Origin of the sequence: Micromonospora sp. WMMD754 (genome assembly GCF_049315235.1) — a bacterium.
GTDB classification, from domain to species: Bacteria; Actinomycetota; Actinomycetes; order Mycobacteriales; family Micromonosporaceae; genus Micromonospora; species Micromonospora sediminicola.
On sequence record NZ_CP186058.1, the window covers coordinates 5,041,636 to 5,099,306 of the forward strand.

Genomic DNA, 57,671 nt, shown 5'->3' on the forward strand with positions numbered 1-57,671 from the left:
CGGCGACCCTGCACGTGGACGCGCCGTCCCCGCACATCGACTGGACCGCCGGCGCGGTCGAGCTGCTGACCGAGGCGCGGCCCTGGCCGGCGTCGGACCGGCCCCGCCGCGCCGCCGTCTCCTCGTTCGGGGTCAGCGGCACCAACGCCCACGTGGTCATCGAGGCGCCGCCCGCCGAACCGGCCCGCGCCGCCGGCCCGACGCCGCGCGCGCTCACGCCGGTGCTGCTCTCCGCCCGCTCCGACGCCGCGCTCGCCGCGCAGGCCGACCGCTGGGCCCGCCGGCTCACCGGCGACGACACGGCCCGCCCGGTCGACGTCGGCTGGTCCTCGGTGACCGGCCGCACCGTCCTGGACCACCGCGCCGTCGTCACCGCCGGCGACCACGACGAACTGCTGGCCGGGCTGCGGGCGCTGGCCGCCGGCGCACCGGCCGCCGTCACCCGCACCGGTACGCGCACCCCGCGCGGCCGGCTGGCCGTCCTCTTCTCCGGTCAGGGCGCGCAGCGCGCCGGCATGGGCCGTGACCTGTACGCGGCGTTCCCCGTGTTCGCCGCCGCGCTCGACGAGGTGTGCGCACACCTGGATCCGCTGCTGCCGCAGCCGCTGAAGCCGGTGCTGTTCGGCGAGGACGATCTGCTGGACCAGACGCGGTTCACGCAAGCGGGACTGTTCGCGGTCGAGGTGGCGCTGTTCCGCCTGGTCGAGTCGTTCGGGGTGACCCCGGACGCCGTCGGCGGGCACTCGATCGGGGAGGTCACCGCCGCGTACCTGGCCGGCGTGCTGTCGCTGCCCGACGCGTGCACGCTGGTCGCCGCGCGGGGCCGGCTCATGCAGGCGTTGCCGACCGGCGGCGGGATGCTGGCGGTCGCCGCCGGTGAGGCGGACGTGCTGGCGTCGCTCGACGGCGTGCCCGGCCTGGGTGTCGCCGCCGTCAACGGCCCGTCCTCCGTCGTGGTCTCCGGACCGGTCGACGCGCTCGACGGGATCGCGCGGCGGTGGCACGAACGCGGCGTCCGGACCCGCGCGCTGACCGTGTCGCACGCGTTCCACAGCCCGCTGATGGAGCCCATGCTGGCCGAGTTCCGCGCCGTCCTGGACGGGCTGGGCTTCTCCGCGCCGCTGCTGCCGGTGGTGTCCAACGTGACCGGTGCGATCGCGGACCCGGCGGAGCTGACCGACCCCGACTACTGGGTGCGGCACGTCCGGCAGGCGGTCCGTTTCGCCGACGGCGTCGCGGCGCTGCGCGACTCCGGGGTGGACACGTTCCTGGAGATCGGCCCGCGGAGCGTGCTCACGGCGCTGACCGCCGAGATCCTGCCCGACGCGCTCGCGGTCGCCGCCCAGCGTCGCGACCGGGACGAGACAGCCGCGTTGCTGGGCGCGCTGGCCGACCTGCACGTGCACGGCGTGCCGGTCGACTGGCGGCCCTGGTTCACCGGCGCCGAGCCGACCCGGGTCGACCTGCCCACCTACGCGTTCCAGCACCAGCGGTACTGGCTGCCCACCGGCCGGATCCGTCCCGGCGACGTCAGCGGCGCCGGGCTCGGCGACGTCGGCCACCCGCTGCTCGGCGCGGCCGTCGCCGTCGCCGGCGCCGAGATGGTCCTGCTCACCGGCCGGCTGTCGCTTGCCACCCACCCGTGGCTCGCCGACCACGTGGTGGCCGGCGCCGTGCTCCTGCCCGGCACCGCGCTCGCCGAGCTGGCCGTCCGCGCCGGCGACGAGGTCGGCGCCCCCCGCATCCGCGATCTCACGTTCGCCGCGCCGCTGGTGCTGCCCGAGACCGGCGCGGTGCGGGTGCAGGTACGCGTCGGCGCACCCGACGGCACCGGCGGCCGTCCGGTCGCCATCCACTCCCAGCCCGACGGCGACACCGACTGGACCGCGCACGCCGAGGGCGTCCTCGACCCGCCCTGGCCGGACGAGCCCACCCTCGCCTGGCCACCCGCCGGGCTCACCGAGGTGGACCTGACCGACTGGTATCCGACCCTCTCCGGGCACGGCCTCACCTACGGGCCGGCCTTCCAGGGCCTGCGCCGGCTCTGGACCGGCGACGGCGAGGCGTACGCCGAGGTCGCGCTTCCGGACGACACCGCCGGGGAGGCGGCCCGGTTCGGGGTCCATCCGGCTCTGCTGGACGCCGCCCTGCACCCGGCCGGGCTGGTGCTCCCCGGCGACGGCCCGCGCGTGCCGTTCACCCTCGACGGACTTCAGGTGCACGCCGCCGGCGCCCGCGTCCTGCGGGTCCGGCTCACCCGCGCCGGCGACGCCGTCCGGCTGGTCGCCGTGGATTCCTCCGGCGCGCCGGTGGTCTCCGTCGACGCGCTGGTGCTGCGGGAGCTGACCGGCGCGGTCGTCCCCGGCGTCGCCGCCCGGTCCCTGTACGCGCTGAGCTGGCAGCCGGAGGACGTCACGCCGGCCGAGGCGCCGTCCGACTGGGCGGCGCTGACCGGCGACGGCCCGACCGGGCTGCCCGCGTACCCCGGCGTGGCGGCGCTGGTCGAGGCCGTCGATGCGGGCCGGACGCCGCCGCGCGTCCTCGTCCTGCCGCTGCCCGCCACCGACCTGCCCACCCCGGACGCGGTCCGCGCGGTCACCACCGACGTGCTCGCCACCGTGCGGTCCTGGCTGGCCGCCGACCCGCTCGCGGAGACCGCACTGGTCGTCCTGAGCCGGGGCGCCGTGTCCACCGGCGACGGTGACCCGGTGACCGACCTGGCCGGCGCGGCGGCGTGGGGTCTGCTGCGCGCGGCGCAGTCCGAGCACCCGGGCCGGATCGTGCTGGCCGACCTCGACCGGGAGCCGGACGCGCACACCCTGGCGCTGCTCGCCCGCGTCACCGCCGACCCGGCCGGCGGCCAGGTGGCGATCCGGGACGGCCGGGTGTCCGTGCCCCGCCTGGTCCGCGCCGCCTCCGTCGCCTCCGCCTCCGGCGTCGGTGTCGGTGTCGGTGTCGGTGACGGCACGGTGCTGGTGACCGGCGGCACCGGCGCGTTGGGTGCCCTGATGGCGGAGCATCTGGTGACCGGGTACGGGGTGCGGTCGCTGGTGCTGGTGTCGCGGCAGGGCCCGTCCGCGTCGGGCGCGGACGCCCTGGTCGAGCGGTTGGCCGGGTTGGGTGCGGCGGTGTCGGTGGTGGCGTGCGACGTGACCGATCGGGATCAGGTGTCTCGGCTGGTCGCGGAGGTGCCGGGTCGGTTGGCCGGGGTGGTGCACACCGCCGGTGTGCTGGACGACGGTGTGGTGTCGGCGATCTCTCCGCAGCGGTTGGCGGGCGTGCTCGCGCCGAAGGTGACGGCCGCATGGGCACTGCACGAGGCGACCCGCGACCTCGACCTGGACCTGTTCGTGCTCTTCTCGTCCCTCGCCGGGGTGCTGGGTTCGCCCGGTCAGGCGGCGTACGCGGCGGGCAACGCGTTCCTGGACGCATTGGCGGTTGCGCGGCGGCAGGAGGGTCTGCCGGCGGTGTCGCTGGCGTGGGGGATGTGGGACACCGCGGGGATGGCGGCGTCGCTGAGCGAGGGGGAGCGGCAACGCTCGGCGCGGTCCGGGCTGCCCGCGATGAGCACCGACGTCGGACTGGCCCTGTTCGACGCCGCCCTCGCCGAGGGACGGCCGGCGCTCGTGCCGGCCGTCGTCGACGTACCGGCGCTGCGGGCCGCCCTCGACGGCGGGCCGGTCCCGACGGTGCTCCGCGCCCTCACCGGCCCGACCGCCACCCGCCGGCAGGTCCGCGCGGGCGGCGACTGGGCCGACCGGCTGGCCGGCCGCACCGAGGACGAGGCCCGCGCCGAGGTCGACGTGCTGGTCCGAGGGCTGGTCGCGCAGGTGCTCGGGCACGGTGGCGCGGACGCGGTGCCGGCCGACCGGGCGTTCCGGGAACTCGGGTTCGACTCGCTGACCGCCGTCGACCTGCGTAACCGGGTCAACGCCGCGACCGGGCTGCGGCTGCCGTCCACGCTCGTCTTCGACCACCCCAGCCCGGCCGCGCTCGCCGCGCACCTCTTCGAACTGGTCTCCGGCCGGATCACCGCCCGCCGCGCGGCCGTGCGGGCGGCCGACACCGACGAGCCCATCGCCATCGTCGGCATGGCCTGCCGCTACCCCGGCGGCGTCGACAACCCCGAGCAGCTCTGGCAGCTCCTGGCCGGCGGCCGGGACGGGATCTCCGCGTTCCCCGCCGACCGGGGCTGGGACCTCGACGCGCTCTACGACCCGGACCCGGACCACCCCGGCACCTCGTACGCCCGGCACGGCGGCTTCCTGACCGGCGCCGCCGACTTCGACAGCGGCTTCTTCGGCATCTCGCCCCGCGAGGCGCTCGCCATGGATCCGCAGCAGCGGCTGCTGCTGGAGGCGTCCTGGGAGAGCTTCGAGTCCGCCGGCCTCGACCCGGCCGTCCTGCGCGGCTCGCGCACCGGCGTGTTCGCCGGCGTGATGTACCACGACTACGCCTCCCGCCTGGCCGACCTTCCGCCGGACGCCGAGGGCTACGTCGGTACCGGCACCTCCGCCAGCGTGCTGTCCGGCCGGGTGGCGTACACGTTCGGGTTGGAGGGTCCGGCGGTCACCGTGGACACCGCCTGTTCGTCGTCGCTGGTGGCGCTGCACCTCGCCGGGCAGGCGCTGCGGTCGGGGGAGTGTGACCTGGCCCTGGCCGGCGGCGTGACGGTGATGGCGACGCCCGGCACGTTCGTCGAGTTCTCCCGCCAGCGCGGCCTGTCCCCGGACGGCCGGTGTCGGTCCTTCGCCGCCTCGGCCGACGGGACGGGCTGGTCCGAAGGCGTCGGCGTCCTGCTGGTGCAGCGGCTCTCCGACGCCCAGCGGGAGGGCCGCCGGATCCTGGCGGTGGTGCGGGGCACGGCGGTGAACTCCGACGGCGCGTCCAACGGGCTGACCGCGCCGAACGGTCCGTCGCAGCAGCGGGTCATCCGCCAGGCCCTGGCCAACGCGCGGCTGGGCACGGCCGACGTGGACGCGGTCGAGGCGCACGGCACCGGCACCACGCTCGGTGACCCGATCGAGGCGCAGGCGCTGCTGGCCACGTACGGGCAGGACCGGCCGGACGGTCGGCCGTTGCTGCTCGGGTCGGTGAAGTCGAACCTGGGGCACACGCAGGCCGCCGCCGGTGTGGCCGGGGTGATCAAGATGGTGCTGGCCATGCGGCACGGCATCGTTCCCGCCACGCTGCACGTGGACGAGCCGTCCCCGCACATCGACTGGACCGCCGGGGCGGTCACCCTCGCCACGGCCCCGACGCCCTGGCCCGACCGGGACCGGCCCCGCCGGGCGGCGGTGTCGTCGTTCGGCATCTCCGGCACCAACGCCCACGTCATCCTGGAGCAGCCCCCTGTCTCCGACGCCGGCGACGCGGCAGCCGACCGGCCGGCCGGCCCGGGAGTGGTGCCGGTGCTGCTGTCGGCGCGTACCGACGCGGCCCTGGCCGCCCAGGCCGACCGGTGGGCCGACCGGCTCGCCGGCGACGAGGCGTGGCGACCGGCCGACGTCGCCTGGTCGTCCGTGACCACCCGACCCGCGCTGGAGCGACGGGCCGTGGTGCCCGCCGCCGACCGGGACGACCTGCTGGCCGGTCTGCGGGCGCTGGCCGCCGGCGAACCGTCCGGCGGTGCCGTCAGCGGCGTCCCGACGCCGCGCGGCCGGCTGGCGATCCTCTTCTCCGGGCAGGGCGCGCAGCGCGCCGGGATGGGCCGGGAGTTGTACGCGGTGTTCCCGGTGTTCGCGTCCGCCCTTGATGAGGTGTGCGGTCACCTGGATCCGTTGCTGCCGCGGCCGTTGAAGCCGGTGTTGTTCGGTGACGGTGACCTGTTGGATCAGACGTGGTTCACGCAGGCGGGTCTGTTCGCGGTCGAGGTGGCCCTGTTCCGGTTGGTCGAGTCGTTCGGGGTGGTGCCGGACCTGGTCGGTGGGCACTCGGTCGGGGAGATCACGGCCGCGTACGTGGCGGGGGTGTTGTCGCTGTCGGACGCGTGTGCGTTGGTGGCGGCGCGGGGTCGGTTGATGCAGGCGTTGCCGGCCGGTGGCGGGATGCTCGCCGTGGCCGCCCCGGAGGCGGAGGTGGCCGGACTGATCGCCGGCCGGGCGGACGTGGGGATCGCGGCGGTGAACGGGCCGTCCTCGGTGGTCGTCTCCGGTGACCTCGACGCCCTGGCCGCGCTCGACGGCACGTGGCGGGACGCGGGCGTGCGGGTGCGCCGTCTGACCGTGTCGCACGCGTTCCACAGCCCGCTGATGGAGCCGATGCTGGCCGACTTCCGCGGCGTGCTGGCGGGGTTGACGTTCGCCGCGCCGCTGCTGCCGGTGGTGTCGAACGTGACCGGCGCGCTCGCCGACGGTGACGACCTGCGCACCCCCGACTACTGGGTGCGCCACGTCCGCGAGGCGGTCCGCTACGCCGACGGGATCACCGCGCTGCGCGCGGCCGGCGCGGACACGTTCCTGGAACTCGGCCCGCAGAGCGTGCTGACCGCGCTGACCGCCGAGATCCTGCCCGACGACGACGTCGCGCTCGCCGTGGCCGCGCAACGTCGCGACCGCGCCGAGACGCCCGCGCTGCTCACCGCGCTGGCCCAGCTGCACGTGCACGGCGTCCCGGTCTCCTGGGAGGCGTGGTTCACCGGCCCCGCGCCCACCCGGATCGACCTGCCCACGTACGCGTTCCAGCACCGGCGCTACTGGCCGGAGACCGCCCGCCACCGCCCCGGCGACGTCTCCGGCGCCGGGCTGAGCGACGCCGCGCACCCCATGCTCGGCGCCACCGTCGAGCTGGCCGGCGACGGCACGGTCGTCCTGACCGGCCAACTCTCCCTCGCCACCCACCCCTGGCTGGCCGACCACGCCGTCGCCGGGACCACCCTGCTCCCCGGCGCCGCGCTCGTCGAGATCGCCGTCCGCGCCGGAGACGAGGCCGGCGTGCCCCGGCTGCGCGACCTCACCGTCGCCACGCCAGTGGTCCTGCCCGACACCGGTCGGCTGCGCCTCCAGGTACGCGTCGACGGCGCCGGCACCCGACGCGCCCTCACCGTCCACTCCCGACCCGAGGACGACCCCGACGCCGGCTGGACCCGGCACGCCGACGGCATCCTCGAACCGTCGGTGCCTGACGAGCCCACCGTCGGCGCCTGGCCGCCCGCCGGGCTGACCGAGGTCGACCTCACCGACTGGTACCCGACGCTCGCCGCGCACGGCCTGGCGTACGGGCCGGCGTTCCGGGGCGTACGGCGGGCCTGGACCGGTGAGGACGCGGCGTACGCGGAGATCGCCCTCCCGGACGACGTGGCCGGCGACGCGGCGCGGTTCGGCATCCACCCGGCGCTGCTGGACGCCGCCCTGCACCCGATCGGCCTGCTGCCCACGCCCGGCACCGGGGGACCACGCGTCCCGTTCACGTTCGAGGGCGTCCAGGTGCACGCCACCGGCGCTTCAGTGCTCCGGGTACGGCTCACCCGCGACGGCGACGCCGTCCGGCTGGCCGCCGCCGACGAGACCGGCGCGCCCGTCGTGTCGGTGGACGCGCTGCACCTGCGGGAGATGACCGGCCTGCCCGCGACCGGCGCCCGCTCCCTCTACGAGGTGCGCTGGGAACCCGCGCCGGCGCGCCCGGGGCGGATCGGCGACTGGGCGGCGCTCGGCGCGCCCGTCGACGGGCTGCCGACGTACCCGGACGTGCCGGCGGTGCTCGCCGCCGGGGCGCCCGAGCTGTTCGTGCTGCCGGTGACCGCGCCGTCCGACGTGACGCCGCCGGAAGCGGTTCGGACAGTCACCTCGGACGTGCTGGCGACGGTGCAGGCGTGGTTGGCCGCCGAGCCGTTGGCGGATTCGCGGTTGGTGGTGGTGACCCGGGGCGCGATTGCGGCCTCGGACGGCGACCGGGTGGTGGATCTGGCCGGTGCGGCGGTGTGGGGGCTGTTGCGGTCGGCGCAGTCGGAGCATCCGGGCCGAATCGTCCTGGCCGATGTGGATCGGGACCTCGACGACATCGTGCTGTCGGTGCTTGCCGGTGTGGCGGGGGACCTGCCTGCCACCGGCGGCCAGGTGGCGCTGCGTGGTGGTGCCGCGCTGACCCCGCACCTGGCCCGCGCCGCACTCGGGCCGGTCGCCGCCGCGGGCGCGGACGCGACGGTCGGGCGCGCGCACGCCGCTGACGGTGACCCGGTCGATGAGACTCCCACGACCGACCGCGACACGGTCGCGCCGGTCGCCGGCGACGCCGGCACAGTGCTGGTGACCGGTGGCACGGGGGCGCTGGGCGCGCTGGTGGCCGAGCATCTGGTGGCCGGGCACGGGGTGCGGTCGCTGGTGCTGGTGTCGCGGCAGGGCCCGGCCGCGCCGGGCGCGGCGGCACTTGTCGAGCGGTTGACCGGGTTGGGCGCGGCGGTGTCGGTGGTGGCGTGCGACGTCACCGACCGGGACCAGGTGCACCGGCTGGTCGCCGAGGTGCCGGGTCGGCTCGCCGGAGTGGTGCACACCGCCGGCGTCCTGGACGACGGCGTGGTGTCCGCGATGACCGCGGACCGGTTGGCGGGCGTGCTGGCGCCGAAGGTGACGGCGGGGTGGTGGCTGCACGAGGCCACCCAGGGCCTCGACCTGGACCTGTTCGTGCTGTTCTCGTCCCTCGCCGGGGTGCTGGGTTCGCCGGGGCAGGCGGCGTACGCGGCGGGCAACGCGTTCCTGGACGGGCTGGCGACCTATCGTCGGCAGGAGGGCCTGCCGGCGGTCAGCCTGGCGTGGGGAATGTGGGACACCGCCGGGATGGCGGCGTCGCTCAGCGAGGAGGAACGGCGGCGGTCGACGCGGGCCGGACTGCCCCCGATGGGCACCGACGTCGGTCTGGCCCTGTTCGACGCCGCGCTCACCGCCGACCGACCGGCCCTCGTACCCACGGTGATCGACCTGACCGCGCTGCGCGCGGCCGGTGCTCCCGTACCGTCGATGCTGGCCCCGCTCGTCGGGTCCGCCGCCACCCGGCGGCTCGCCGGCACCGGCGGTTGGGCCGACCGGCTGGCCCGGCTCACCGACGACCAGGCCCGCGCCGAGGTCGACGTGCTGGTCCGAGGACTGGTGGCGCAGGTGCTCGGGCACGGTGGCGCGGACGCGGTGCCGGCCGACCGGGCGTTCCGGGAACTGGGCTTCGACTCGCTGACCGCCGTCGACCTGCGTAACCGGGTCAACGCCGCGACCGGGCTGCGACTGCCGTCCACGCTCGTCTTCGACCACCCCACCCCGGCCGCGCTCGCCGCGCAGGTGTGGACCGAACTGGCCGGCGGCCGGCCGGACGCGGCCACCCCGACGGCGGCCACCACCACCGGGCTGGACGAGCCGATCGCGATCGTCGGGATGGCCTGCCGGTATCCGGGTGGGGTGGCGAACCCGGAGCAGTTGTGGGAGCTGCTGGCCGCCGGTGGGGACGGGATCTCGGAGTTCCCGGCCGACCGGGGCTGGGACCTGGAGTCGCTGTTCGACCCGGACCCGGACCACAGCGGCACCTCGTACGCGACGCAGGGCGGCTTCCTCTACGACGCCGCCGACTTCGACCCCGCGTTCTTCGGCATCAGCCCCCGCGAGGCCCTGGCCATGGACCCGCAGCAGCGGCTGCTGCTGGAGACGTCGTGGGAGGCGTTCGAGTCCGCCGGCCTGGACCCGGCGACGCTGCGTGGCTCGCGCACCGGCGTGTTCGCCGGCGTGATGTACCACGACTACGCGACCCGGCTGGTCGAGTCGTCGGCCGAGGTCGAGGGCTACGTCGGCGTGGGCACCTCGGGCAGCGTGCTGTCCGGCCGGCTGGCGTACACGTTCGGGTTGGAGGGTCCGGCGGTCACCGTGGACACCGCCTGTTCGTCGTCGCTGGTGGCGCTGCACCTGGCCGCGCAGGCGCTGCGCTCCGGCGAGTGCGAGCTGGCGCTCGCGGGCGGCGTGACGGTGATGGCGACACCCGGTACGTTCATCGAGTTCTCCCGGCAGCGTGGACTCGCCGCCGACGGTCGGTGCAAGTCGTTCGCCGCAGCCGCCGACGGCACCGGCTGGGGTGAGGGCACCGGCGTCCTGCTGGTGCAGCGGCTCTCCGACGCCCGGCGGGAGGGCCGCCGGATCCTGGCCGTGGTGCGGGGCACGGCGGTCAACCAGGACGGCGCGTCGAACGGGCTGACCGCCCCGAACGGTCCGTCGCAGCAGCGGGTGATCCGCCAGGCCCTGGCCAACGCGCGGCTGGGCACGGCCGACGTGGACGTCGTCGAGGCGCACGGCACCGGCACCACGCTCGGTGACCCGATCGAGGCGCAGGCGCTGCTGGCCACCTACGGCCAGGACCGCGAGACGCCGCTGCTCCTGGGGTCGATCAAGTCGAACCTCGGGCACACCCAGGCCGCCGCCGGCGTCGCCGGGGTGATCAAGATGGTCCTGGCCATGCGGCACGGCCTGGTGCCGCCGACGCTGCACGTGGACGAGCCGTCCCCGCACATCGACTGGACCGCCGGCGCGGTCACCCTGGCCACGGCCCCGATGCCCTGGCCCGACCGGGACCGGCCCCGCCGGGCGGCGGTGTCGTCGTTCGGCATCTCCGGCACCAACGCCCACGTCGTCCTCGAACAGCCACCCGCCACCGCCGGCCCGGCCGGAACGGTGATCGACGGTGACGTGCTTCCCACCCGCGCCGACGGCCAGGACCGGCCCGCCACCACCGCCGGCGCGGCCCGCGCCCACCTGCCGGTGCTGCTGTCGGCGCGGACCGACGCGGCCCTGGCCGGCCAGGCCGAGCGGTGGGCACGTCGCCTTGCCGGTGACGCCACGCTCCGACCGGTGGACCTGGCCTGGTCCTCGGCGACCACCCGGGCCACCCTGGAACGGCGGGCCGTGCTGGCCGTCGCCGGCCGGGACGACCTGCTCACCGCGCTGCGCGCGCTGGCCGCCGGTACGCCGTCCGGCGCGGTGCTCTCCGGTGACGCGGTGCGGCGCGGCCCGCTCGCGGTGCTGTTCTCCGGTCAGGGCGCGCAGCGCGCCGGGATGGGTCGGGAGTTGTCCGCGGCGTTCCCGGTGTTCGCGTCCGCCCTCGATGAGGTGTGCGGTCACCTGGATCCGTTGCTGCCGCAGCCGTTGAAGCCGGTGTTGTTCGGTGACGGGGACCTGTTGGATCAGACGTGGTTCACGCAGGCGGGGTTGTTCGCGGTCGAGGTGGCGCTGTTCCGGCTGGTCGAGTCGTTCGGGGTGACGCCGGACTTCGTGGGTGGTCACTCGATCGGTGAGGTCACGGCCGCGTTCGTGGCGGGGGTGTTGTCGCTGTCGGACGCGTGTGCGTTGGTGGCGGCGCGGGGTCGGTTGATGCAGGCGTTGCCGGCCGGCGGCGGGATGCTGGCGGTCGCCGCGCCCGAGTCCGACGTGGCCGGAATGATCGCCGGCCGGACGGACATCGGGATCGCGGCGGTGAACGGGCCGTCGTCGGTGGTCGTCTCCGGTGACCTCGACGCGCTGACCGCGCTGGAGCACACCTGGCGCGACCGGGGCGTCCGGGTCCGTCGGCTCACCGTCAGCCACGCGTTCCACAGTCCGCTGATGGAGCCGATGCTGGCCGAGTTCCGCGGCGTGCTGGACGGGTTGACGTTCGCCGCGCCGCTGCTGCCGGTGGTGTCCAACGTGACCGGTGCCATCGCGGAGCCGGGGGAGTTGACGGACCCGGACTACTGGGTGCGGCACGTCCGCCAGGCGGTCCGCTTCGCCGACGGGATCACCGCGCTGCGCGACGCCGGGGTGGACACGTTCCTGGAGATCGGGCCGCAGAGTGTGCTCACGGCGCTGACCGCCGAGGTCCTTGCCGAGGGAGACGGGCTCGCGGTCGCGGTGCAACGCCGGGACCGGGACGAGAGCGCCGCGCTGCTGGCCGGGCTGGCCGACCTGCACGTCCACGGCGTGCCGGTGGACTGGACGCCCTGGTTCGCCGGCACCGACGCCACCCGCGTCGACCTGCCCACCTACGCCTTCCAGCACCAGCGCTACTGGCCCGCGCCAAGCACCCGCACGCCGGCCGCGCCGGACGCCGAGTTCTGGGCCGCCGTGGAGAGCGGCGACCCCGCCGCGCTCGCCGCACACCTCGGCCACGACGCCGCCGCCGACGCGCTCAGCTCCGCGCTGCCGGTCCTCGCCGACTGGCACCGCGCCCGCACCCGGGGACCGGACAGCGGGGCGTACCGGATCGGGTGGGAGCCGGTGCGTCCCGCCGCCGCAGCCGGGCTGACCGGCCGGTGGCTGGTCGCCACCGTCGGCGGCGGCGCCGACGGCGGCGTCCCGAGGACACTCACCGAGGCCGGCGCCACCGTCGACACGCTCACCATCGCGGCCGGCGCCGACCGCAACGACCTGGCGGAGCGCCTCCGACGCCTCGGCGACGACCAGGGCTGGACCGGCGTGCTCTGCGTCCTGCCCCGGCAGGACCGGCCGCTGCCCGGCGCGCCGGCGGTCCCGGCCGGCACCGCCGCGCTGCTCACGCTCGTGCAGGCGCTCACCGACACCGGCCGGCCCGGCCGGGTGTGGGCGCTCAGCCGCGCCGCGCTGGCCGTCGCCCCCGGCGACCGGGGCGGCGACGTCCGGGCCGTGTCCGCCTGGGGCCTCGGCCGCGCCGTCGCCCTGGAACACCCGGACCGGTGGGGCGGCCTGGTCGACCTGCCCGCCCGCGCCGACCGGACCACCCGCGCCGCGCTCGTCGCGCTGCTCGCCGACGGCGCCCACGACCAGGTGGCAGTACGCCGCAGCGGCGTCTACGCCCGGCGGCTCCTCCCGGCCACGGCGCCGGCCGGCGCCGGCTGGCGGCCCCGGGGCACCGTGCTGGTCACCGGCGGCACCGGCGCGCTCGGCCGGCACGTGGCGCGCTGGCTGCTGGCGAACGGGGCCGACGAGGTGGTGCTGGCGTCGCGGCGCGGCCCGGACGCCCCCGGCGCGGCCGACCTCGCCGCCACGATCGGCGCGGTCCGGGTGGTCGCCTGCGACGTCAGCGACCCGGTCGCCGTCACCGACCTGGTGGACGACCTGCCCGCGCTGACCGCCGTCGTGCACGCCGCCGGCGTCGCCGGCGACCCGGCCGCCGCCCACGACCTGACCACCGCCGACCTGGCCCGCACCCTCTCCGGCAAGGTGCTCGGCGCGATGCACCTGGACGCCGCCTGTCAGGACCGCGACCTCGACGCGTTCGTGGTGTTCTCCTCCGTCGCCGGCGTCTGGGGCGGTGGCGGGCAGGCCGGCTACGCCGCCGGCAACGCCCTGCTCGACGCGCTGGTCGCCGCCCGCCGCGCGGCCGGTCTGCCGGCCACCGCGCTCGCCTACGGCCCGTGGGCGCAGGACGGGATGGCCGCCGGGGAGACGGCGGACGGGCTGCGCCGCCGCGGGCTCGACCCGTTGCCGCCGACCACCGCCGTCGCCGCGTTGGGCCGATGGGTCAACGCTCCCGAACCGGCCCCGGTGATCGCCGACGTGGACTGGTCCCGGTTCGTCGCGGCGTACACGGCGGCGCGCCCCAGCCACCTGTTCGACCGGGTCGCCCCGGCCGTCGCGGTCGACGGCGGGCAGCCGGAGCCGACCGACGGCGGCTTCCGCGCCCGACTCGCCGGGCTGCCGCCGGCCGGGCAGGAGACGCTGCTGCTCGACCTGGTCCGCGCCGAGGCCGCCGCCGTGCTCGGACACCCCTCCACCGACCAGGTGCCGGCCGACCGCGCGTTCCGCGACCTCGGTTTCGACTCGCTGGCCGCGGTGCAGCTGCGGGACCGGGTCGGCCGGGCCACCGGCACGACACTGCCCTCCACAGTGGTCTTCGACCACCCGTCGGCGGCCGAGCTGGCGCGCTTCCTGCGTACCGCGATGGTGGCCGGCGCGGACGCGCCGGTCGAGGCCGCCCACGCGTCGGCCCGGCCGGCCGCCGACGAACCCATCGCGATCGTGTCGATGGCCTGCCGGTTCCCCGGCGGCGTGTCCTCCCCGCAGGAGCTGTGGCGGCTGCTCGCCGACGGTGTGGACGCCGTCGGCCCGATGCCCACCGACCGGGGGTGGGACCTCGACGGGCTCTTCGACAGCGACCCGGAGCGCGTCGGCACCAGCTACACCCGCAGCGGCGGCTTCCTCGCCGACGTGGCCGGCTTCGACGCCGCGTTCTTCGGGATCAACCCGCGCGAGGCGCTCGCCATGGACCCGCAGCAACGGCTGCTGCTGCACACCACCTGGGAGGCGATCGAGTCCGCCGGCCTCGACCCGCAGCGGCTGCGCGGCTCGGCCACCGGCGTGTTCGTCGGCACCAACGGGCAGGACTACGCGACCCTGCTGCTCGGCGCCCGCGCCGAGGTCGAGGGCTACCAGGCCACCGGCAACGGCGCGTCCGTCGTCTCCGGCCGGCTGGCGTACGCGTTCGGCCTGCACGGCCCCGCCGTCACCGTCGACACCGCCTGCTCCTCGTCGCTGGTCGCGCTGCACCTGGCCGCGCAGGCGCTGCGCTCCGGCGAGTGCGACCTGGCCCTCGCGGGCGGCGTCACGGTGATGTCGACACCCGGCGCGTTCCTGGAGTTCTCCCGGCAGCGCGGACTCGCCGCCGACGGGCGGGTCAAGGCGTTCGCCGCCGCCGCGGACGGCACCGGCTGGGGCGAGGGCGTCGGTGTCCTGCTGCTGCAACGCCTCTCCGACGCCCGACGCGACGGGCGGCGGATCCTCGCCGTGGTGCGCGGCAGCGCGGTCAACTCCGACGGCGCGTCCAACGGCCTGACCGCGCCGAACGGACCGGCCCAGCAACGCGTCATCCGGGCCGCCCTGGCCAACGCCGGCCTCACCCCGGCCGACGTCGACGCGATCGAGGCGCACGGCACCGGCACCACGCTCGGCGACCCGATCGAGGCCCAGGCGCTCGCCGCCGCGTACGGGCCGGACCGCCCGACGGACCGGCCGCTCTGGCTCGGCTCGGTCAAGTCGAACCTCGGCCACACGCAGGCGGCGGCGGGCGCGGCCAGCCTGATCAAGATGGTGCTGGCGCTGCGCCACGGCACGCTCCCGGCGACGCTGCACGTCGACGCGCCCACGCCGCACGTGGACTGGTCGGCCGGCCCGCTGGCGCTGCTCACCGAGGCGCGCCCCTGGGCGGCCGACGGGCGTACCCGCCGGGCCGGCGTCTCGTCGTTCGGCATCAGCGGCACCAACGCCCACGTGATCCTGGAGGAGGCCCCGGCCGACCCGACCGGCCCGGATCTCGCCGGCCCGGCCCGGGACGTCGCGCTGCCGTGGCCGGTCAGCGCGGCCACCGCCGCCGGCCTGCGGGACCAGGCCGCCCGCCTGGCCGCCCGGCTCACCGACCCGACCGACCCGCTGTCCGCCGCCGACCCCGGCGCGACCGCCTGGGCGCTGGTCGAAGGCCGGGCGCACCTGACCCACCGGGCCGTGGTGGTCGCCGCCGACCCGCCGACGCGGCGGGAGGCGCTCGCCGCGCTCGCCGCCGGTGAACCCCACCCCGCCCTCGTGTCCGCCGCGTCGGCCGGCACCGGTGGCACCGCCGTCCTCTTCTCCGGTCAGGGCGCGCAACGCGCCGGGATGGGCCGCGAGTTGTCCGCGGCGTTCCCGGTGTTCGCGTCCGCCCTGGACGAGGTGTGCGGTCACCTGGATCCGTTGCTGCCGCAGCCGTTGAAGCCGGTGTTGTTCGGTGACGGTGACCTGTTGGATCAGACGTGGTTCACGCAGGCGGGCCTGTTCGCGGTCGAGGTGGCCCTGTTCCGGCTGGTCGAGTCGTTCGGGGTGGTGCCGGACCTGATCGGTGGGCACTCGGTCGGGGAGATCACCGCCGCGTACGTGGCCGGTGTGTTGTCCCTGCCGGACGCGTGCGCGCTGGTCGCCGTGCGGGGCCGGTTGATGCAGGCGTTGCCGGCCGGTGGTGGGATGCTCGCCGTGGCCGCCCCGGAGGCCGACGTGGCCGCGTCCCTCGCCGGCCGGGCCGACGTCGGGATCGCCGCGGTCAACGGGCCGTCGTCGGTGGTGGTCTCCGGCGCCGGGGACGCCCTGGCGGAGATCGAGCGGGTCTGGCGCGACCGGGGGGTCCGGGTCCGCCGTCTGACCGTGTCGCACGCGTTCCACAGCCCGCTGATGGAGCCGATGCTGGCCGACTTCCGCAGTGTGCTGGACGGGTTGACGTTCGCCGCGCCGCTGCTGCCGGTGGTGTCGAACGTGACCGGCGCGCTCGCCGACGGTGACGACCTGCGCACCCCCGACTACTGGGTGCGCCACGTCCGCGAGGCGGTCCGCTACGCCGACGGGATCACCGCGCTGCGCGCGGCCGGCGCGGACACGTTCCTGGAGATCGGGCCGGCCGCCGTGCTGACCCCGATGAACGCCGACCTGCTCCCCGACGACGCCACCGCCGTGGCCACGCTGCGCGCCGGCGTACCGGAGGTCACCACCCTGCTCACCGCGGTCGCCGCCTGGTACGCGACCGGCCGGGACCTGCACTGGCCGGCGCTGCTCGCCGGCCCCCGACCCGCCGCCCGCGACCTGCCCGAGCTGCCCACCTACCCGTTCCGGCCGCAGCGCTACTGGCCCACCCTGACCACGCCCATCGGCGGCGCCGCCGGGCCGGACGACGGCGAGTTCTGGCGGGCGGTCACCGACGGCGACCTCGACCGTCTCGGCATCGACACCGGACAGCCGCTGCGCGACCTGCTGCCGCAGCTCGACACGTGGCGTCGCCGGCGGCGTCAGGACGGCGTGCTGGCCGGCTGGCGCTACCGGGTCGCCTGGCAGCCCCGCCCGCTCACCGGCGGGGAACCGGGCCGCTGGCTGCTGGTCGCCCCGCCCCGCGAGACCGCCGCCACGGTCGCCGAGGCGCTGCGGGCCGGCGGCGCCGACGTGCGGCTGCTCACCGTCGACCCGGCCACCGTGGACCGCGACGGCCTCGCCGCCGACCTGGCCCGGGCCGAAACCGAACACCGGCCCACCGGCCTGCTGTCACTGCTCGCGCTCGACGAGGCGCCCCACCCCGAGCGGGATGCCCTGCCGGCCGGGCTCGCGGCGAACCTGCTGCTCCTGCAGGCGCACACCGCCCGCGACGGCGGCGCGCCGCTGTGGCTCGCCACCACCGGCGCGGTCGCCACCGACGACGAACCGGCCACCCGGCCGTGGCAGGCCACCACCTGGGGTCTCGGGCTGGCCGCCGGGCTGGAACACCCCCGGCACGTCGGCGGTCTGGTCGACCTGCCCGGCACGGTGACCGCCGAGTCCGCCGCCGCGCTGCTCGCCACGCTGACCAACCGGGAGGCCGAGGACCAGGTCGCCGTGCGCGCGGCCGGGCCGCTCGTGCGCCGCCTGGTCCGCGCCACCGACCCGACCGGGGGTACGGACGGCGGCTGGACGCCACGCGGCAGCGTCCTGCTCAGCGGCGGGACCGGACCGGTCGCCCGGCGCACCACCGCCTGGCTCGACCGGGCCGGCGCCACCGTGGTGCCGCTGGACGAGCCGGCCGGCGGGAAGCTGACCGACCGGATGGCGCAGCTCGCCGCCGACGGACGCCCGGTCACCGGGCTGGTGCACGTGCCCGCCGACACCGGCACCGTGCCGCTGGCCGACCTCACCCTCGCCGACCTGGCCGCCGACCTGCTCGCCACCGTCGGCGACCTGCCCCGGTACGCCGACGAGGTGGAACAGCGGACGCTCGGCGCGCTCGTGGTCTGCTCCTCCACCTCCGGGGTGTGGGGCTCCGGCGGGCGCTGCGGGCAGGCGGCCGGCGACGCCCTGCTCCAGGTGCTCGCCGCCGGGTGGCGGCGGGCCGGGCTGCCGGTCACCTCGGTCGCGTTCGGCCCCTGGGCCGACGGCCTCACCGACACCGACCTGGCGCAGCTGAGCCGGGGTGGGCTACCCGGCATGGATCCCGAACTGGCCGTCGCCGCGCTGCGGCGGGCCGTCGCGGACGGCGCCCGGCTGGTCGTCGCCGACGTCCGCTGGGACCGGTTCGTGCCGGCCGTGGCCGCGGTCCGCGACCGGCCGCTCTTCGGCGACCTGCCGGAGGCCCGGGAGGCGCTGCGCGGCCTGCATGCCGACCAGCCCACCGACGACGCCGCCGCGACCGCGCTGCGGGAACGACTGCGCCCGCTCGGCGACGCGGAGCGGGACACGATCCTGGTCGACCTCGTCGCCGGGCAGGCCGCGTCGGTGCTCGGCCTCCCGGACACCACCGACCTCGGCCCCGCCCGGGCGTTCCGCGAGGTCGGCTTCGACTCGATGACCGCCGTGGCGCTGCGCAACCGGCTCCGGGCCGCCACCGGGGCCACGCTGCCGGCGAGCGTGGTGTTCGACTACCCGACCCCGCTGGCGCTCGCCCGGCACCTGCGTACGCTGCTGGCGCCCGACGGCGCCGCCGCCACCACCGGCCTGCTCGCCGAACTGGAGAAGGTGGACGGGCTGTTCGCCGCCGGCGCGCCGGACGAGCTGACCCGGCGGAAACTGCTGGTGCAGATGCAGGCGTTCCTCGCCCGCTGGGGCGACGACCGGTCCGCGCCGCAGGAGGCGCCGGTGACCCGCACGCTCGACGGGGCCAGCGACGCCGAACTGTTCGATTTCATCCACCGCGAGTTGGGTGGCCCTGGCGGCGAATCCTGAGCGATTCCGTCGCCATTGTGGAGTGGGTACGGCGGATCGGTCGCGGCGGCTTTGTGGACGCTGCCGCCACCGGTCCCGCCGGGCCGCCGACCCGGGCGCCCCCGCCCAGCCTGGGCACCTCGCGACGACGTCCCTGCTAGGGGCGGCCCTAGGGGCGTCGTAGGGGTTGTGACCCGCCTCCGCGGACAATTACCTTCCTCACCGTAAGTGAGACCTGGTGGGCGCGGGACAGTGCAATTCATGGTCACGCCGAACGGTATTGGGTCGCCTGTTTCTCCGGCCCGAAAAGGTGGCGCTGATGGCGACTGAGGACACCCTCCGGGAATACCTGAAATGGATGACCGCCGACCTCCACCAGACCCGGCGCAAGCTCGGCGAGTTGGAGGCCGCGCAACGGGAGCCGATCGCCGTCGTCGGCATCGGCTGCCGGTTCCCCGGCGGGGTGCGGTCACCGGAGGACCTGTGGCGGCTGGTCGATTCCGGCGCCGACGCCGTCTCGGCCTTCCCCACCGACCGGGGCTGGGACCTGGACCGGCTGATCCACCCCGACCCCGACCATCCCGGCACCTCGTACGTCGGCGAGGGCGGCTTCCTCGACTCGGCCACCGAGTTCGACAGCGGTTTCTTCGGCATCTCGCCCCGTGAGGCGCTCGGCATGGACCCGCAGCAGCGGTTGCTGCTGGAGACGTCCTGGGAGGCGTTCGAGCACGCCGGCATCGACCCGACGGCGCTGCGCGGGCACCAGGTCGGCGTGTTCGCCAGCACCACCGGCCAGGACTACGCGGCGCTGCTCCAGACGCCCCCGCCCGGCGTCGAGGGGTACGTGCTGACCGGCACCGCCGCCAGCGTCGTCTCCGGGCGGATCTCCTACGTGCTGGGCATCGAGGGACCCGCCGTCTCGGTCGACACCGCCTGCTCGTCGTCGCTGGTCGCGCTGCACCTCGCCGGCCAGGCGCTGCGGCAGGGGGAGTGCACGCTCGCGCTGGCCGGCGGCGCCACCGTCATGTCCACCCCGGCCGCGTTCGTCGGGTTCAGCCGCCAGCGTGGGCTCGCCGCCGACGGGCGGGTCAAGGCGTTCGCCGCCGCCGCCGACGGCACCGCCTGGGGCGAGGGCGTGGGCGTGCTGCTGCTGGCCCGGCTCTCCGACGCCCAGCGCCACGGCTACCCGGTGCTCGCGGTGATCCGGGGCAGCGCGGTCAACCAGGACGGCGCGTCCAACGGGCTCACCGCCCCCAACGGCCCCTCCCAGCAGCGGGTGGTGCTCCAGGCGCTGGCCAGCGCCCGGCTCGCCCCGGAGCAGGTCGACGCGGTGGAGGCGCACGGCACCGGCACCAGTCTCGGCGACCCGATCGAGGCGACCGCGCTGCTCGCCACGTACGGGCAGGGGCGGCCCGCGGACCGGCCGCTGCGGCTCGGGTCGGTGAAGTCGAACATCGGCCACACCCAGGCCGCCGCCGGTGTCGCCGGCGTGATCAAGATGGTGATGGCGCTGCGTCACGGCCGGCTCCCGGCCACGCTGCACGTCGACGCGCCCACCCCGCACGTCGACTGGACCGCGGGCGCGGTGTCGGTGCTGACCGAGGCGCTGCCCTGGCCGCCGGGCGAGCAGCCCCGCCGCGCCGGGGTGTCCTCGTTCGGCATGAGCGGCACCAACGCCCACGTCATCGTCGAGGAGGCCCCGCCCCCGTCGTCCGCCTCGGCCCCGTCGTCCGCCTCAGCCCCGTCGTCCGCCCCGGACGCGGCGGTCGCCGGGGACGGCCCGTCCCCGACCGCCGTCGCGCCGACCGGTCCGGCGCCGGTGACGGCCGCCGGCCTGGTGCCGGTGCTCGTCTCCGCGCGCGACGCCGCCGGCCTGGCCGCCCAGGGCGCCCGCTGGGCCGACTGGCTCGACGCCGACGCCGACGCCGGCCCGGACGTGCCGCTGACCGACATCGGTTGGTCGTCGGTCACCACCCGGGGCGCGCTGGACCACCGGGCCGTGATCCTCGCCCCGGACCGCGCCGCGCTCCGCGACCACCTGCGTACCCTCGCCGCCGGCGGGACCGCCCCCGGCCTGGTCGCCGGCGGCCCGCGCGGCGGGCAGTTGGCGTTCCTGTTCAGCGGCCAGGGCGCGCAGCGGCCCGGGATGGGCCGCGAACTGGCCGCCGCGTTCCCGGCCTACGCCGACGCGCTCGCCGAGGTGTGCGCCGAACTCGACCGGCACCTGCCCCGCCCGCTCGGGCCGATCCTCGCCGCCGAACCCGGCACCGAGGACGCGGCGCTGCTCGACCTGACCCGGTGGACCCAACCCGCGCTGTTCGCCGTCGAGGTGGCCCTGGTCCGGCTGCTCGCGTCCTGGGGCGTCCGCCCGCAGCTGCTGGCCGGGCACTCGATCGGCGAGGTGGTCGCCGCGCACGTGGCCGGCGTGTTGTCGCTCGCCGACGCCGCCACGCTGGTCGTCGCGCGCGGACGGCTCATGCACGAGCTGCCGGCCGGCGGCGCCATGCTCTCCGTCACCGCGCCGCCCGCCGACGTCGACGCGCTGCTCACCGACGTCGCCGGGCCGATCGGCGTCGCCGCCGTCAACGGGCCCGCCGCCGTCGTGGTCTCCGGCGCCGAGGCGGCCGTCGCGGAGGTCGAGCGCCGCTGCGCGGAGCAGGGGGTACGCACGAAGCGGCTCGCCGTGAGCCACGCGTTCCACAGCCCGCTGATGGAGCCGATGCTCGCCGAGTTCGCCGCCGTGGTGCAGCGGCTGGAGCTGCGCGCGCCGACCCTGCCGATCGTGTCGAACCTGACCGGCGAGCTGGTCGACCCGGAGGGCATCCGCACCACCGACCACTGGGTGCGGCACGTCCGGGAGGCGGTCCGCTTCGCCGACGGCGTCACCCGGCTGCGCGCGCTCGGCGCCGGCACGTTCCTGGAGGTCGGGCCGAGCGGCGTGCTCACCGCGCTGACCCGCGACGTGGCCGGCCCGGACGTCAGCGCGGTGGCGCTGCTGCGGCGGGACCGGCCGGAACCCGCCGCGCTGCTCACCGCGCTGGCCGAGCTGCACGTCGCCGGCGTCACCGTCGGCTGGCGGGAGCTGTTCGCCGGCGCCGACCCGCGCCGGGTCCGGCTGCCCGGGTACGCGTTCCACCGGCAGCGGTTCTGGCCGGAGCCGCCGCCCCCTGCCCCCGCCGGCGAGGGGACCGGCGCGGACGCCGAGTTCTGGGCCGCGGTGGAGCGGACCGACGTCGACGCCCTGCGCGACCAGCTCGGCGCGGTGGACACGCTGCTGCCGGCGCTGCCGGTGCTCTCCGCCTGGCGACGCGGCCGGCACGACCGGTCCGTGGTGGACGGCTGGACGTACCAGGTGCGGTGGCAACCGGTCGCCGTCCCGGAGGGTGACCGGCCGGCGGGCCGCTGGCTGGTGCTGCTGCCCACGGACGCCGAGGAGCGCGGCTGGGCGGACGACCTGCCCGGACTCGTCGACGACGCGGCGGTGCTGCGCCTCGGCGCAGACGACCTGGACCGGGCGGCGCTCGCCGACCGGCTGCGGGAAGCGATCGGCGACGCGCCGGTCGCCGGCGTGCTGCACCTGGTCGCCGGGCAGGACCGGCTGCTGCCCGCCCACCCCGGCGTCAGCGTCGCCGCCGCCACCACGCTGGTGCTGCTCCAGGCCCTCACCGACCTCGACCTCGACGCGCCCGTCTGGTGCCTGACCAGCGGCGCGGTCAAGGCCGGTCCGGCCGACCGGCTCACCCACCCGGTGCAGAACCTGGTCTGGGGCCTCGGCCGCGCCGCCGCCGTGGAACAGCCGCACCGGTGGGGCGGCCTGGTCGACCTGCCGGAGACCCCCGACGACGCCGCCCGCCGCCGCCTCGCCGCGATCCTCACCGGCGGCAGCGGCGAGGACCAGGTGGCCGTCCGCGCCGGCGGTGTCTGGGGCCGCCGGCTCGGCCCGGCCCCCGCACCCGAGCAGCCGGCCGGCGACCGGTGGGCCGACGCCACCGTGCTGGTCACCGGCGGCACCGGCGCGCTCGGCGGCCACGTCACCCGCTGGCTGCTCGACCGGGGTGCCCGCCGGGTCGTGCTCGCCGGCCGGCGCGGCGCCGACACCCCCGGCCTGGCCCCGCTGCTCGACGAGCACGGCGCCGACGGGCGGGTCACCGCCGCCGCCTGCGACATGACCGACCGTACGGCCGTCGCCGCGCTGCTGGACTCGCTGCCCGACCTGACCGCCGTGGTGCACGCGGCCGGCACCGACCAGCTCACCCCGCTGACCGGCACCACCCTCGACGAGTTCGCCCACGTGGTCGCCGGCAAGGTGCTCGGCGCGCTGCACCTCGACGAGTGCCTCGCCGACCGGCCGTTGACCGCGTTCCTGCTCTTCTCCTCCGTCTCCGGCACCTGGGGCAGCGCCGGGCAGTGCGCGTACGGCGCCGGCAACTCGCTGCTCGACGCGCTCGCGGTGCACCGCCGCGACCGGGGCCTGGCCGCCACCGCCGTCGCCTGGACCGCCTGGGGTGGCGCCGACGGCATGGCCGCGAAGAACGCCGCCACCGAACAGTTGCACCGGATGGGACTGCCCACCATCGACCCCCGGCGGGCCCTGCTCGCGCTGGACCGGGCGATGGACCGACCCACCCCCGGCGTCACCGTCGCCGACGTCGACTGGAGTCGCTTCCACCCGGCGTTCACGCTCACCCGGCCCAGCCCGCTGCTGTCCGACCTGCCGCAGGTGCGGGCGCTCGCCGAGGACGAGGCGGCCCGGGACGCCGCCGCGCCGGCCGGCGTCGCCGAGCCGCTACGCCACCTGGCCGACCGACCCGAGGCGGAGCAGGAACGGGAACTGCTGCGCATCGTCGACGAGCAGACCGCCCGCGTCCTCGGCCACGCCACCGCCGACGACCTGCGCGGCCGACCGTTCAAGGACCTCGGCTTCGACTCGCTCACCGCGGTGGACCTGCGCACCCGACTGAACGAGGCCACCGGGCTGCGGCTGCCGTCCACCCTCGTCTTCGACCACCCCACCCCGGCCGAACTGGCCCGACACCTGCGGGAGGCCGCCTTCGGCGCCGCGCCCGCCGCGTCCGCCGGTCCGACCCGCGCCGCCGACACCGACGAGCCGATCGCGGTGGTCGGGATGGCCTGCCGCTACCCGGGCGGGGTCAGCGGCCCGGCGGAGCTGTGGCGTCTGGTCGCCGACGGCGTCGACGCGATCGGCGGGTTCCCCGCCGACCGCGGCTGGGCCGTGCCCGCGCCGGACAGCGGCTACACGCCGGCCGGCGGCTTCCTGCCCGAGGCCACCGGCTTCGACCCCGCGTTCTTCGGTATCTCGCCCCGCGAGGCCCTCGCGATGGACCCGCAGCAGCGGCTGACCCTCGAAGCCGCCTGGGAGGTGCTGGAACGGGCCGGCGTCGACCCGACCAGCCTGACCGGCAGCCGCACCGGCGTGTTCGTCGGCGCCTCCACCTCCGGATACGGGACCGGGCTGACCGAGGTGCCGGAGGGCACCGAGGGCTACCTGATGACCGGCGGGGCGCACAGCGTCATCTCCGGCCGGGTCGCGTACACGCTCGGGCTGGAAGGCCCGGCGGTCACCGTCGACACGGCCTGCTCGTCGTCGCTGGTCGCGCTGCACCTGGCCGGCGAGTCGCTGCGCCGCGGCGAGTGCGACCTGGCCCTCGCCGGCGGCGTCGCGGTGATGGCCACCCCGGACACGTTCGCCGAGTTCTCCCGGCAGGGCGGCCTCGCCGCCGACGGGCGGTGCAAGTCCTTCGCCGCCGCCGCCGACGGCACCGGCTGGTCCGAGGGCGTCGGCATGCTGCTGGTGGAACGGCTCTCCGACGCCCGCCGCCACGGCCACCGGGTGCTGGCGCTGGTCCGCGGCAGCGCGGTCAACTCCGACGGCGCGTCCAACGGCCTGACCGCGCCGAACGGGCCGTCGCAGCAGCGGGTGATCCGGGCGGCGTTGGCCGACGCGGGGCTGTCCACCTCGGACGTGGACGTGGTGGAGGCGCACGGCACCGGCACCACGCTCGGTGACCCGATCGAGGCGCAGGCGCTGCTCGCCACGTACGGGCAGGACCGCGACACGCCCCTGCTGCTCGGCTCGATCAAGTCGAACATGGGCCACGCACAGGCCGCCGCCGGCGTCGCCGGCGTGATCAAGATGATCGAGGCGATGCGCCACGCGACCGTGCCGGCCACGCTGCACGTGGACGCGCCGTCGCCGCACATCGACTGGTCGGCGGGGTCGGTGGAGCTGGTGACCGAGGCCCGTCCGTGGCCGGTGGTGGACCGGCCGCGTCGGGCGGCGGTGTCGTCGTTCGGCATCTCCGGCACCAACGCCCACGTCATCGTCGAGCAGCCCGCCGAGCCGGTGGACGCCACGCCCGCGCCGACGGAAGGGCTGGTGCGGACCGACGCGGCGCTCTGGCCACTGTCCGCCCGCTCCGCCACCGCGCTCGCGCAGCAGGCGCAGCGGCTCGCCCGGCACATCCGCGAACACCCGGACCACGACCCGGCCGCCGTGGCCTGGTCACTCGCCACCACCCGCGCCGCGCTCGACCAGCGCGCCGCCGTCGTCGGTACGAACCGCGACGACCTGCTGGCCGGCCTGGACGCCCTCGCGTCCGGCCTGCCGTCCTCCGCCCTGGTCACCGGGACGGCGGGCGTCCACGGGCCGGGTCCGGTGTTCGTGTTCCCGGGTCAGGGTGGTCAGTCGGTGCGGATGGCGGCGGGTCTGGTGGGCCGGTGCGCGCCGTTCGACACGCGTCTTGCCGAGTGTCAGCGGGCGTTCGCGCCGTATCTGGACGTGGACCTGGTGTCGGTGTTGACCGGCGACGACGATGCCTGGTTGGGCCGGGTGGAGATCCTGCAACCGGTGTTGTTCGCGGTGGGTGTGTGTCTGGCGGAGGTGTGGCGGGCCGCCGGTGTGCAGCCGGGTGTGGTGGTCGGGCATTCGCAGGGGGAGATGGCCGCCGCGTGCGTGGCGGGGGTGTTGTCCCTGGACGACGCGGCGCGGGCGGTGATCCTGCGGGCCAGGGCGCTTGCCACGTTGGCCGGTTCGGGCGGGATGCTCGCGGTGGATCTGCCTGAGGCGGAGGTGGCCGCGCGGATCGAGGGTGTGCCGGGCACGGTGGTGGCGGTGGTGAACGGGCCTGCTCATGTGGTGGTGTCCGGCCCGCCGGACACCGTGGCTGATCTGCGGGAGTCGTGGGTGGGCGAGGGGGTGCGGGCGAGGCCGGTGCCGTTCGACTACGCCTCGCACAACCCGGCCGTGGAGCAGATCCGGGATCGGATGCTCACCGACCTGGCGGGCTTGTCGCCGCAGCCGGGTCAGGTCCGGATGGTGTCGTCGGTGACGGGGGAGTGGGCCGAACCCGAGGGCATGGACGGGACCTACTGGTACACCAACCTGCGCCAACCGGTGCGGTTCGAGCAGGCGGTGCGCACGGCGGTCGCGGCCGAGCACACCACGTTCGTGGAGGTGTCCGCGCATCCGGTGCTCACGCTGCCGGTGACGGCGATCCTCGACGACACCGACACCACCGGCCACACGCTGTCCACGCTGCGGCGTGGTGACGACGACCCGAGGCGGCTGTTGACCAGCCTCGCCACCGCCCACACCATCGGCCTGCCCGTCGACCTGACTGCCGTGCTCACCCCGGCCGCCGTGGTCGACCTGCCCACCTACCCGTTCGGGCGGGACCGCTACTGGCTGTCGCGCGGCGGCACCGGACCGGCCGGCCTGCCGGCCGCCGGACTCGACGCCGTCGACCACCCGCTGCTGCACGCCGCCGCCGACCTGCCCGGCGACGACGGCCTGCTGGTCACCGGCCGGATCTCCCTGACCACCCACCCCTGGCTCGCCGACCACGCCGTGCTCGGCACCGTCCTGCTCCCCGGCACCGCCCTGGTCGAGATGGCGTCCTGGAGCGGACGCGCCCTGGACACCGCCCACGTCACCGAACTGGTCCTGGAAGCACCGGTGGTCGTCCCGCCGACCGGCGGCGTCGACCTACGGATCCGCGTCGGCGCCGCCGACGACGACGGATGCCGGCCGGTCTCCGTCCACTCCCACCTCGACGACGGCGGCGACGCCCCGGGCACCGGCCGGACCTGGCAGCGCCACGCCACCGGCCTGCTCGCCCCCACCCGACCGGTCACCGGCACCGCCGGCGGCGCCTGGCCACCCGCCGACGCCGAACCGATCCCGCTGGACACCCTCTACCCGCACCTCACCGAGCAGGGCTACCGGTACGGGCCGACGTTCCAGGCGCTGCGCGCCGCCTGGCGCAGCGGCGACGACCTCCTCGCCGAGGTCGCGCTCGACCCCGACGCGCCGGTCGACCCGTTCACCCTGCACCCGGCGCTGCTCGACGCCGCGCTGCACACCATCGGCGCCGACGCCCTGCACCGCGCCACCACTGCCGCCGCCGCACCCGCGAACGCGGCCGGGCCCGGGCTGCCGTTCTCCTGGACCGGCCTGGCGATCCAACCCACCCGGGCCCGCGAGCTGCGGGTCCGGCTCACCCCCACCGACGGCGCGGTCGCCGTCACCGTCACCGACACCGGTGGCACGCCGGTCGCCTCCCTCGACGCGCTCGTGCTGCGCCCGATCAGCGCCGACCAGCTCGACACCGCCCGCCGGGCCGCCGCCCGGTCGCTGCACCGCCTCGACTGGACCACCCCGGAGCCGGGCACCGCCCACCCCACCCGGATCGCCGTGCTCGGCGACGCCGACGGATGGCCCGGCGTCGAGGCGTACCGGGACCTGGACGACCTGGTCGCGGCCGTGACGGGCGGCGCGGCCCGGCCCGACGCGGTGGTCGCCGTCCGCCCCGGACAGCGCGCTGACGAGCCCGACCCGGCCCGGGCCGCACACCTGGTCACCCACGAGACGTTGGCGCTGGCGCAGGACTGGCTCACCCGGGAACCATTCGCCGGCACCCCGCTGGTCGTGGTCACCCGGGGCGCGGTCGCCGTCGAACCGACCGACCGCCCCGCCGACCTGCCGGCCGCCGCCGCGTGGGGCCTGATCCGCTCCGCCCAGTCGGAGAACCCGGGCCGGTTCGTCCTGCTCGACCTCGACGACGACCCCCGCTCCACGGTGGCGCTGCCCGCCGCGCTGGGCACCGGCGAGCCGCAGCTCGCGCTGCGGGCCGGCCAGCTCCGGGTGCCCCGGCTGGTCCGCCTCGGCCCGCCGCCGCAGCGGCCCGAACCGGACCTGTCCACCGGCACCGTGCTGGTCACCGGCGCCACCGGCGCGCTCGGCCGGCTCGTCGCCCGGCACCTGGTCACCCGGCACGCCGTGCCGCGCCTGCTGCTGGTCAGCCGCAGCGGCCCGGACGCGCCCGGCGTCGCCGACCTCGTCGCCGACCTGACCGCGCTCGGCGCCACCGCGCAGGTCGTCGCCGCCGACGTCACCGACCGGAACGCACTGGCCGTGCTGCTCGACGAGATCCCCGCCGACCGGCCGCTGGTCGGCGTGGTGCACGCCGCCGGCGTCCTCGACGACGGCGTCCTGCCGGCGCTGACCCCGGCCCGGTTCGACACCGTCCTCGCGCCCAAGGTCGACGCCGCCTGGCACCTGCACGAACTGACCGAGAAGCTCGACCTCGCCGCGTTCGTGCTCTTCTCCTCCTCCGCCGGGCTGTTCGGCGGCCCCGGCCAGGCCAACCACGCCGCCGCGAACGCGTTCCTCGACGCGCTCGCCCACCACCGCCGGGCCCGCGGGCTCCCCGTCACGTCGATGGCGTGGGGGCCGTGGGCCAACCCGGACGAGCCCGGTGGACCGCAGGGCCACGTCGACGAGCGGCGGATGACCCGCGCCGGCTTCCGCCCGCTCGGCCCGGACGAGGGCATGGCGTTGTTCAGCGAGGGCCTGCGGCACGACGAGCCGGCGATCGCGCCGGTCAACCTGGACCATGCGGTGCTCGGCCGGCTCGGACCGGCGCTGCCCCGACTGCTGCACGGCCTGGTCCGCCCCACCGGCGCGGCGTCGGCCACGACACCGGGCGCGGACGCGGCGACGGCGCTGCGCGACACGCTCGCCGCCACCGCCGAGGCGGACCGCGACCGGGTGCTCTCCGACCTGGTCCGCACCCACGCGGCGGCGGTGCTCGGCTACGCCTCGCTGCGCGACGTGGACACCGACAAGGGCTTCGTCGAGCTGGGCTTCGACTCGCTGACCGCGGTGGAGTTCCGCAACCGGCTCGCCGCCGCCACCGGGCTGCGGCTGCCGTCCACGCTCATCTACGACCGGCCCACCACCGCGGCCATGGTCGCGCACCTGCGCGGCGCGCTGCTCGCCGAGCGGAGCACCTCCGCGCTGTCCGTGCTCGGCGAGCTGAACAAGCTGGAGACGGCGATGCGCGCCATCGCCGCCGACGACACCGACCGCGCCGCCGTCGCCGCCCGGCTGCGCGAACTGCTGTCGCTCTGGACGTACGCCGAGAGCGCCACCGACGGCACCGGCGCGGACGACGGCAACCTCGGCTCCGCCAGCGCCGAGGAACTGTTCCACCTGCTCGACGACGAACTCGGAACCGCCTGAGATGCCCCGGACCTCTGATCCCGATACGGAGCGGCCCGATGCCCACTGAGGAAGAGTTCCTCGACTACCTCCGGCGCGCCACGGCCGACCTGCGCGAGGCGCGGCGGCGCGTGCGCGAGGTGGAGGCCAAGGACCGCGAGCCGATGGCCATCGTGGGCATGGCCTGCCGCTACCCGGGCGGGGTGCACGGCCCGGACGCGCTGTGGCAGCTCGTCGCCGACGGCCGCGACGGGGTGGGGGACTTCCCGACCGACCGGGGCTGGGACCTGGACCGGCTCTTCTCCGTCGACCCGGACGACCCCGGCACGTCCTCCACCGACAAGGGCGGCTTCCTCTACGAGGCCACCGCGTTCGACCCCGCGTTCTTCGGCATCTCGCCGCGCGAGGCGCTCGCCATGGACCCGCAGCAGCGGCTGCTGCTGGAGAGCACCTGGGAGACGTTCGAGTCCGCCGGCCTGGACCCGCAGCGGCTGCGCGGCAGCCGCACCGGCGTGTTCGCCGGCGTCATGTACCACGACTACGCCTCCCGGGTGGTCGACCTCCCGGAGGGCGTCGAGGGCTACCTCGGCACCGGCAACTCCGGCAGCGTGGTGTCCGGCCGGGTGGCGTACACGTTCGGGCTGGAAGGGCCCGCCGTCACCATCGACACCGCCTGCTCCTCGTCGCTGGTGGCCGTGCACCTCGCCGTGCAGGCGCTGCGGCAGCGCGACTGCGACCTGGCCCTGGCCGGCGGCGTCACCGTGCTCTCCACCCCCGGCGTCTTCGCCGAGTTCTCCCGCCAGCGCGGCCTGGCCGCCGACGGGCGGTGCAAGTCGTTCGCCGCCGCCGCCGACGGCACCGGCTGGGCCGAGGGCGTCGGCATGCTGCTGCTGCAACGCCTCTCCGACGCGCAACGCGACGGCCGGCACATCCACGGCGTGATCCGGGGCAGCGCCGTCAACCAGGACGGCGCCAGCAGCGGCCTCACCACCCCCAACGGGCCCAGCCAGGAACGGGTGATCCGGCAGGCCCTCGCCAACGCGCGGCTGTCCCCGGCCGACGTGGACGTCGTCGAGGCGCACGGGACCGGCACCACGCTCGGCGACCCGATCGAGGCGCAGGCGCTGCTGGCCACGTACGGGCAGGACCGCGACGGGCGCGACCCGCTCTGGTTGGGGTCGGTGAAGTCGAACCTGGGGCACACCCAGGCGGCGGCCGGCGCCGCCGGGATCATCAAGATGGTCCTGGCGATGCGGCACGGAGTGTTGCCCCGCACGCTGCACGTGGACGAGCCGTCCCCGCACATCGACTGGTCCGCCGGCGCGGTCGAGCTGCTCACCGAGGAACGGCCGTGGCCGGCGTCGGACCGGCCCCGCCGCGCCGCCGTCTCCTCGTTCGGCATCAGCGGCACCAACGCCCACGTCATCGTCGAGCAGCCACCGGCCGTCGAGGAGCCCGAGGCCGGCACCCCGCCGCCGGTCGCGCCGGTGCTGCTCTCCGCCCGCAACCCCGACGCGCTCGCGGCGCAGGCCCGCCGCTGGGCCGACCACGTGGCCGCCGACGACACCGCCCGCCCGGTCGACCTGGCCGCCGCCTCGCGGCGCCGCGCCGGGCTGGACGCCCGGGCCGTGGTGCTCGCCGCCGACCGCGACGACCTGGTCGCCGGGCTGCGCGCGCTCGCCGCCGACGAACCCGCGCCGTCCGTGGTCACCGGCACCGCCGCGCCGCGCGGCCGGGTCGCGTTCCTCTTCTCCGGGCAGGGCGCGCAGCGCGCCGGCATGGGCCGCGACCTGTACGCGGCGTTCCCGGTCTTCGCCGCCGCGCTCGACGAGGTCTGCGCCCACCTCGACCCGCTGCTGCCGCAGCCGCTGCGGCCGGTGCTGTTCGGCGACGACGACCTGCTGCACCAGACGCAGTTCACCCAGGCCGGCCTGTTCGCCGTCGAGGTGGCGCTGCACCGGCTCGCCCGCTCGTTCGGGCTGGTCCCCGACCTCCTGGTCGGCCACTCGATCGGCGAGCTGGCCGCCGCGCACGTCGCCGGCGTGCTGTCGCTGCCCGACGCGGCCGCGCTGGTCGCCGCCCGGGGCCGGCTCATGCAGGCGCTGCCGGCCGGTGGCGCGATGCTCGCCGTGGCCGCCGGTGAGACGGACGTGACCGCGTCGCTGGCCGGCGTCGACGGGCGGGTCGGCGTGGCCGCCGTCAACGGCCCCGCCGCCGTGGTCGTCTCCGGCGACGCCGAGGCGATCGACGCGCTCGCCGCCCACTGGGCCGACCGGGGTACGCCCACCCACCGGCTACGGGTCAGCCACGCGTTCCACAGCGCCCTCATGGAGCCGATGCTGGCCGAGTTCGCCGCGGTCGCCGCCGGTCTGCGCTACGCCCCGCCCACCGTGCCGATCGTGTCCAACCTGACCGGCCGGATCGCCGAGCCGGAGCTGATCTGCGCCCCCGACTACTGGGTCCGGCACGTCCGGGAGGCCGTGCGGTTCGCCGACGCGGTGGACCGGCTCGCCGAGGCGGGCGTCGGGACGTACGTCGAGCTGGGCCCCAGCGGCGTGCTCACCGCCATGGCCGAGAGCTGCCTCACCGACCCGACGGCCGTGCTGGTGCCGATGGTGCGCAAGGACCGCGCCGAACCCCGCGCCGTGCTGGAGGCGCTGGCCCGGCTGCACACCGAGGGTCTGACCGTCGACTGGGACGTGCTGTTCGCCGGCGCCGGCGCCCGCCGCGTCGACCTGCCCACGTACGCCTTCCAGCACGAGCGGTACTGGCTGGAGCCGGTCGGGCGGCTCGCCGACGTGTCCGGCGCCGGCCTCGGCGCGGCCGGGCACCCGCTGCTCGGCGCCGCCGTCTCCGTCGCCGGCGAGGACATGGTGCTGCTCACCGGCCGGCTCGCCGCCGCCACCCACCCCTGGCTCGCCGACCACGCGGTCGGCGACGTGGTGGTGCTGCCCGGCGCCGCGCTGGTCGAGCTGGTCGTCCGGGCCGGCGACGAGGTCGGCGTCTCCCGGCTGCGCGAGCTGGCCATCGCCGCGCCGCTGGTGCTGCCCGCCGCCGGGGGCGTGCGGGTGCAGGTGCGGGTCGGTCCGGCCGACGGGGCGGGCGCCCGCGCGGTCACCGTGCACGCCCAGGCCGAGGACGACCCGGACGCCGGCTGGGTACGGCACGCCGAGGGCGTCCTCGAAGCCGCCGCCGCCGACGAGCCCGCCCTGCCGGCGTGGCCCCCGACCACCGCCACCGAGATCGACCTGGACGGCTGGTATCCGACGCTCGCCGAGCACGGCCTGGCGTACGGGCCGGCGTTCCGCGGCCTGCGCCGGGCCTGGACCGGCGACGGCGAGGTCTACGCCGAGGTCGCCCTCCCGGAGGAGGTCGCCGACGGCGCGGCCGGCTTCGCGGTGCACCCGGCGCTGCTGGACGCCGCGCTGCACCCGATCGGGCTGCTGCTCGCCACCGACGGCGGTGGTCCGCGCGTGCCGTTCGCGTTCGAGGGCGTGCAGGTGCACGCCGCCGGGGCCACCGCGCTGCGGGTGCGGCTGTCCCGCGACGGTGGCACGGTGCGGCTGGTCGCCGCCGACGACGCCGGCGCCCCGGTCGTGTCGGTGGACGCGCTGGTCCTGCGGGAGATGACCGGCCTGACCGCCCCGGGCGCGGCGGCCCGGTCGATGTTCGAGGTGCGCTGGCAGCACGAGCCGGTCCCGCCCGTCGACGACCTGTCCGGCTGGGCGGCGCTCGGCGCGCCGGTCGGCGGGCTGCCGGCGTACCTGGACGTGCCGGCCGCCGCCGAGGCGGGGGAGGAGCCGCCGGGCACGCTCGTGCTGCCGGTGGCCACGCCGTCCGGGGTGGACGTTCCGGAAGCCGTCCGGATGGTCGCGTCCGACGTGCTGGCGACGGTGCAGGCGTGGCTGGCCGCGGAGCCGTTGGCGGGTTCGCGGTTGGTGGTGGTGACCCGGGGTGCGGTGGCGGTGTCGGACGGCGACCGGGTGGTGGATCTGGCCGGTGCGGCGGTGTGGGGGTTGCTGCGGTCGGCGCAGTCGGAGCATCCGGAGCGGATCGTCCTGGCGGACGTGGACCGGGACGTGGACGCCTCGGTGTTGTCGGTGCTGGCCGGTGTGGTGGGGGATCTGCCGGTCACCGGCGGGCAGGTGGCGGTGCGCGGTGATGCCGTGCTGACGCCGCGGCTGGTCCGCGCGACGCTTCCGCCGGCTGTTCCCGCGAGGTCGTCCGGGGACATGACAGCCGGTCACGCCGCCGACGTGGCCGGTCCGGTTCCGGTCGCCGACACTCCCGCGATCGGTGGTGACGCCGGCGGCACGGTGCTGGTCACCGGTGGCACCGGATCCCTGGGTGCGCTGGTGGCGGAGCATCTGGTGGCCGGGCACGGGGTGCGGTCGCTGGTGCTGGTGTCGCGGCAGGGTCCGGCCGCGCCGGGCGCGGCGGCACTTGTCGAGCGGTTGACCGGGTTGGGCGCGGCGGTGTCGGTGGTGGCGTGCGACGTCACCGACCGGGACCAGGTGCACCGGCTGGTCGCCGAGGTGCCGGGTCGGCTCGCCGGGGTGGTGCACACCGCCGGGGTCCTCGACGACGGCGTGGTCTCGGCGGTCAGCCCGGACCGGCTGGCGAACGTGCTCGCCCCGAAGGCCACCGCCGCCTGGTGGTTGCACGAGGTCACCCGCGACCTCGACCTCGACCTGTTCGTGCTCTTCTCCTCCGTCGCCGGGGTGCTCGGCTCGCCCGGCCAGGCCGCGTACGCCGCCGCGAACGGTGTGCTCGACGCGCTGGCGGCGCACCGCCGGCAGGACGGCCTGCCGGCGGTCAGCCTCGCCTGGGGCATGTGGGACACCGGTGGCATGGCCGCGTCCCAGTCCGACGTCGACCGGGCCCGCTCCACCCGGGCCGGCCTCGCCGCGATGAGCCCCGAGGTCGGGCTGGAACTGTTCGACGCCGCGCTGACCGCCGGGCGGGCCACGCTCGTCCCGGCCGTCGTCGACGTACCGGCGATGCGGTCGCAGATCGTCGGCGGCCGGGTGCCGTCCCTGCTGCGCGCGCTGCTCGGCCCGGTCACCACCCGCCGCCAGGCCGGCCGGGGCAACTGGGCCGACCGGCTGGCCGGCCTCGACCCGCAGGAGGCCCGCGACCAGGTCGACGCGCTGGTCCGGGGTCTGGTGGCGCAGGTCCTCGGGCACGGCGGCGCGGACGCGGTGCCGGCCGACCGGGCGTTCCGGGAACTGGGCTTCGACTCGCTGACCGCCGTCGACCTGCGTAACCGGGTCAACGCCGCGACCGGGCTGCGGCTGCCGTCCACGCTCGTCTTCGACTACCCGACGCCGCAGATCCTCGCCGGTCAGGTGTACGCCGAACTGGCCGGCGCCCGCGCCGACACCACCGCCGCGCCCGACACCGCCACCACCACCGGCCCGGACGAGCCGATCGCGATCGTCGGGATGGCCTGCCGCTACCCGGGTGGGGTGGACAACCCGGAGCAGTTGTGGGAGCTGCTGGCCGCCGGTGGGGACGGGATCTCGGAGTTCCCGGCCGACCGGGGCTGGGACCTGGAGTCGCTGTTCGACCCCGACCCCGACCACAGCGGCACCTCCTACACCCGCCACGGCGGCTTCCTCTACGGCGCGCCGGAGTTCGACAGCGGCTTCTTCGGCATCAGCCCGCGTGAGGCCCTCGCCATGGACCCGCAGCAGCGGCTGCTGTTGGAGACCTCGTGGGAGGCGTTCGAGTCCGCCGGTCTCGACCCGGCGACGCTGCGCGGCTCGCGCACCGGCGTGTTCGCCGGCGTGATGTACCACGACTACGCCTCCCGCCTGATGGAGCTGCCCGCCGAGGTCGAGGGCTACATCGGCACCGGCACCTCCGCCAGCGTGCTGTCCGGCCGGGTGGCGTACACGTTCGGGTTGGAGGGTCCGGCGGTCACCGTGGACACCGCCTGCTCGTCGTCCCTGGTGGCGCTGCACCTCGCCGCGCAGGCCCTGCGCTCCGGCGAGTGCGACCTCGCGCTCGCCGGCGGCGTGACCGTGATGGCCACCCCCGGCACGTTCATCGAGTTCTCCCGCCAGCGCGGCCTGTCCCCGGACGGGCGGTGCAAGTCGTTCGCCGCCGGCGCCGACGGCACCGGCTGGGGCGAGGGCACCGGCGTCCTGCTGGTGCAGCGGCTCTCCGACGCCCAGCGGGAGGGCCGCCGGATCCTCGCCGTGGTACGCGGCACGGCGGTGAACTCAGACGGCGCGTCCAACGGGCTCACCGCCCCCAACGGTCCGTCGCAGCAGCGGGTGATCCGGCAGGCCCTGGCCAACGCGCGGCTGAACCCGTCCGACGTGGACGCGGTGGAGGCGCACGGCACCGGCACCACGCTCGGTGACCCGATCGAGGCGCAGGCGCTGCTGGCCACGTACGGCCAGGACCGGCCGGACGGCCGGCCGCTGCTGCTCGGGTCGGTCAAGTCGAACCTCGGGCACACCCAGGCCGCCGCCGGCGTCGCCGGGGTGATCAAGATGGTCCTGGCCATGCGGCACGGCATCGTCCCCGCCACCCTGCACGTGGACGAGCCGTCCCCGCACATCGACTGGACCGCCGGGGCGGTCACCCTGGCCACGGCCCCGACGCCGTGGCCCGACCGGGACCGGCCCCGCCGGGCCGCCGTGTCGTCGTTCGGCATCTCCGGCACCAACGCCCACGTCGTCCTCGAACACACCCCCGAACCCGCCGCCCCGGCCGAATTCCGGCCCGGCGCCGCCACCGACGCCGGCGTCGTCGCGCTTGCGCTCTCCGCCGCCGACCGGGCCGCGCTCCCCGAACAGGCCGTCCGGCTGCGCGCCCACCTCGCCGCCTACCCCGAGTACGGGCCGGCCGAGGTGGCGTACGCGCTGACCGCCACCCGGGCGGCGTTCCCGCACCGGGCCGTCGTCCTCGGCCAGGACCCCGACGACCTGGTCCGCGGCCTCACCGCCCTGGTCGACGGCGACACCGTGCCGACGGTGGTCACCGGGACCGCGCTGCGCAACCCGGCGCCCGTCTTCGTCTTCTCCGGCCACGGCGGCCACTGGCCCGGCATGGCCGTCGACCTGCTGGACAGCTCACCCGTCTTCGCCGCCTCCATCGCCGAGTGCGAAGCGGTCCTCGCGCCCTGGGTCGACTGGTCGCTCACCGACGTGCTGCGCGGCGCCGACGGCGCGCCACCCCTGGTCGCCTCCGGCGTGGTGCAGCCCGCGCTCTGGGCCGTGATGGTCTCCCTGGCCCGGCTGTGGCGGTCCCTCGGCGTACGCCCGGGCGCCGTGGTCGGGCACTCCCAGGGCGAGATCGCCGCCGCCTGCGTGGCCGGCGCGCTCTCCCTCGAGGACGCCGCCCGCATCGTCGCGCTGCGCAGCCAGGTGCTCGCCGACATCGCCGGCCGGGGCGGCATGGCCTCCGTCGGCCTGCCCGCCGACCGGGTCGAGCGGATGCTGCGACGCTGGGACGGGCGGCTCTGCGTGGCCGTGGTCAACGGTCCCGGATCGGTGGTGGTCGCCGGCGACCCGGACGCGCTGGCCGAGCTGGTCGCCGCCTGCACCGCCGACGACGTGCGGATCCGCCCGCTCGACGTCGACTACGCCTCCCACTCGCCGCACGTCGAGGCCGTCGCCGACCGGCTCCTGGACAGCCTGGCCGACATCACCGCCCGCCCGGCCGAGGTGCCGTTCTACTCCGCGCTCACCGGCCTGCCCACCGACACCACCACGCTCGACGCCGACTACTGGTACCGCAACCTGCGCCAGACCGTGAACTTCGAGCAGGCCGTCCGGACGCTGCTCGCCGACGGACACCAGGTGTTCCTGGAGATCGGCCCGCACCCGGTGCTCAGCTTCGGCATGCAGGAGACGATCGACGACGCCGAGCACGAGGCCGCCGTGGTGAACACGCTGCGCCGCGACGCCGGCGGCTGGCCCCGGCTCCTCACCGCGCTGGCCGAGCTGCACACCCGCGGCGTCGGCGTGGACTGGGCCGCCGTCTGCGGCGTCCCCGCCGGACCGGCCGTGCCGCTGCCCACGTACGCCTTCCACCGCCAGCGCTACTGGCCCGACTCGCCGGTGCGCACCGGGCCGGTGGCGGCCGTCGAGGACCAGGCCGACCGGCAGTTCTGGGACGCCGTCGAGCGGGCCGACGCCGACGCGCTCGCCGCCGCCCTGGACGTCGACGGCACCGAGGCGCGGGCGCTGGGCGAGGCGCTGCCGGTGCTCGCCGACTGGCGGCAACGCCGCCGGGACGAATCCACAGTGGACGCCTGGCGGTACCGGGTCCGGTGGGCGCCGCTCACCACCGCACCGACGGCTCGGCTCGCCGGCACCTGGCTGCTCGTCGCGCCGGCCGCCCACGCCGGTGACGCCCTGGTCGGGCAGGTGGTGGCGGCCCTCGGCGAGGCCGGCGCCGGCGTCGTCCCGGTCACCGTCGCCGAACCCGACCGGGCGGCGCTGGCCGCACAGCTGGCCGGGCTCGACGACATCACCGGCGTGCTCTCGCTGCTGGCGTTCGACGAGACCGGCCACCCCGACCACCCGGTGGTGCCCGCCGGGCTCGCCGGCACGCTCGCCCTCGTCCAGGCCCTCGGCGACGCCGGCCTCACCGCGCCGCTGTGGTGCGCCACCCGGGGCGCCGTCAGCACCGGCCGCGCCGACCCGCTCGACCACCCGTGGCAGGCCCCGGTCTGGGGCCTCGGCCGGGTCGTCGCGCTGGAACACCCGGACCGCTGGGGCGGCCTGGTCGACCTGCCGGCCGTCCTGGACCGGCGCGCCCGGGGCCGGCTGGCCGTCGTCCTGGCCGGCGTCGGCGACGAGGACCAGCTAGCCGTACGCCCCTCCGGGCTGTTCGGCCGCCGGCTCGCCCGCGCCGGCGGCGACAGCCCGCCGGACGGCGGCGGCTGGCGGCCCGCCGGCACGGTCCTGGTCACCGGCGGCCTCGGCTCGCTCGGCGCGCACGTGGCCCGCTGGCTGGCCCGCGACGGCGCCGCGCACCTCGTGCTCACCGGCCGGCAGGGCCCGGCCACCCCCGGCGCGGCCGAGCTGGATGCGGAGCTGACCGCGCTCGGCGCGACCGTCACGGTGGCGGCCTGCGACGTCGCCGACCCCGACTCCCTGCGCGACCTGGTCGACCGGCTCGACGTCCGGATCGACGCGGTCTTCCACGCCGCCGGCGTCGCGCACGCCGGACCGCTCGACGCCACCGGCCCGGCCGAGCTCGCCGACGGCCTGCGCGCCAAGGTGGCCGGCGCGGTCAACCTCGACCGGACCTTCGGCGACGACGTGGCCGCGTTCGTGCTGTTCTCCTCCGGCGCCGGCGTCTGGGGTGGCGGCCTGCAGGGCGGGTACGCCGCCGGCAACGCGTTCCTCGACGCGCTCGCCGAGGACCGACGCCGGCGCGGCCGGCCCGCCACGGCCGTGGCCTGGGGGGCCTGGGACGGCGGCGGCATGATGGACACCGAGGGCGCCGCCGACCAGATGTTCCGCTCCGGCGTCCGGCCGATGCGCCCCGAGCTGGCGGTCGCCGTGCTGGCCCGGGCGCTGGCCCAGGACGAGGTCACGCTCGCCGTGGCCGACATCGCCTGGGACCGGTTCCACCAGACGTACGCGCTGGCCCGCCCCCGCCCGCTGATCGAGGAACTGCCCGAGGTCGCCCGACTCCTCGCCGCCGCCCGCACCGACGACGAGCCGGCCGAGTCGTCCCCGCTGCGCGGCCGGCTCGCCGGCCTGGCCGCCCCGGAGCGCCGTCGGGCGTTGCTGGAACTGGTCCGGATGCACGCCGCCGCCGTGCTCGGCCACGCCTCCGCCGAGGCGGTCGGCGCGGACCGGCCGTTCCGTGACATCGGCTTCGACTCGCTCAGCGCGGTGGAGATGCGCAACCGGATCGCCGAGGCGGTCGGGCTGCGGCTGCCCGCCACCCTGGTCTTCGACCGGCCCACCCCGGACCTGCTCGCCGGTTGGTTGGCCGACCGGATCCTCGGCGTCACCGAGGCCGCCGCCGCGCCCACCCGGGCCGTCGCCGCGCTGGACGAACCGATCGCCGTGGTGGCCATGAGCTGCCGCTACCCGGGCGGGGTCGACAGCCCGGAGGAGCTGTGGCGGCTGGTCGTCGGGGGCCGCGACGCCATCGGCCCGTTCCCCGCCGACCGGGGCTGGGACCTCGACGCCATCTACGACCCCGACCCGGACGCCCCCGGCACCTCGTACGCCCGCGAGGGTGGCTTCGTCACCGACGTCGGCGGCTTCGACGCCGGCCTGTTCGGCATCTCGCCCCGCGAGGCGCTGGTGATGGACCCGCAGCAGCGCCTGCTGCTGGAGACCGGGTGGGAGCTGTTCGAACGGGCCGGCCTGCCGCCGGACGGGCTGCGGGAGAGCGGCACCGGCGTGTTCGTCGGCACCAACGGGCAGGACTACGCCACGCTGCTGATGGCCGCCCGGGCCGAGACGGAGGGCTACCAGGCCACCGGCAACGCGGCGGCCGTGGTCTCCGGCCGGCTCTCCTACACCTTCGGGTTGCAGGGCCCCTCGGTCACCGTGGACACCGCCTGCTCGTCGTCGCTGGTCGCGCTGCACCTCGCGGTGCAGTCGCTGCGCGCCGGCGAGTGCGACCTCGCGGTGGCCGGCGGCGTGACCGTGATGGCCACACCCGGGCCGTTCCTGGAGTTCGCCCGGCAGCGCGGCCTCGCCGCCGACGGCCGGTGCAAGTCCTTCGCCGGGGCCGCCGACGGCACCGGCTGGGGCGAGGGCGCCGGCCTGGTGCTGCTGCAACGGCTCTCCGACGCCCGCCGCGACGGCCGGCGGGTGCTGGCCGTGGTGCGCGGCTCGGCGACCAACTCCGACGGCGCCTCGAACGGCCTCACCGCGCCGAACGGGCCCGCCCAGCAGCGGGTCATCCGGCAGGCGCTGGCCAACGCCGGGCTCACCCCGGCGGACGTGGACGCGGTCGACGGGCACGGCACCGGCACCCGCCTCGGCGACCCGATCGAGGCGCAGGCGCTGCTGGCCACGTACGGCCAGGACCGGCCCGCCGACCGGCCGCTGCTGCTCGGCTCGGTCAAGTCCAACATCGGCCACACCCAGGCCGCCGCCGGCGTCTCCGGCGTGATCAAGATGGTGCTGGCGTTGCAGCACGGCGTGCTCCCGCCGACGCTGCACGTGGACGAGCCCACCCCGCACGTCGACTGGTCCGACGGCGCGGTGGCGCTGCTCACCGAGGCCCGGCCCTGGCCGGAGACGGACCGCCCCCGGCGGGCGGCGGTGTCCGCGTTCGGGGTGAGCGGCACCAACGCCCACGTCGTCCTCGAGGCGGCCCCACCGGCCGGGGACACGCCGGAGCGGGAGGACATCCTCCGCCCGGCGCTGCCGCTGCTGCCGTGGCCGCTCTCCGCCGCCGACGAGGACGGGCTGCGCGCCCAGGCCGCCCGCCTCGCCGCCCGGCTCGCCGGCCCGGCCACCGAGCCGGCCTCGACCGGTCCGGCCGCCACCGGCCCGGCCGCCACCGGCGACGGGACCGCAGCGGCCGGCGACGACGCCGCCCCGGTCGGATGGACCCTCGCCACCGCCCGCTCCCACCTGCGCCACCGCGCGGTGCTGTTGGCCGCCGACCCGGACACCCGACTGGCCGCGCTGCGCGCCCTGGCCGCCGGGGAGAGCCACCCCGCCGTGCACCAGGACGTCGCCGCGTCCGGCGGCACGCTCGCCGTGCTCTTCTCCGGGCAGGGCGCCCAGCACGCCGGGATGGGCCGGGAGCTCTACCAGGCGCTGCCCGCCTTCGCCGAGGCGCTCGACGAGGTCTGCCAGCACCTCGACGCGCACCTGCCCCGCCCGCTCAAGAGCGTGCTGTTCGCGCCCGAGGGCAGCGCCGAGGCCGCGCTGCTGGACCAGACCGCCTTCACCCAGGCCGGGCTCTTCGCCGTCGAGGTGGCGCTGCACCGGCAGCTCACCGACTGGGGGGTACGTCCCGACCTGGTCGCCGGGCACTCGGTCGGCGAGATCACCGCCGCCCACGTCGCCGGGGTGCTCACCCTGGCCGACGCGTGCACGCTGGTCGGCCAGCGCGGCCGGCTCATGCAGGCGCTGCCGGCCGGCGGCGGCATGCTCGCCGTCGCCGCCGGCGAGACCGAGGTGGCCGACGCGCTCACCGGCCACGCCGACCGGGCCGCGATCGCCGCCGTGAACGGTCCGGCCGCCGTCGTGGTCGCCGGCGCCGACGACGCACTGGCCGCGCTCGCCGACCACTTCACCACCCTCGGCGTACGGGTGAAGCGGCTCGCCGTCAGCCACGCGTTCCACAGCCCGCTGATGGAGCCGATGCTGGCCGAGTTCGCCACCGTCGCCGCCGGCCTCGCCTACGCCCCGCCGACCGTGCCGCTGGTGTCGAACCTGACCGGTCGGGTCGTCGACGCCGACCTGGTCTGCACCCCCGACTACTGGGTCCGCCACGTCCGCGAGGCGGTGCGCTTCGGCGACACCGTCACCCACCTGCGCGACCTCGGCGTGGGCACGCTGCTGGAGATCGGCCCGGACACGGTGCTCACCGCGCTGGCCGCGGACGCGCTGCCCGACGGCGGCCCGCTGGTCACCGGCGTGCAACGCCGCGGCCGGGACGAGGTCGACGCCCTGCTCGGCGCGCTGGCCCGGCTGCACTGCCACGGCGTACCGGTGGACTGGGCGGCGCTGCTGCCCGCCGCCGAACCGGTCGACCTGCCCACCTACCCGTTCCGGCGCCGGCGGTACTGGCCGGTCGGCGACGGCGAACTGGTCGGCGTCGCCGCACCGGCCCCCGCCGACCCGGTCGACGACGCGTTCTGGCAGGTCGTCACCGCCGGCGACGGCGACGCCCTGGCGACCCGGTTCGGCGTCGACCCGGACCGGCCGCTGCGCGACCAGCTCCCCACGCTCGCCGACTGGCACCAGCGGCGACGTGCCGACGCGGTCGCCGACGGCTGGCGCTACCGGATCACCTGGCCCCGGCGGCAGCTCACCGCCGGCCCCGCCGCCGGTGACTGGCTGCTCGTGGCACCCGACAGCGGGGCCGACGTGGCGGGCCGGATCGCCGCGCTGATCGGCGACCACGGCGGCGACGCCCGCGTGCTCACCGTCGACCCGGCCACCGTCACCCGTACCGAGCTGGCCGACCACCTGCCGGACGGGCCGACCCGCGTCGTCTCGCTGCTCGCGCTGGACGAGCACCCCCACCCCGACCATCCGGCCGTGCCGGCCGGACTCACCGGCAACCTGGCCCTCGTCCAGGCCGTCACCGACGCCGCGCCCACCGGACCGCTGTGGCTGCTCACCCGGCAGGCGGTCAGCACCGGCGCGGGCGACCCGCTCACCCGCCCCGCCCAGGCCACCACCTGGGGCCTGGGCCTGGTCACCGCGCTGGAACACCCGGCGCACGCCGGTGGGCTGATCGACCTGCCGGCCGATCTCGACGGCGGCGTCGGGGACCACCTGATCCGGGCGCTGACCAACGCCGACGGCGAGGACCAGCTCGCGGTCCGCCCGTCCGGCGTGCACCTGCGCCGGCTGACCCGCGCGCCCCGCCCCGACCGGCCGGACACGTCGGCCTGGCAGCCCCCCGACACCGTGCTCGTCACCGGCGGCACCGGCGCCATCGGCCGGTACGCCGCCGGCTGGCTCGCCCGGCACGGCGCCCGCCGGCTGATCCTGGTCAGCCGGCGCGGACCGGACGCCCCCGGCGTCGCCGACACCGTCGCCGAGCTGGCCGACCTCGGCGCGCACGCCCGCGTGCTCGCCTGCGACCTGGCCGACCGCGCCGCCGTCGCCCGGCTGGTCGACGCGCTGCGCGCCGACGGCGAGACGGTACGGGCGGTGGTGCACGCCGCCGGCGTCGGCCGGCTCAACCCGCTGCGCGCGGTCACCACCGACGAACTGGCCGACGTGGTCTCCGGCAAGACCGCCGGCGCCCGCCACCTCGACGAGCTGCTCGACCCGGAGCCGCTGGACCTGGTTGTCTACTTCTCCTCCATCGCCGCCACCTGGGGCGTCGGCGACCACGGCGCGTACGCGGCGGGCAACGCCTTCCTCGACGCCTGGGCGCAGTCCCGCCCGGCCGGTCGGGCCCGGGTGGTGTCGGTCGACTGGGGACCGTGGGCCGGCGGCGGCATGGTCAGCGACGACCACGCCACCGCGATGAGCCGGCGCGGTGTCACCCTGCTGGACCGGGAACCGGCGATGGCCGCGCTGCGCGCCGCGATCGAGGGCGACGGCACGGTGCTCACCGTCGCCGACGTCGACTGGGCGCGCTTCGCCCCGGTCTTCGCCGCCGCCCGACCCCGCCCGCTGATCGCCGACCTGCCCGAGGTGGCGACGCCGGCCGCCGGGACCGACCCGGCCGACACCGGCGGCACGGAGACGCTCGCCGCGCTGCGCAAGCGCCTGGCCGACCTCACCACCACCGAGCAGAACCGGCTGCTGGTGGACCTGATCCGGGCCGCCGCGGCCGAGGTGATCGGCCACGACAGCCCGTACGCCCTCGACGCCGACCGGCCGTTCCGGGACCTCGGGTTCGACTCGCTGACCGCGGTGGAGCTGCGCGGCCGGCTGGCCCGGCTCACCGGCCTCGCCCCGGCCAGCTCGGTGGTGTTCGACTACCCGACCCCGCAGGCCCTCGCCGAACACCTGCGCGCCCAGCTCGTCGACGAGGCGTCGGCGGGCGAGCTGCCCACCGGCGAGGAACTGGACCGGCTGGAGGAGGCGCTCACGCTGCGCGAGCGCGACGACCTCGGCCGGGTGCGGATCACCATGCGGCTGCAACGGCTGCTGGAACGCCTCGGCGCCGACGAACCGGACGAGCCGGCCGGCGACGTGGCCGACCGGCTGCGGACGGCCAGCAACCAGGAGCTCTTCGACCTTCTCGACCGCGATCTCGGGCTGTCCTGAGGCACGCGTGGCACACCAGGGAGCGAGATCGACCATGGCGGACACGGCAGTGGGCAGCACCGGACCCGCGGGGGACGAGCAGCGACTCCGGGAGTACCTGACCCGGGTCGTCACCGAGCTGCACCAGACCCGCCAGCGGCTGCGCGAGGTCACCGCCCAGGAGTCCGAGCCGGTCGCCGTGGTGGCGATGAGCTGCCGCTACCCCGGCGGGATCACCACCCCGGAACAGCTGTGGCGGTTCGTCGCCGACGGCGGCGACGCGATCGGCGACTTCCCCGCCGACCGGGGCTGGGACCTCGACCTGCTGCACCACCCCGACCCGGAGAACGCCGGCACGTCGTACACCGCCTCCGGCGGGTTCCTGGCCGACGCCGGGCAGTTCGACGCCGCGCTGTTCGGCGTGTCCCCCCGCGAGGCGGTCGCCATGGACCCGCAGCAGCGGCTGCTGCTGGAGGTCACCTGGGAGCTGTTCGAACGGGCCGGCGTGGCGCCGCTGTCGCTGCGCGGCAGCCGCACCGGTGTCTTCGTCGGCACGTCCGGGCAGGACTACGCCGCCGTGCTGCACCGCGCGCCGAACGCCGAGGGGTACGTGCTCACCGGCACCGCCGCCAGCGTGGTCTCCGGCCGGCTCGCCTACACGTTCGGCCTGGAGGGGCCGTCGATCACGGTGGACACCGCCTGCTCGTCGTCGTCGGTCGCGGTGCACCTGGCCTGCCAGGCGCTGCGGGAGCGCGAGTGCGGGCTGGCGCTGGCCGGCGGTGCGACGGTGATGGCCACCCCCGGCCCGTTCGTCGAGTTCTCCCGCCAGCGTGGCCTGGCCGCCGACGGGCGGTGCAAGTCGTTCGCCGCCGCCGCCGACGGCACCGGCTGGTCCGAGGGCGTCGGCATGCTGCTGCTGGAACGCCTCAGTGACGCCCGCCGCAACGGCCACCCGGTGCTCGCGGTGATCCGCAGCTCGGCGGTGAACTCCGACGGCGCGTCCAACGGACTGACCGCCCCGAACGGCCCCTCCCAGCAGCGGGTCATCCGGGCGGCGCTGGCCGGCGCGAAGCTCACCCCCGACCTGGTGGACGTGGTGGAGGCGCACGGCACCGGGACCGTGCTCGGCGACCCGATCGAGGCGCAGGCGCTGCTGGCCACGTACGGGCAGGACCGGTCCACGCCGCTGCTGCTCGGGTCGGTCAAGTCGAACCTCGGCCACTCCCAGGCCGCCGCCGGCATCGCCGGGATCATCAAGATGGTCCACGCCATGCGGCACGGGATCGTGCCGCCCACGCTGCACGTCGACGAACCCACGCCGCACGTCGACTGGACCGCCGGCGCGGTCCGCCTGGTCACCGAGCCGACGCCGTGGCCGGCGGTGGACCGGCCCCGCCGCGCCGCCGTCTCCTCGTTCGGGATGAGCGGCACCAACACCCACCTGATCCTGGAACAGCCCACCGAGGAGGCCACCGCGCCGGCCAGCCCGGCCGACCGGACCGCGCCGGTGCTGGTCAGCGGCCGGACCCGCACCGCGCTGCGCCAGCAGGCCGCGCGCTGGTCCACGCGCCTGGCCGCCGACCCGGCGCTCGCGCCGGCCGACGTCGCCTGGACGTCGGTGGTGTCCCGCTCGCCGCTGGAGCACCGCGCCGTGGTGCTCGCCGCCGACCGGGACGAGTTGGCCGCCGCGCTGGACGCGCTCGCCGACGACCGGCCCGCCCCGCAGCTCGTCACCGGGGCCGCCCGGGAGGCGGGCGAGGTCGCGTTCGTCTTCCCCGGCCAGGGTTCGCAGTGGGTGGGCATGGCCGCCGACCTGCTCGCCACCGCCCCGGTGTTCGCGGCGGAGCTGACCGCGTGCGCGGAGGCGCTGCGCCCGTACGTGGACTGGTCGCTGCTCGATGTGGTGCGCGGCGCGCCGGATGCGCCGTCGCTGGAGCGGGTGGACGTGGTGCAGCCGACGCTGTTCGCGGTCGGGGTGTCCCTGGCCGCGTTGTGGCGGTCCTACGGCGTGCACCCGTCGGCGGTGGTCGGTCATTCGCAGGGCGAGATCGCCGCCGCGTACGTGGCCGGCGGGCTCAGCCTCGACGATGCCGCGGCGGTGGTGGCGTTGCGCAGCCGGGTCATCGCGGAGCTGGCCGGTGACGGTGGCATGGTGTCGGTGGCGACCACCGCTGACGAGGCCACCGAGACGATCGGCCGGTGGGACGGGCGGGTCGCGCTCGCCGCGGTGAATGGGCCGACGTCGGTGGTGGTCTCCGGCGACGCCGCCGCGCTGGACGAGCTGGTGGCGCACTACCAGGGTCGCGACGTGCGGGTACGGCGGGTGCCGGTGGACTACGCCTCCCACTCCGCGCACGTCGAACCGCTGCGCGAACAGCTCCTGGCCCGGCTCGCCGCCATCGAACCGCGCACCGGCACCGTGCGGTTCCGGTCCACCGTGACCGGTGACTGGACGGACACCGCCGGCCTCGACGCCGACTACTGGTACCGCAACCTGCGCGAGACGGTCCGCTTCGACGACGCGGTCCGTGACCTCACCGCCGCCGGTTACCGCACGTTCGTCGAGGTCAGCGCGCACCCGGTGCTGACCATGGCGGTGCAGGACAGCGCCGAGGCCGTCACCGGGCCGGACGCGGTCACGGTCGCCGGCAGCCTGCGTCGCGACGAGGGCGGCCTCGACCGGTTCCACCGGTCCCTCGCCGCCCTGCACACCGCCGGGACGGCGGTGGACTGGCGGCCCGCCTTCGCCGGCCACCCCGGCCGCCTCGTCGACCTGCCCACCTACCCGTTCCAGCGCCAGCACTACTGGGTGCCCGCCGGCGAACCGGCCGTCCCGGCCGTCGCCGCCCGCCTGCTCGACCACCGCTTCTGGGACGCCGTCGACCGCGCCGACCTGGACGCGTTGCGCGACACCCTGGCGGTCGACGACGCCGACGCGGCCGAGTCGCTGCGGACGCTGCTGCCCGTCCTCGCCGGCTGGCGACGGCGGCAGCAGGAGCACGGCCGCCTCGACGGCTGGCGCTACCGCGTCGAGTGGCAGGCCGCCGGCGAGCCCGCCGCCGCCCCGCTGGACGGGACGTGGCTGCTGGCGCTGCCCGCCGGCCACCAGGACGACCCGGCCGTCACCGCCGTGCGCGACGCGCTCGCCGCCGCCGGCGCCGACGTGCGCCCGCTGACCGTGGCGCCCGACGCCGACCGGACCGCGCTCGCCGCCGCGCTCACCGAACGTCCCACGCCCGCCGCATCCGCCGCCCCCGCCGCCCCCGCCGCGTCCGACCGGGCTCGCGTCGCCGACACCGAGGCGGCCGACGTCGATCCTGCCGGGTCCGCCGGCGGCGCCGTCGCCGGCGTGGTCTCGCTGCTCGCGTGGGAGCCGGCGGACGGTGCGCTCCTGCCCGGCCTGGCCGCCACGCTCACCCTGACCCAGGCGCTCGGCGACGCCGGCCTGGACGCACCACTGTGGCTGGTCACCCGCAACGGCGTCGCCGCCGCCGCGTACGACCGGGGCACCGACCCCGGCCAGGGTGCGCTGTGGGGACTCGGCCGGGTGGTCGGCGTGGAGACTCCGCACCGCTGGGGCGGCCTGGTCGACCTGCCCGCCGCGCCCGACGCCCGCGCCGCCGGCCGGCTCGCCGCGCTGCTGGCCGCGCCGCCCGGTGAGGACCAGATCGCGGTACGCGGCCCCGGCGTCCTGGTCCGCCGCCTGGTCCGCGCGCCGATCGGCGACCGACCCCCGGTACGCCGGTTCACGCCCACCGGAACCGTCCTGGTCACCGGCGGCACCGGCGGCCTCGGCGCGCGCGCCGCCCGCTGGCTCGCCGAGGCCGGCGCCGAACACGTGGCGCTGGTCAGCCGGCGCGGCCCGGACGCGCCCGGCGCGGCCGACCTCGCCGCCGAGCTGCGCGACCGGGGCGCCCGGGTGACCGTCGCCGCGTGCGACCTCGCCGACCGGGACGCGGTCGTCGCGCTGCTCGACCGGCTCCGCGCCGCCGGCCCGCCGATCCGCGCCGTGCTGCACACCGCCGGACTGCCGCAGACCACTCCGCTCGCCGACGTCACGCCCGCCGAGCTGGCCGAGGTGACCGCCGGCAAGGTCGCCGGCGCGGCGCACCTGCACGAACTGCTCGCCGGCGACGACCTGGACGCGTTCGTCCTCTACTCGTCCATCGCCGCCACCTGGGGCAGCGCCGGACAGGCGGCGTACGCGGCCGGCAACGCCTACCTGGACACGCTGGCGCAGCGGCGGCACGGCGACGGGCTCGCCGGCACCGCGATCGCCTGGGGCTCCTGGGGCGAGGGCGGCATGCACGTGGCCGACTCCGACCGCGCGCTGCGCCGCCGGGGCGTGCCGCCGATGGATGCCGACGTGGCGATGAGCGCCCTGCGACAGGCCCTCGACCACGACGACGTGACACTCACCGTCGCCGACGTGGACTGGTCCCGGTTCGCCCCGGCGTACGCCTCCGCCCGGCGCCGGCCGCTGCTGGAGGGCGTACCGGAGGCCAGGGCCGCGCTCGACGGCGGCGCGCCGGCCGACGACGGCGACGACGGTCCGGCCGCCGCCCTGCGGGCACGGCTCGCCGGGCTGGGCGCGGCCCGGCGCGAGGAGACGCTCACCGACCTGGTCCGGGACCTCGCCGCCGACGTGCTCGGGCACGCCGACGCCGCCGCGATTCCGGCCGGCACCGCGTTCCGGGACCTCGGCTTCGACTCGCTGACCGCGGTGGAGCTGCGCAACCGGCTGGTCGCCGCGACCGGGCAGCCGCTGCCCACCACGCTGGTCTTCGACCATCCCAGCCCGGTGGCGCTGGCCCGGATGCTGCTGACCACGCTGCTCGGCGGCGAGCCGGCGCCCGCGTCGACCGACCCGGTGACCACCGTCGCGGGCGAGGAGGCGGTGGCCGTGGTGGCTATGGCCTGCCGCTTCCCCGGCGGGGTCAGCGACCCGGAGGGGCTGTGGCGGATCGTCGCCGACGGCGTGGACACGGTCGGGGACTTCCCCACCGACCGGGGCTGGGACCCGGACACGCTCGTCGACGTCGACCCGGCGGCGTCCGGCACCACCTACACCGACCAGGGCGCGTTCGTGCACGACGCGGGCGACTTCGACCCGGCGTTCTTCGGCATCTCGCCGCGGGAGGCCGCCGCCATGGACCCGCAGCAGCGGCTGCTGCTGGAGGCGTCCTGGGAGGCGATCGAGCGGGCCGGCGTGGTGCCGGAGTCGCTGCGCGGCTCCCGCACCGGCGTGTTCGCCGGCACCAACGGCCAGGACTACCGGGCGCTGCTGCTGGTCGCCGCCGACGAGGCGGCCGGCTTCGGCGGCACCGACAACGCGGCCAGCGTGGTCTCCGGCCGGGTGTCGTACGCGCTGGGCCTGGAGGGGCCATCCGTGTCGGTGGACACCGGCTGCTCGTCGTCGCTCGTCGCGTTCCACCTGGCCGTGCAGGCGCTGCGCCGGGGCGAGTGCGACCTGGCCCTGGCCGGCGGCGTGACCGTGATGGCCACGCCGGGGCTGTTCGTCGAGTTCTCCCGCCAGCGCGGCCTGGCGGCCGACGGGCGGGTCAAGGCGTTCGCCGCCGCCGCCGACGGCACCGGCTGGGGCGAGGGCGTCGGCGTGCTGCTCCTGGAACGGCTCTCCGAGGCCCGCCGCCACGGCCACCCGGTGCTCGCGGTGGTACGCGGCAGCGCGGTCAACTCCGACGGCGCGTCCAACGGGCTGACCGCGCCGAACGGGCCGTCGCAGCAGCGGGTGATCCGGGCGGCGTTGGCCGACGCGGGGCTGTCGACCTCGGACGTGGACGTGGTGGAGGCGCACGGCACCGGCACCACGTTGGGTGACCCGATCGAGGCGCAGGCGGTGCTGGCCACGTACGGGCAGGACCGGGACACGCCGCTGCTGCTCGGCTCGGTGAAGTCGAACATCGGGCACACCCAGGCCGCCGCCGGCGTCGCCGGCATCATCAAGATGGTCCTCGCCATGCGGCACGGCATCGTGCCGGCCACGCTGCACGTGGACGCGCCGTCGCCGCACATCGACTGGTCGGCGGGGTCGGTGGAGTTGGTGACCGAGGCCCGGCCGTGGCCGGTGGTGGACCGGCCGCGTCGGGCGGCGGTGTCGTCGTTCGGCATCTCCGGCACCAACGCCCACGTGGTCGTCGAGCAGGCCGACGAGCCGGACACCCGGCCCGTCCCCACCATGCCGGGCCTGGTGGACACCGACGTCACGGCCTGGCCGCTGTCGGCGCGGACCCGGACCGGCGTGGCCGCGCAGGCCGCCCGGCTGGCCGCCCACCTGCGCGCGGGGCAGGACGTCGACCCGGCGGCGGTGGCCCGGTCCCTGGCGACGACGCGTTCGGCGTTCGACCACCGCGCCGCCGTGCTCGGCACGACCGGCCCGGAGCTGCTGGCCGGCCTGGACGCCCTGGCCTCGGGCACGCCGGCCGGGACCGTGGCGACGGGCTCGGTGGCCGAGCACGGGCCGGGTCCGGTGTTCGTGTTCCCGGGTCAGGGTGGTCAGTCGGTGCGGATGGCGGCGGGTCTGGTGGGCCGGTGCGCGCCGTTCGACACGCGTCTTGCCGAGTGTCAGCGGGCGTTCGCGCCGTACCTCGACGTGGACGTGGTGTCGGTGCTCACCGGCGACGACGATGCCTGGCTCGGTCGGGTGGAGATCCTGCAACCGGTGCTGTTCGCCGTCGGTGTGTCTCTGGCGCAGGTGTGGCGGGCCGCCGGTGTGGAACCGGCGTTGGTGGTCGGGCATTCGCAGGGGGAGATGGCCGCCGCGTGCGTGGCCGGGGTGCTGTCCCTGGACGACGCGGCGCGGGCGGTGATCCTGCGGGCGCGGGCGTTGTCCACCCTGGCGGGTTCGGGCGGGATGCTGGCCGTGGATCTGCCCGAGGCGGAGGTTGCCGCCCGGATCGAGGGTGTGTCGGGCACGGTGGTGGCGGTGCTCAACGGGCCGGGGCATGTGGTGGTGTCCGGCCCTCCGCAGATCCTGGACGGGTTGCGGGAGCGGTGGCTGGCCGAGGGGGTGCGGGCGAAGCCGGTGCCGTTCGACTACGCCTCGCACAACCCGGCCGTGGAGCAGATCCGCGAGCGGATGCTCACCGACCTGGCGGGCTTGTCACCGCAGCCGGGGCACATTCGGATGGTGTCGTCGGTGACTGGAGAGTGGGCCGAACCGCAGGGCATGGACGCCGACTACTGGTACACCAACCTGCGCCAACCCGTCCGGTTCGAGCAGGCGGTGCGCACGGCGGTCGCGGCCGGGCACACCACGTTCGTGGAGGTGTCCGCGCATCCGGTGCTCACGCTGCCGGTGACGGCGATCCTCGACGACACCGACACCACCGGCCACACCCTGTCGACGTTGCGGCGTGGTGACGACGATCCGACGCGGCTGCTGACCAGCCTCGCCACCGCCCACACCATCGGCCTGCCCGTCGACCTCGGCCGGGTCCTGGCCCCCGCCCCGACCGTCGACCTGCCCACCTACCCGTTCGACCGGAAGCGCTACTGGCTCACCACCACCGTCCAGCCCGCGCACGACGTCGCCTCCGCCGGCCTCCAGGACGCCGCGCACCCGCTGCTCAGCGCCGCGCTAACGGTCGCCGACGACCAGACCGTGGTCCTCACCGGCCGGCTGTCCACGCGTACCCACCCGTGGCTGGCCGACCACGTCGTCGGTCGCACCGTGGTCGTCCCCGGCACCGCCGTCGCCGACATGGTGATCCGCGCCGGCGACGAGGTCGACGCCGGCCAGGTCGCCGACCTCACCCTGATCAGCCCGCTCATGCTGCCGCCCACCGGCGCCGTCCAGGTGCAGGTCCGCGTCGGCCCGCCCGGCGACACCGGCGAACGCGCCGTCACGCTGCACTCCCGCCCCGCCGACGACTCCGCCGCCGAATGGACCCGACACGCCGAGGGCCTGCTGACCCCGCAGCCCACCGAACCCACGCCCCGGCCGGGGGAGTGGCCACCGGCCGGCGCCGTCGAGGTCGACGCCGACCTGGACGACTGGTACGCCCACACCGCCGGCGCCGGCCTCACCTACGGCCCCGCGTTCCGCTGCCTGCACCGCGTCTGGCGACACGGCGACGAGGTGTACGCCGAGGTGACGCTGCCCGAGGCGCAGGCCGCCGAGGCGTCCCGGTTCGGCCTGCACCCGGCGCTGTTCGACGCCGCCCTGCACGCCACCGGCCCCACCGCGCTGCTCGGCGCCCCCACCGACGCCGGCAGCGGTTGGCTGCCGTTCACGTTCCGCGCGGTCACGCTGCACGCCCACGGGGCCACCCGGCTGCGGGTCACCATCCGCTCGCTCGGCCCGGACACCGTCGCCGTCACCCTCGCCGACCCGGCCGGCCGCCCGGTCGCCACCGTCGGATCGCTGACGTTCCGGCCGGTCGCCGCCGGCCACGACGACGCGGCCGCGCTGCGCCGCACCTCCGTGTTCCACCTGGACTGGACGCCGCTGCCGACCACCGACGCCCCGGCCCCGGCCCACTGGGCGCTGCTCGGCAGCAGTCCCGACGCCGCCGCGCTGGCCGACGCCGGCCACCGGGTGAGCACCCACCCCGACCTGGCCGCGCTCCTCGCTGCGGTGGACCGGGGCGACGACGTACCCCAGGTCGTGGTCGACCTGCGTGGCGGCCCGGCGCCGGACCCGGAGCGGGCCGACGCGGACGCCCACGACGCCACCCGCGACACCCTCGCCCGGATCCACCAGTGGCTGGCCGAGCCGCGCCTGGAGGCGGCCCGCCTGGTCGTGGCCACCCGGGGCGCGGTCGCCGCCGCGCCCGGCGAGGCGCCGCGCGACCTGGCCCACGCCGCGGTGTGGGGGCTGGTCCGCTCCGCCCAGTCCGAACACCCCGGACGGTTCACGCTGCTCGACCTCGACGACACCGCCGCCTCGCGGGCCGCGGTGCCCGCCGCGCTGGCGTCCGGCGAGCCGCAGCTCGCGCTGCGCGACGGCGCCGCCCTCACGCCCCGGCTGGTCCGGGCCCGCGACACCGGCGTGCTGGCACCCCCCGCCGGCGGACAGCCGTGGCGGCTCGACGTGACCGAGACGGGCACGCTGGAGAACCTGGCGCTGCTGCCCGTCCCGGTCGGGGAGGGCGCGGTGCCGGCCGGACACGTCGCGGTCGAGATGCGTGCCTCCGGGCTGAACTTCCGCGACGTCGTGCTCGCCCTCGGCATGGTCCCCGACCAGCAGGTGCTGGGCAGCGAGGGCGCCGGCGTGGTGCGCGAGGTCGGCCCCGGCGTCACCGGGCTGGCCCCCGGCGACCGGGTGATGGGCATCTTCGCCGGCTCGTTCGCCACCGTCGCCGTCACCGACCACCGCATGGTCACCCGGATCCCCGACGACTGGTCGTACGCCGAGGCGGCCGGCGTCCCGGTGGTCTTCCTGACCGCCTGGTACGGCCTGGTCGAGCTGGCCCGGCTGACCGCCGGGGAGTCGGTGCTGGTGCACGCCGCCACCGGCGGCGTCGGCATGGCCGCGGTGCAGATCGCCCGCCACCTCGGCGCCGAGGTCTACGGCACGGCCAGCCCCGCCAAGTGGCCGGTGCTGCGGGCCACCGGCCTCGACGACGAGCACATCGCCTCCTCCCGCTCCCTCGACTTCGCCGACGAGTTCCGCGCCCGCCGCGCCGGCCGCGGCGTCGACGTCGTGCTCAACTCGCTGGCCGGTGCGTACGTCGACACGTCGCTGCGGCTGCTCGACCGGGGCGGCCGGTTCGTCGAGATGGGCAAGACCGACCCGCGCGACCCGGCCCGGGTCGCCGCCGACCACCCCGGCGTCAGTTACCAGGGCTTCGACCTGATGGCGGCCGGTCCGGCCGTCGTCGGCCGGATGCTGGAGCGGTTGATGGCGCTGTTCGCCGACGGCGCGCTGCGACCGCTGCCGCGGCGCACCTGGGACGTCCGGCGCGCCCCCGAGGCGTTCCGCTTCCTCAGCCAGGCCCGGCACGTGGGCAAGCTGACGCTGAGCATCCCGCCCACGCCGCGGCTCGACGGCACCGTCCTGGTCACCGGCGCGACCGGCACGCTCGGCGCGTTGCTCTGCCGCCACCTGGTCGCCACCCACGGCGCCCGGCACCTGCTGCTGGTCAGCCGGCGCGGCCCGGACGCCGAGGGCGCCGACGAGCTGCTCGCCGACCTCAAGGCCGGCGGCGCGGAGGTGCAGCTGGTCGCCGCCGACCTGGCCGACCCGGACGCCGTCGCCGACGTGCTGTCCCTGGTGGACGCCCGGCACCCGCTGCGCGCCGTGGTGCACACCGCCGGTGTCGTCGACGACGCCACGGTCGAGTCGCTCACCCCGGACCGGCTCGCCGCGGTGCTGCGTCCCAAGGTTGACGCGGCCTGGAACCTGCACCGCGCCACCCGGGACCACGAGCTGACCGCGTTCGTGCTCTACTCCGCCGCCGCCGGCCTGATGGGCGGCCCGGGCCAGGGCAACTACGCCGCCGGCAACGCGTTCCTCGACGCGCTCGCCGACCATCGGCGCTCCCTCGGCCTGCCCGGGGTCTCCCTGGTCTGGGGCCTGTGGGCCACGGCCAGCGGCATCACCGGCCACCTCGGCGCGGTCGACCGGCGCCGGCTGGAACGCAGCGGCCTGGTGGCGCTCACCGACGACGAGGCGCTGGCCCTGTTCGACGCCACCTGGCGCTCGGAACGACCCACCCTGATGCCCGCGCGGATCAGCACCCGGCCCACCGGCGGCCCGGTCCACCCGCTGCTGACCGCCCTGGTCCGGGCCGGCGCCCGACGCGGCGCGGTCACCGAGGCGGCCGGCGGCCCGGCGTTCGCCGACACGCTGCGCGGCCTCTCCACCGACAAGCGCGAACGCGCGCTGCGCGAGCTGGTGCTGACGCACGTCGCGGTGGTGCTCGGCGCCGGCGACCCGGACGCGGTGGAACCCGACCGCGCGTTCCGGGAACTCGGTTTCGACTCGCTCACCGCCGTCGAGCTGCGCAACCGGCTCGGCGCCGCCACCGGGCTGCGACTGCCGGCGACGCTGGTGTTCGACAACCCGACGCCGGCCGCGCTCGCCGCGCACCTGGCCACCCGGATCGCCGTACCCGACGGCCCGGCCGACCGGTCGGCCGGTCTCGGGCCGGACCTGGACCGGCTGGAGGCGGCGCTGGCCGGGCTGGATCCGGACGACGAGGCCTACCGCGGGATCACCGAGCGGCTGCACGGCCTGCTGGACCGGCTGACCGCCCGGCAGGCCGACGCGGACGACGACGACCTGGAGTCGGCCACCACCGAGAACATCTTCGACCTGATCGACCGCGAGCTGGAGACGTCTTGAGCGACGGCCGCGACGACATCGGCACGCCGAGTGAGGTAGGTCCACGGTGAACAGCGAGGACGAGAAGTACGTCGAGTACCTGAAGCGTACGACCTCGGAGCTGCGCCGCACCCGGCGGCGGCTGCGGGCGCTGGAGGCGCGCGACACCGAGCCGGTGGCCATCGTGGCGATGACCTGCCGCTACCCCGGCGGCGTCGGGTCGCCGGAGCAGCTGTGGGACCTCGTCCGCGACGGCGGCGACGGGATCGGCCCGTTCCCCGCCGACCGGGGCTGGGACCTCGACCGGCTCTTCCACCCCGACCCCGACCACCCGGGCACCAGCTACGTGCGCGAGGGCGGCTTCGTCTACGACGCCGGCGACTTCGACGCCGACCTGTTCGGCATCAGCCCGCGCGAGGCCGTCGCCATGGACCCGCAGCAGCGGCTGCTGCTGGCGGCCACCTGGGAGGCGTTCGAACGGGCCGGGCTGCCGCTGCCGGCCGTGCGGGGCAGCCGCACCGGCGTGTTCGTCGGCGCCGCCGCGCACGGCTACGACGCGATCCTCGCCCAGGCCGGGCAGGACGGCGAGGGGCACTCGCTCACCGGCAACTCGACGAGCATCGTCTCCGGCCGGATCGCCTACACGCTGGGACTGGAAGGGCCGGCGGTCACCATCGACACCGCCTGCTCCTCCTCCTCGGTGGCGATCCACCTGGCCGTGCAGGCGCTGCGCAACGGCGACTGCGAGCTGGCCCTGGCCGGCGGCGTCACCGTGATGCCCACCCCGGCCGTGTTCGTCGGGTTCAGCCGCCAGCGCGGGCTGGCCGCCGACGGCCGGTGCAAGCCGTTCGCCGCCGCCGCCGACGGCACCGGCTGGTCCGAGGGCGTCGGCATGCTGCTGCTGGCCCGCCTCTCCGACGCGCAGCGCCACGGCTATCCGGTGCTCGCGGTGATCCGGGGCAGCGCGGTCAACCAGGACGGGGCGTCCAACGGGCTGAGCGCGCCGCACGGCCCCTCCCAGGTGCGGGTGATCCGGCAGGCGCTCGCCAACGCCCGGCTCACCCCCGAACAGGTCGACGTGGTCGAGGCGCACGGCACCGGCACCACGCTCGGCGACCCGATCGAGGCGCAGGCGCTGCTGGCCACGTACGGGCAGGACCGGGGCGACGCGCCGCCGGTGCTGCTCGGCTCGGTCAAGTCGAACCTCGGGCACACCCAGGCCGCCGCCGGCGTCGCCGGCGTGATCAAGATGGTGCTGGCACTGCGGCACGGCGTCGTCCCGCCCACGCTGCACGTGGACCGGCCGTCGCCGCACATCGACTGGGACGCCGGGGCGGTCGCGCTCGCCACCGAGGCCACACCGTGGCCGGCCGTCGACCGGCCGCGCCGCGCGGCGGTGTCCTCGTTCGGGGTGTCCGGCACCAACGCGCACACCATCCTGGAGCAGGCCCCGGAGCCGGAACCCGCCGACGACGAGCCGGCGCCGGTCGACCGGCCGGTCGTCCCGGTGCTGCTCTCCGCCCGTTCCCCGGAGGCCCTCGCCGCCCAGGCCGGGCGCTGGGCCGCCTGGCTCGACGCCGACCCCGACGCCCGGCCGCTCGACGTCGCGTACTCCTCGGTGGTGTCCCGGTCGGTGCTCGACCACCGGGCCGTGGTCGCCGCCGCCGGCCGCGACGACCTGGTGGCCGGGCTGCGCGCGCTCGCCGCCGGCGAACCGGCCGGCACGGTCGTCACCGGCACCGGTACGCCGCGCGGCCAGCTCGCCGTGCTCTTCTCCGGTCAGGGCGCGCAGCGCGCCGGCATGGGTCGGGAGCTGTACGCCACCTTCCCGGTGTTCGCCGCCGCGCTCGACGAGGTGTGCGGGCACCTGGACCGGGCGCTGCCCCGCCCGCTCAGGGAGGTGCTGTTCGCCGCCGACGGCACCGACGACGCCGCGCTGCTGGACGAGACCGTCTTCACCCAGGCCGGGTTGTTCGCGGTCGAGGTGGCGCTGTTCCGGCTGGTCGAGTCGTTCGGCGTCACCCCCGACCTGGTCGGCGGCCACTCGATCGGCGAGGTCACCGCCGCCCACGTGGCCGGGGTGCTGTCGCTGGAACACGCCGCCGCGCTGGTCGCCGCGCGGGGTCGGCTCATGCAGGCGCTGCCGGCCGGCGGCGCGATGCTCGCGGTCGCCGCCGCCGAGTACGACGTCCGCGCCACCCTGACCGACCCGGACGCGCCGATCGACGTCGCCGCCGTCAACGGCCCGGCCGCCGTCGTCCTCTCCGGCGCCGCCGACGAGATCGACCGGGCACAACGGCGCTGGCGGGACCTTGGCGTGCGCACCCGGCGGCTCACCGTCAGCCACGCCTTCCACAGCCCGCTCATGGCGCCGGTGCTCGACC

The 57,671-nt window shown here is 76.8% G+C and carries 5 protein-coding genes (2 of these 5 only partly in view); all 5 read left to right on the forward strand.

Annotated features, from left to right (window positions below):
- Nucleotides 1-18,614, forward strand: partial view of a type I polyketide synthase gene (locus tag ACN27B_RS24065; RefSeq protein ID WP_422741582.1) — the 3' portion only. Its footprint begins 10,999 nt before the window's first position; the window shows 18,614 of its 29,613 coding nt (coding positions 11,000-29,613); the start codon falls outside the window, past its left edge; it ends in the stop codon at nucleotides 18,612-18,614.
- Between the two features lie 298 nt (nucleotides 18,615-18,912).
- Nucleotides 18,913-29,136, forward strand: a complete 10,224-nt coding sequence (locus ACN27B_RS24070; RefSeq protein WP_422741583.1) for a type I polyketide synthase — start codon at nucleotides 18,913-18,915, stop codon at nucleotides 29,134-29,136.
- 38 nt (nucleotides 29,137-29,174) lie between these two features.
- A complete protein-coding gene (locus ACN27B_RS24075; RefSeq protein ID WP_422741584.1) occupies nucleotides 29,175-44,021 on the forward strand; it encodes a type I polyketide synthase in 14,847 nt (4,948 codons plus the stop codon).
- A gap of 34 nt (nucleotides 44,022-44,055) precedes the next feature.
- Complete coding sequence (locus ACN27B_RS24080; RefSeq protein ID WP_422741585.1) at nucleotides 44,056-55,308, forward strand: type I polyketide synthase; 11,253 nt, start codon at nucleotides 44,056-44,058, stop codon at nucleotides 55,306-55,308.
- 46 nt (nucleotides 55,309-55,354) lie between these two features.
- Nucleotides 55,355-57,671, forward strand: partial view of a type I polyketide synthase gene (locus tag ACN27B_RS24085; protein ID WP_422741586.1) — the start only. Its footprint extends 11,822 nt past the window's final position; only the first 2,317 of its 14,139 coding nucleotides appear in the window; it begins with the start codon at nucleotides 55,355-55,357; the stop codon falls past the right edge of the window.

Excerpts from the sequence above, each read along its gene's own strand:
- ACN27B_RS24075 (WP_422741584.1), top strand. The coding sequence starts at position 29,175 with ATGCCCACTGAGGAAGAGTTCCTCGACTACCTCCGGCGCGCCACGGCC.
- ACN27B_RS24080 (WP_422741585.1), top strand. The coding sequence starts at position 44,056 with ATGGCGGACACGGCAGTGGGCAGCACCGGACCCGCGGGGGACGAGCAG.
- ACN27B_RS24070 (WP_422741583.1), top strand. The coding sequence starts at position 18,913 with ATGGCGACTGAGGACACCCTCCGGGAATACCTGAAATGGATGACCGCC.